Source organism: Nocardia neocaledoniensis (assembly GCF_029868625.1).
GTDB lineage: Bacteria > Actinomycetota > Actinomycetes > Mycobacteriales > Mycobacteriaceae > Nocardia > Nocardia neocaledoniensis_A.
The window spans coordinates 1-44479 of record NZ_JARWOJ010000381.1 but is presented as its reverse complement, the minus strand read 5'-3'; the positions used below and the strand labels follow the sequence as shown (position 1 = coordinate 44479).

The following is a 44479-nucleotide window of genomic DNA, read 5'->3' as shown; positions in this document are numbered from 1 at the left end:
CGCCTGTTCGAAGTCACCACTTCCGCGGTCGAAACCTTCCTCACCGACGTCGGAAAAGCCAGGGGGCCTTCGAACATGCGCACCGGGCGCATCGTGCTCTCGGGCATGTTCCGCTACGCAGTCCGCACCAGCCCCCTCGAGATCAACCCCGTCCGCGAAGTCCAGATGCCGAAAAACATCGAAGCCAAGGGCCGCACCGGCGGCGCCGGCGACCTCACCACCGACGAACTGCGCTACATCCTCTCCGCCGTCCGGACCTCCCAGATCCTGTGCCCGCGACAACTCGCCAAAGCCGAACGAGAACGCGGCACACCCGTCAAGGCATACACCCCACCCACCGTCGCCGCCTACTGCGAAAGCGCCGACCTCGCCGACATAATCACCCTCTACGCCGCCACCGGCCTGCGCCGCTCCCAGATGCTCGCACTGTTGTGGACCGACATCGACCTCGACGCAGCGACCCTGCGTCCCACCGGAAAACTCGTCCGCGTCGCGGGCAAAGGACTGGTCCGTGTGACCAGGAAAGATGACCCGAAGAACCGGACCGGCACCATCGCACTGCCCGAGTTCGCGGTGGAAATGCTCAAACGCCGCAAAGCCGCGGTGGCGAACCGGCGACCGGCTTCTCCTCCGGACCCCGGAATCGAGGTCCTGGATCTGGTGTTCCCCTCGGCCGTGGGGACATTGCGTGACCCGCAAAACGTCGGACACGGCTGGCAGCGTGTCCGTGAAGCCCTGGGGTTCGCCGAGGACATCACCCCACACAGTTTCCGCCACGCCGTGGCCACCATCCTCGACGACGCCGGCCTGTCGGCCCGTGTCACTGCCGATGTCCTCGGCCACGTCGACCCCGCGATGACCCAACGCCACTACATGGCACGCGGACGCCCACACAAGGCCGCCGCCGATGTACTCAACCACGCGATCACCGGACAACTACCGAACGACACTGCCCGATAGTTGCCAGTACATCAGCAGCAGGAACCCGAGAAGATCGCCCGAACTCGAACCCATGGAAGCCCGCCAACAGAATTAGTGGGGAGTTAATGGTGACAAAAACAAACGCAGGTCAGCCTAAAAACATAGGCTGACCTGCGCATACGTGGAGCTAAGGGAATCGAACCCCTGACCTTCTCCGAGCGCGCAGCACAGGCAACTATGGCCAACGCTGGATAACTGTCGACTACCAGAACAGCACCCCCACCTGGGCAAACACGCTTCGCCACGACAACGATCGGAAACGCTGGACAACTCTCCACAACGGCGTCTCCAGCCGAATTAGGTCATGTCTCCCAATCGTGTTCCCCGGTTTTCGCCTGGTAGGTGATCGGGTCGGGCATCATGTTCGATGTGGCGGCGGCTGTCGGTGATCGGCATCAGGTTCTGACGGATAACCAGTGGGAACTGCTCGAGCTGCTGCTACCGAAGTCGGATGGTCGGGTTGGTCGCAACTTCTCCAACTATCGCCTGGTCGTGGAGGGGATGCTGTACCGGTTGCGGACCGGGTTGCCGTGGCGAGACCTGCCCGAGGTGTTCGGTCCGTGGCAGACGGTATGGAAGCGTCACCGCCGTTATGCCGAGGACGGGACCTGGGATCGGGTGCTGGTCGCGTTGACCGCGTTGGCAGATGCGACCGGGAATCTCGACTGGGTGGTCTCGGTCGACTCGACGATCGTGCGGGTGCATCAGCACGGTGCCAATACCCGCCGAGGTGTCGGCGCGGTGCCCGGCCCGGACGGTGAGTTATGAGCCGGCTGATCACGGGATAGGCCGGTCTCGCGGTGGGTTGACTACCAAAGCCCATCTGGCCACCGACGGCAAGGGTCGTGGTCTGGCGGTGTTGATCACCGCAGGCCAAGCCGGAGATTCGCCGATGATGCCAGCAGTTCTCGATGCGATCGGGGTACCGCGGCTGGCCGGTGGCTCGCCGCGCCGCAACCCCGATCGGGTGCTCGCTGACAAGGCGTATTCCTCGGCGGCGAATCGAGAGCTGTTGCGAGGCAGGCGGATCACTGCGGTTATCCCGCAACGGTCTGATCAGGTCGCCAACCGGAAACGCCGCGGACGCGCAGGCGGACGCCCGCCCCAGTTCGATTTCGATGCCTACAAGGGCCGCAACGTGGTCGAGCGGGCGTTCAACAAGGCCAAACACTGGCGTGGGGTCGCGACCCGCTACGACAAGCTGGCCTGCACCTACCGGGCCGGGATCGTCATGGCCTTGACAGTCGAATGGCTCAAGCTACTGGGAGACATGACCTAGTGGTGAGATAGTGGGATCACCATCCCCCCAGCCGGTCCCGCAGACGACCCAGTAGCGTGAGGTGATGCTGCGTGGAACCCACGTCGGCGAATGGATCGCCTACCGCCAGCAACACTGAGGTCGCGTGGGACCTGGCAACGCTCACCGAGGACGAACGGAACGCTCGTTTCCTGATGGCCACCGTCGGCAGCGCTGGGCGTATGGTCCAGCGACCAGGTGTGCAAGGGGCCAGATGCGCTAAAGTCCTCGTCACATGTCGGGGTTCTCGGCGAATATTCTCGGCATGACATCGGCAACGACCGCCGTCTCGGGTGGTGAGGACTTCGACTACGCAGGCGAGCGCAATCCTGCCAAACTTCCCACAGCAGTGACCCGAGCGGGCCTTGCCTGCGGTGCCGACGGTTAGCAACTTCATTGTGGGGGAGTCGATTCGGATATCCACGGTGTCCTCGGTCTTCGCGGGCCAAGCCAGATCGACCGCGCCTATCGAGGTCGTACCGTCAGAGGACTCGCGGGCTGTGTTCGACGAACTGGTCTCGCAGGGCGCTATCCACAACAATCTGTCCATTGGCGGCGACCCCGAAGGCAGCTTCGACTTCTACCTGCCAACCGAAGGACGCGTCCAGGCTCGCATCGCCCGTGATACGTACCGCCACGAGCTCGCGCTGCGCCGCGTTCTCGAACGGCTTGCGAACCCTGGTTCAGATGTTGCCGACGACTTCAGCGGGCCGTTGTCTGCCGGCGAGATCCGCGAAGCAACACACTATCTGGTTGAGATTGGTCTTTGTAAGGGCTCCGAACGAGCAGACGGAGAGTTCTACCACGTGGAAATCACTCCCAACGGTCGGGCCGCCGCGCGCCATCCGTACCTGATCGATGGGGGTTCTGCACCCATCGCGCCGGTCACCAACATCTCGGCCGACAACTACGGGGCGATGACCGTCGGCAACCAGGCTGTCGGCGGGCAGGGGCACACCATGAACGCCACCATTACACAGGGGGCGTCTCTCGACGACGTCCTGACGGCGATCAGCCAGCTGCGCAATGACATCGAATACGCCCCCGGCATCGATGACGTCGACCGCGCGGAACTTCTCGAAGATGTCGACACGTTGACCGAGAAGGGGATCAAGCGCGGGCTCAACTGGTTGAAGGCAGCACTGGTCCCGTTCGGTGTGCAGGTTGCCGACGTGGCAGGCCAGGAACTTGCGGACAGGGTGCTGGCCATCGGGTCCCAGATCATCTAGCGAGCTCAGTGCTCTTCCCGAGCCTGTCAAGGACAGTCCTGAATACGCCGAAGGCTCCCTTGGAGGGCGCCTTCGGTTGCTCTTCGCGAGCGAAGCATCAGTCCCTACGCGGGACATCGTGCCCGGTACGGTCCGATCCGTCGCGTTCTTGCGACGACGACACCCAGGGCGCGGCGTACAACCAGTCAGGCGTAGACGTTCTTCCCGCAGGGGTCGGGGCCCACGCGATTTGACGCTCTCGCCCGGGCCTGCCCCGTGGGACTACTGCTGGCTAACGGCCGCAGCCGCTTTCTTGGCGCGACTGGCGAGGGCGCGGCGCTCGGTGGCAATCGCGTCGAGCTCAGCGGAATCGACCCCTCCCTCAGCCCACCGAGTAGCGAATTGTTCGAGCCGGTCAGCCGAGTTACGCAAAGCGGTGCGCGCTTGCTCAAGCGGCACGTTGTCGACGTGATTCAAAGTCGCTTCGAGTACGTAGCGGGAGGCGAGCAGCTTATGCTCGTTGCCTGCGGTCGGCCCGAACTCCACGGCGTCGAGCCAGGCGGGCTTCTGCTGCCACGGAGCGAGATCCAGCATGGAGAGGCAGGTGCCATACTGGAAGGCAACGAGCTGGCTCGTGCCTTGGTTCGGAGAGTTGGGGTTGATCCTTGCCGCTTCGCTCTCGTAGTTGTCGAGCATGTCGCGAAGTGCAGAGAAGTTGTTGGCCCAGGTATTCAGGTCGGCAGAAGTCACGTTGTACCTCCTAGTCGGTGAGCTTGCACAACGATAGCCATGGCCACCGACAGATCAGCGCCAGCTGAAGGCTCGACGAGGACGGCGCTGGCCAGACTCGGCGCGCCGACGTCGAGAACCGGAGCGACAGCCATGTCTCGCACGATTGGTTCACCCGTTCCACTTCGACTGCTTCTGTACGCCGCCGCTGTGGGCGCGTGCGCACGCTGACACCCAGGATCGAGACCGTGCGCACGCCCCGTTCAGCCGCGCACACAGTGCAGCTGGCCGTGCGCATCTACACCCGCCCCGTGCGCACGCCGAGAAATCGGAGAGATTCCGCTGTGCGCACGGCCCTCAGCACGAAGGTTCTCACGGTGTACCCAGCAGATACGTAATCTCGCACGACAGTGAGGCGCGGGCGAGGCGATCCATCCGCGACCGTCCGCGACCCGTTTCCCTCGTGCTGGGTCATCGTCAGTCCGAACAGGTACTCGGTCACCCCTTGGGGAGTGAGACCGAACTCCTTGGCAATGTCGCGCACCGTCATCCCTTGCCCACGCAGCCCGGCGAGCACTCTATCCAGCACCTGTGACGATTCATGTACAAGCGCCGAGCCTGGCTCCGCGGAGCGGAATCCACGCTTGCTCAACTCCACCAACGCTGCGCGATATGTCCAGTCAGTCATCAAACCCAGCGCATGCAGCCGGTTCGCCAGCGCTGTCGCGGAGACGTTCCATCGAGCCTTCGCACGGATGATCTGCGCCACGCTCGGGTTTCGCAGACCCACCGCCAGAACATCATTGCGAGGCATGAGCAGCGCGCTGGCGAACTGATTCGCCGCAGCTTCCGCCTCGCGCCCGTGCGCACAGCATGAGTGCAGTGAATACATAGGTGCCCGAGCTCGTGAGGTGCATCGAACCGTAGCCGCTCGGCGGTGGTGTCGAGAAAACGAACGGAGCATTGCGACGGTAGAAGCTGAAGGCATCGACGTCTCAGCGCCGCAGTCGGCCTCGCGGTGATCATGACGCTGGCAATGGTGGCCCACGCGCGCTGGAAGGAGCCCGCCGCGATCGTGTTCAACCTGGCCCTGCTGGCAGCCGCGGTGTTCGTCACTTGGGGACGTTTCGGCCCCTACGCCTCCTGACCACCCCGATTCCCGAAGGAGGACTCGTATGAATGTCACCGTTTTCGGGCCACCGGTTCGCTGATGGTGGACCGGCTGCTCGCGGCCGGGCACACCGTGACCGCTTACGCCCACAACCCGCCAAGATCCCCTCTCGCTGGGGTGAGCAAGTGAAAGTCGTGGTCGGCGAGGTTTCCAATGCGGCGCGATCGAGGACGCAGTATGTTGTGCCGATGCAGTGATCAGCGCGTTGGGCCCGAGCATGGACCGCAAAGCCAACCGGGACCCCGCTGATCGAGGGCACCAGCCACATCCTGGCGGCGATGAAGCGTCACGGTGTGGGCCGCTTCGTCGGCCACGCCACTCCTGCGGTACTGGACCCGCAGGGGTCCCCGACCTTGATCACCCGGTTGATCGAGTTCATGCCGCGCACGTTCATGCCCCGCGCCTACGAGGAGATCACCGGCATGTCGAACCAGATCATGTCCTCGGGGCTGGATTGGACGATCGTGCGGTTCATCGCCCCCAAGGACTGTGCACCGAAGGGCCATATCCGGTCAGGTTCTTCGGCACCGACAAGCTCGGCTTCGCGATCACCCGCGCCGGCATCGCCGCCTTCACCGCCGATCAGATCGGCGAGAGCCGCTACCTGCATCGCGCAGGCGCCATCAGCAACTGACCACCGTCGAAACCTGAACGGAGACCTGTGTCCATCGTCATCACCGTTACCTCCGGTCACCTCGGCCGAGCAGCCGTCGAAGCCGTCCTCGACCGCAGCACCGACCCCGCCGAGGTGATCGCCGGTGCCCGCGACTGGCCAAGATCATTGACCACGCCGCCCGAGGGGTGCACACCGCGGTCATCGACTACGATGACCCCACCACCATTACGCCGGTGAATATGTTCGTGCTGGTCTCGGGCACCGACCTGGCCAACCGCGACCGCCAGCACACCGAGGAGATCGCTGCCGTCGCGAAAGCCGGTGCCGCGCGGATCATCTACACCAGCGGCCTCAACGCCGACGACACCGCGCTGTCGACCGCGGCCATGCACCTGCCCACCGAAGACGCGTGCGTGCCAGCGGGGTGTCGTACACGATCCTGCGCAACGGCCGGTACAGCGAGAACTACGGCCGCGACATCCCCACCGTTCGCGAGACCGGTGTGCCGCTGTCGAGCACCGGCGACGGTGTGGTCGCCTCGGCGTCGCGCCGGGATCTGACCGAAGCCATCGCCGTTGTGGTCACCACCGAGGGGCATGAGGACAAGACCTAAGAGCTGTCCGGCGACACCGCCTGGGCCTACGACGAACTCGAGCCTCCGATGCCGCTATGCAACGTCGCTGTCCGAGTACGCCATTGGCATTGTCAATCCCAGTAGGTGGGCCGCAATCTCACCGCGGCGTTCATAGGGTAGAAAGTGCCCGGAGTTCGGGAAGATGACCAGGCCGCTCTTTGGTACGCGACGGTGTATCGCACGAGCGTGATAAACGGGAGTCAACAGATCGCGCGAACCTGCGAATACGACGACACGACAGTCGAATCGATCCAGTGCCGAGTACCGATCATGGGACAGGATCGAACGAGCCAGCTGTGCGACGCTGCGAGGATTGCTGCTCGCCAGCTGCCCTACCGCTCGGTTCAGGTCGTGGCGGAATGGGCGGTACCCGAACAAGACGGCACGTGTCAGCTGTCGCACGATGAGCAGCGGCCGGGAAGGGATCACGAGAAGCGGTGCCACAGTCAACGCCAGCGATACCAACCATGACCAGAACCCGCGGCGCATCAGTCGTCCGAGGATATCTCCGGCTCCAGTCGCCACGAACGCGACACCGACGACTCGCGCTTCGAGCACCATGCTGTCGCGTTCGGCCAGCGCCATCAATGTCATTCCGCCCATGGAATGACCGCCGAGCACGATCGGGCCGACGGGTGCATATGCGGAGATGACTGCAGCGAGATCGTCGGCGAGAAGCTCCAGGCTCGCTGGAGCAGATTGCGACTGCCCGTGTCCTCGATGGTCATAGGCGAGTACACGCACGGTGGGATCCGCCGTGACGACGAGTTGTGCGACGTCTTCCCAACTCCCATGAGAAAGCGCCAGCCCGTGTGCCAGGATGATTGTCACTCTCGGGCTCGTCGATCCCCACTCGGCGATATGCAAAGCAGGCCCAGAGTCCCGCTCAAGCATGTATTTTCGGGGAGCCACAAAGATCGTAGATCTCGAGGTCATAATTTCAGTTCCCTACTACTGACAGTGTCGCTGGCTACTTGACCGGAAGGGCCATGTCAACACCGCCGACATCCGTGATCTTCCAATCCGTGTTCTTGTCTAGCGTCACCGTGTAGGTGACAGTTGTTTGCGCGCCCTCCGGGGTCTGCGCACTGGTCGATGTCACACTCAAGAAGACGTTCACAACATAAACACCAGCGTCTTCTGATTTCACTCTCGCGGCGATTGGGGTCGCGTTCGAAGTCCACTTAAGTGGAAGTACAATGTCTTTGAGCTGCGGAGCAGTGAGGTCGAACTTGTTCGCTAGGGCGGGGGAAGTATTCGATTTCAGATTACGTACCCATCCATCGAAGTTCTGATAATCAATATTGGACGCGCCAACAGCGTACTCGGAGGCTACTTCTTCAGCCCTCTTTTCCGCGGACGCAATGGAGTCAGCTTCTCGCAGCTCATTCCTCGTAGAGAGCCACAACAGAAAGCTAACAGACATCCCAACGACAAGTGTTACCACTATCGCTCCGACAATGATCGAGCGCAAGTCCACCGACAGCGTTCTTCCCGGACCAAACCGGTTCCTGTTCGCTACGACCGACTCTGCCGGCGTACCCAACTTACTAGATACGGTCTCCGCTCTGCCGTCGATGTTGTCAGCGGTTTCTACGGGCATGAATATCTCCTCGGGTAGCGTGTTTCGGTCCTATTTGATGCCGATACGCACATTCAATGCACTGTCTCCAGTCGCGCTGAGAGCACGTGCTATCAAATCGCTTATGTCTATCTGTGGCATGGACATCGCCGCGCTGTCCGCCAGCGGTTGCACGGCTGGTGCCAATTCTTGCAAGTCGGGTCCAATGCGGCTGAGATATTCCGTGACCTCGCCGAGGAAAGGCACGACGCCGTTGCCTTGCAAGTAGTCGTCCGGCATGGTGCCGATACGGGCCAGCCGGGCGATGGAATCGGCGATGAGAGCACCCCACATTCCTGCCTCGTCCCACAAGGGACCAGCGGCTGCCATCCCGGGCCCGGCCCAAGCCATGTCCGCGCCCATCGTCTGTAGATCGACGAGGATGCTGCGGATGGCGGGCGACCTACTCAGAATCGTCTCCGATAACAGTGTCGTCGAGGCTGCCAGCCTCGGCATAACGGTGTCTGTTCCCGTCAGCGCTTGATCCAACGTCTTGACGATGTTGCTGATCGCCTGCGGATTCAGTTGTTCAAGCAGACCCGTAACAGTCTGCGCCACGTCTGGAATCGAACGGGGCAGTATTACTTGCACCGCGTCGAGGCGCTGGCCATCGGTTAGGTAGGGACCGGCGCCGTTCTTCGGCACGAACTCGATATAAGGCTCACCGAGACCTGATAGGTCTTCGACTGTCGCGGTCCCTGTTGCCGGAATTCGGTATCTCGACTCGAGGGCTAGTTGCATTTCGACACCGCGTTCAGCTTTCTCTATCGACGCGATCTCTCCCACCTTCACACCACGTAGGAGTATCGGTGAACCCACTAGCAGACTTCCCGCCTGGGGAACACGCAACGTCACGTTGATCGAGTCACTGAAGACATCTATTCGCAATACACCGAATGTGAGATAACCGACGCCCAGAATCAAAACCGACATGATAGCAACGAGGGATAGTGCCGAACTCAGTTTCATCGCACTGCTCCGATCATCCGCAATGCCGATAGAATTCCAGCGATCCGGTCGGCTTCGGATCCGGGAGAGCCTTCGGCAGTCTCAAGGCCGGTAACATTAACCTTCGGTCCGTGCTCCACGAATGGAATGACCTTTTCGCGCAACAGCGCAATGATCTTGTTCAAGTTCGACGGGGCTGAGAGGTCCAACGGACGGGACGTGAAAAGGAGTGGTATAAAAGCACGGGCAGCCGCGTCGCCTGACTGCGCCAGCGGACCGATCCATCGGAGGGAATCTGTCAGTAGCGTGAATCCATCGTACAGTGTGATCAAACCGATCATGGACGTCATCGACGCAGCCGCCTGATCCACTCCAGAATCTGTCAGCAGATACTCCAATTCGGGTGTTCGGCTCAGGACAGCATCGGTACTGGCCCGCAGTCCACCCAGTAAGCCGTCGATAGCATCCAGGTGCTGTGCCAAGTCTTCGATATCGGCACCCAGCACTTCCGAGATCGAGGCAGTCTCCCGTGTATCCGCCGGAAGCACCGAGTTCACGCGGTTGATGATCTCCTGAGCCTGCTGTATTCCACCCCCTTGGACAAAGGTCGCCAAGACGTTCATGGTGTCCTCAACCTGAAGCAACGGCTTAGTTTGTCCTCGATCGATTGTGGAGCCCGGCGCGATGAGGCCACCTCCGCCGGCCTCCGGGGTGATCAACGCTATGGAGACGTCACCCAGAATGGTCGGCTGGCGGAGCTCAGCCGTAGTTCCAACAGGCAACCGCACCGATTCGATGATTTCCACGTCGACCACGACATATCCGTCGTTATCTTTCCCGGCATCGATCACCGCAACATCGCGGACAATTCCGGCACGCAGACCGTCGACCGTCACTCGTGCTTGTGACGGCAGGTTTAGCGTATTGGCGAACTCGATTCGGATACTATAGCGGTCCCCCGATATCCCAGTCCCAGGGACAGGAATCGCAGCTGGATCGAATCCGCAGCCGGGGACAAGGCATACAAGTGCCACAGCGGCCGCGGTCACGAATTGCGTCCGGCGGGTCCGGGAAGAAATGGCCACCGCGTCTACTCGCAGTTTCATCATCGCGCACCCGCCATTCCGAGCACCAAGGGAATCAGAGACACATTCGTCAAACCATCCTCAGCAGTATCGCAACGGCCCTGTGCGACCAGGCCGATCGCGGCACATATTCGGTCAGCATCAGCTTGGGGCATGGCCACCCTAGGGGTTGCATACGTCAGAACGGGTCGACCGCTGTGCGCGTCGGTTACGTTCCCGAAGGCTTGCAGCAGCGGGGGCGCCATGTCGACAATGTCCCTCATTGTACCGATATTCGCGCTGGCGAGGCGCGCGAGGGGAACTGTCGCATCGAGACCTTGGAGGATTTGGTCACCAAACATAGTGGTGATTTCGTTCAGCCATGGCACGATAATTCGCAATGAATCGATGATCGAGACTGTTCGCGCGAAGATTCCGTGGTCGATCACCGCCAGCCCCGGCGCCAGACGGGTGATCATGGATTCGATATCTCCCCATCCACGCGCGACACTATTCATCAAGCTGTGCAGCGAATCTATGAGGGCTCCGAGGTGTCCGGCGGCAGCGTTGGACGAGCCGAGCGCCCGGTCGAGTGTACGGATTATTTCATTCATTTTCGGACCTGTGCCGGACAACGAGCTGTCGAGTGCGGCGATTTCCTCGGATAGCTGCCCGCGCTGTTCCGGATCACTCCCATTGTCGATTTCTGCTGCGAGGGCACCCAACGCATCGAGTGTCTGTGTCATGCTTTTCGGAGTCAAAGTACGGGAAATGCACTTTCGGGGATCCCATTCAGCATCGGATTCGCTGTTGTCGAGAATAGCCAGGGAGCGATCAGCAACGATGGTGTCTGAAAGGGTAGTGGCCGATACCTCACCACGCGGCGAATGGTTGGCGTCCACCTCGAAATCAACCTGCACCGCTTCGCCACGAGGTTCGATGTGCGTCACCGTGCCAACTCTGACGCCACGAATGGTGACGTGGTTTCCGGTGTACAGTCCAATTGCGTCCGGCATGGTTGCGCAGTAGTGCCGCATCGCCTTCGGAGGGTTGAGTACCGCGAAATACCCAGCAACCAATATCGTGCACATAGCCCCGACGCCGAGGAGGGATATGAGGCCGCGGGAGGCCAGAATCCTATTCATCCTTAGCAATCCTTTCCAGGGACGGGAATACAAACCGACTGCGCAACGACAACCGATGCAGACTGGTCAATAACGATGCCATCTTCTGAGGAAGCGATCGGCTGCAGTCTCGACATCAAGTCCCGAGTGCTTGTGATGATCTGCCCCATACCTTCGCCTAGACGGTTCAGTTCGGGTATGACCTCGGCCAGACTTCGGGCGATGGAATCCAGCCTTGACCGGTACACCGGCTCGAGTGCTGCGATCCGAGACAGAAGCTGTTCCATCAACCGAACTGCCTCGAAAATCTCAGCCCTTTTGCCGAGCCCCACCGTCTCCATAAGGTTGACACTTGCGATCAGTTCCCCGAGGATCGCCTTCGAGTTATTGATCGCACTGATGTACTCGTCGGCCATCGCAAGCGTTTCCGACACGTCCCGACTCTGACGGTCGAGAATTTCGACGAGCGATGTGAACGCATCGACTGCTCGCTGGATCCCTGCCGGCCCGGAAACGATCGCGCGGTTCATGTTAGTCAAGTTCTGCCGTAAGGTATCGCCCTCAATATCCGCGATCGGCTGTGCTGCGTCCTGAAAGGTCCGACCGAGGCTGTACGGGAGATGCACTCTATCAGAAGGTATCGGGGCGCGAAGCGATGAAGTCCCTGCTGATGTCACGGCGAGATAGTGCCCACCGATCAGAGTCAACATTCGGACGTCGAGACTTGTCTGATCGCCTATGAAAATATCATCGTCAATCGTAAAGCTCACGCGGACGTCCTTTCGACGCAGCTCAATCGATTTCACAGCACCGACCGGAACACCGGCGATACGGACGTCATCGCCGACCTTAATGGACCCGAGTTCCGACATCTCGGCCCAGTACGTCGACTTGCCGAATGGCACCACGTACACCAAAACGCTCGCTAGCAACGCGACACCCATAAGGAACGCTCCGAGGACGCCCCATCGCAATTCCCGCAAATCACGTGATGAGGCAGCCGTTGGCGCCCAGCCAGCGAATCTCCCGACAATGCTGACTAGTTTGGCTATCATCCTTTGCATATCGATATCCTTTGTCCCGTGATCATCACCTGGAAAGGATCCGGGCTGTCGACGTTCCCGTTCGAACAGTTTCGGTTCACGACAGGACTATCGGACGGAATCCAACTATTCAGGGTCTGGAGCATCGCTGGCAGTTTTCGGAGTACTTCGACTGCCTGTTGAGGATCTGGAAATATTGTCCGCAGCAGTGTATCGGCGTCCGGATTGCTACCAGGAGTCAACCCAATCGCGTCGAGAAGGCTGTTCAGCGGCGCGATCACGTCTGGAGCCATAAGAGCGAATTCGACGATTCCATCCACCTTGCTACGTAGCGTTGAGACAACCACCGACAGCTCCGAAACAAGCTGCACCAGATGTGAGGATCGACCGCCGAGATGGTCAGATATCTTTTTCAGATTAGCCACCAACGCGGTAATCACTGCCTGTCGGTCCATCGTATAGCTGGACAACGTCTGGATAGAGTCGAGAACCGAACCGATACCCGAGCCGTCTCCTTCTATAGCGGCGATCATATTAGTAGCGAACTTATTTACTGCTGCTGGCGACAACTCGCTCAGAACCGGTTCCAGCCCGTTGAATAGAGCTGTGATGTCGAATGACGGGATAGTTCTGGAAGCCCCGATCCTACTGCCTGCCGCCAACTCCGCAGTGACTGGCGATGATTGTTGAACATCGACGTAACGCTGGCCCACCAGACTCTGATATCGTATAGCTAGGACGGTGTTCTCGTATAAATGCCGATCGCGTTCGACCATGAACGTAACGATTGCGCGACCATCCTCAAGTGAGATCGAAAGCACTTTACCTATGCGGACACCGTTCATCCGAACATCGTCTCCGGACTTGAGACCGTTCGCATCGACGAATTCCGATGAGAACTGCTTAGTCCCTCCTGAGACCGGGCGTTGCACAGTCTGCGCGATTGCTGCGAGCAGCACTGCGATCACGACTACAGAAACCGCGAGCTTCGCGACTACCACCAATAGGCTGCCATGCCTGTTCATCGACCACCCCCGAAATACGGTGTCGGAACCAACGTTTCCGGCGATGACGCCGCAATCGCGGGAACTAGATCGAGAATCAGTTTGATACTCAGTACCGGGCCACTAGGCGTCGACGTGAACGACCGATCCAGCCGCGACAGTATCTCGGAGAGCTGCATGCTCGAAACACCAGGCGTCGAAACCATTCGACTGCCACTTGCAAGAATCGGCGTGAGCATTGCCGCGTATTCTGACAGATGCGCCTGCGCCGTGAATAGCGTTCCCGCGAGGGCGGGGAAGAAGCGTTGGCCTACAACACTGACTGTGGCGTCGAATAGTTCGCGTTGGTTATTCAGAATCTCGATGGTGGTGAGTCGATATATCAGGCCTACCGTGCCGTCGATCATCGATGCGCTGCCGACAAGCATCGAGCCGTACTGTTCCAGCAATGCCGAGACCGGCACAGAGCGTGTCTCAGCGACGTTCCGACCGGATACCACAATCGCCTCCATCAGTGGCGTGAATTGGCGGGCCGCTGTAGCAACCCGCACCAGCACGTCGGTGAGTTCCGGGGTAAGGAGGCTTCCCGTGGTCTCCGCGACTGTCCGAATCAGTACACCCATGGTCGCATCTCGCTGCCTGTCAGATCGAGGACCCGTCAGGTCGATAACAACGCCGTCTCGCAGGGGTGTGCCCCCAACGCCCGGTTTCAGCGCAACCTCGCTGATACCGAAGAGATTAGACGGCGAGTAGTCTACGAGAAGGCTGTCGGTGAGCCCGCTCGAGTTTGTTCGATCAAGCATCAAAGTCACCTGTTTCGCCCCATCACCTGAGCCGATGGCAGTGACGGCACCGATGCCGACACCGTCGAACTGCACCGGCGTTCCCACGCCGACGCCGTCTCCGATTTTCTCGGTGCGCAACACCACGAGCATTCGGTTGTCGCCGCGGGCCGCATTGCCAACTGTCCAAGCGGCCGCTACTGACAGTGCCGTCAGCACGGCGACCATACCGACAATAATCGACGATCGCTTTGTTGCCGATACTCCCGGCATTTCATATCGAGACATCGGCGCTCACCCTGTGAATTCGATCGCGGAGTTGACACCCCACAGGAGGATGGTCAATACCATGTCTAGACCGATGATCGCCACAAAACTTGCCCGGACGGCACGGCCGGACGCAATTCCGACGCCTTCCGGCCCGCCTGTCGCGAAGAACCCTTGATAACTGTGAATCAAGATGACAGCCGTCCCGAATACCAGAACTTTGATCACAGCAGCAGTGATATCCCACCCGCTGATGAATTGATAGAAGTAGTGATCGTAGACACCTGCGGCCTGGCCGTGCAGCTGGACGATCACAGTCCGGCACGCCGCGTAGCTGAGGATTAGCGCGATAAGAAAAGTCGGAACGATCGCCACCGCGCCGGCAATAATCCTGGTCGTTACAACGAAAGGAATCGATCGCAATCCAAGCGATTCGATGGCGTCGATCTCTTCTGAGATCCGCATCGATCCGATTTGGGCGGTTATACGACACCCAGCTTGTGCGGCGAATCCGACTCCTGCCGCGATCGGCGCTAGCTCTCGGGTGTTGGCGAAGGCTGAGACAATGCCTGACACCGGCCCCATACTGATGAGGTCTAGAGTCGCGAATGACTCGACGCCGACCGAGCCGCCGATGACCAGTCCCAGCACCACCAGCATCGGGACCGTTCCACCGCCCACGATGATCGAGCCTTGCCCCCACGTCATATCCGTGATCGCGCGCATTGTCTCCGCTCGATATCGTTTGAGCGTGAACGGTATCGCCGACAATGCCTGCCAGATGAAATTGAGGACGAAACCTAGAGGCTCCACCGGAACGACACGGTGCCCGAGTGACGTCGCTGTTCGCCGGGCCTTCACTAGCCGCGGGGGGGTGTACTTCATCTCCGACATCTATGCCAGCCTTGTTGGAAGGAACATTGAGACCAACTGAGTGACCAATAGATTCACGACAGCGACAGAGACGACGGAGAGAACAACCGCCGCGTTCACGCCATCCGCTACTCCACGTGGACCACCTTTGGCCTCAAGACCCCGCTGGCACGCGATCATCACGACGATGAAGCCGAACAGCACAGACTTGACAATCGACACGCCGATATCCGCCATTACGGTGAAGGATCCGAAGGTTCCCCAATAGCTGCCGGGCGTCACCCCCTGAGGACCGACCGCGACTGCATATCCCGCCACGACCCCTACGAAGATGATCAAGACATTGAGCATCGGTGCAACGAGAATCATCGCCACCATCCGGGGAATCACGAGGCGATGCATAGGACTTATGCCCATCGTTCGCATGGCGTCGATCTCTTCACGGATGTTGCGGGCGCCCAAGTCGGCCGCGATCGCGGCCGCGCCAGCCGCGCCCAGCAACAATCCTGTCGCCATGGGGGCGCCCTGTTTTATTACCCCCAAACCGCCGGCTGCACCGAGCAGCGAATCTGCGCCGATCTGATGGATCAGATTCCCGACCTGAACCGAGACGATAACCCCGAATGGCACGGCCATTAGAATTGCCGGAATTGCGGTAACCGTAATCAAGTACCAGGATTGATACAGCGCCTCACGCCATTGAAACTTCAATCCGGCAATGTCACTCGCGGCACCCATCGCGGCTGAATACGCCATCCGCGTAGTCCGACCAAACGTTCGGAGGCCAGAGACCACTGTTCCGGATAAATTCTCGCGAATTACTCGGGCCGACGCCGACAACTCGCTACGCGCAGGCACCACGGCAGATTCCCATCTCGTCTCTCGCATCGTTGTCCGACATCGCGGCGGGCGCAAAGAACGCATCGGTTCGGCCGATCTTGCACCCGACGCACTCGGCTGGTGTTGGCCGGAAAGCTGTGCCTTGCTGAGTTGCGGCCAAGTGCGCCATCACGACCACGCCACCTCCATGTGTGCTACGGCAAGTACTAGATACTCGAGGTACGAGTATGCGTCCTGGGTCACACCCTGTCAATAGACCATCAGACTCCAACGGATGCGTGACAGCAATCGGTCCGCAAACTTGCGATCCGATCCGACGATCGCCGCTTGGCGATGGATTTCGAGTCGCTCGCGACCTCCACCGGATGCAAGCTCGCCGACACGCCAGACCCATCAGCGCGGTCTCGCCGACCGCGATATGCCCCTTCATCGCCGCACGACCGCCTCGAAGCCTTCCCGTAACTCCATTTTCGGGCCGTCTCCATGCATACACAGCAGAATCTGCCGGGAGAACGGTCCGGGGAAGACCTGGCCCATCATCACTCGCGCAAGGTGACCGAGATGGCGTAAGCAAAACTGCAGTTAACTTCATGCGGGCGCGAGTGCTTCCGCCAGCCATGATGGAATCCGTCTCGGCCGGTCTTCTAGGTCTGGTCTTACCCTGGTTTCACGGAGCCGTGGACCTCACGCCACGATGGTTGCGTTCTCGTACTCCATCGAGGTCAGCATTCCGATGCCGCTATGACGCCGCTGCCGGTTGCGGAAGAGCTCGAGGTATCGAACATCGCGTCTTGCTCCGCATATACACCCGTGGCGTCGGACGCGGCGTCGAGCCTCCAGCCCGATGAACCCACCGATAGCCGACGTCAGGCGAAACTCCCGCGGCAGCGGCCCGGTTCCTGGCTCCTCGATCCAGAAACTCTGAAGCGCTATCTCGTCCTCGGACACCCCGGTGCCGAACGGACCGCCGAAGTCGTCCGCGACAGCCTCATCGCCGCCGTCACCGAACTACCCGCGACCCCCACCGCACCGCGACTTGGGACCAGGATGCCGAGACAGCCGAGCACCGATCCCTTTCCCATGGCCACCGACATTCGCGTCTTCTTCGCCGATCCCGGCGCACTGCGGCAGCGCGGCAGCAACGAAAGACACCAATGGTACTCTGCGGCAGAACCGAGGTCGCCGAGGAACTCACCGGCCGTCCACAGAAAAATTCTCGACTGCGACACACCAGCCCAACGTTTGGCTGCTTTGATGGACGCTTCATAGTCCGGCCGTTGCGACGACTCCTGGATCCAAGATGTTTCATGATCGAGCGCACCTGTCCAGAGCCAACCTCGATACCCATGCCGATAGTGAGCTCGGCGTGCATGCGGTGCACGCCGTAGCGGCCACGGGAGGCCAGATGGATAGCCCGGATCGTTTCGGCGAGCATCTCGTGGCGCAGTCGGCGTTGGCTGGGTGATCGGTTGCGGTGATGACGGTAGCCGCGCTCGGACACGCCGAGCACACGGCTGGTGGTGCGGATGCTGATTCCTTGCCCGGTCAAGGTCGAGACACCCGGGGACCGCCTTTTGAGCCGAGCGTGGTGTCGTCGAAAACCTTCGCGGCCAACCCCGAGTCGCTCGCAGCTCCTCCTCGAGTTGCTTGATCCTGTTCAGCGCAGCCCTCAGTTGCGCCGATTCGTCCATGGATGTCCCGGGGGCCTCACCGCGGGCCTGGTGTTCCACCGCTACAGCGTGGCCTCGGTGACTCCAGATCACGGGCGACATCGGCGACCCTGCGTCCTTTATCGACGACCAGAGCGACAGCGCTTTCACGGAATTGTGGGGAGTACATCATCGGCACGAGCGGAGATCCGTCCATCGAACGGTTGGAAACTCACAACTCAGCGGACAGAATTCCGAGACAGCCCAAGGCGGTCCTCAACCCGTGACGGCTCGCCGACGGCCCGGCGTCATTCTGTGACACGGTTGAGATTGGTCTCCAAACTGCCCGAACTGGCTCAAAGGGGCAAGGCTGGTGCCAGCACAAGTAGGACGAACGGAGAGCACATGCAATGCTGCCCAGGCCGCGCACTATCGCCAGTTGGCCATCGCTAGCGACCTGGAGTCCGCGCCTCTCCCGTTATCTCTGGCCAGCGTCATATGCGGCTGATGGGCCTCTCACCCTTCAGCCGCCTGGCCTTGCAAGTCGCGATGTGCCTTCTTGCAATCAGAGAACAGCCCGTCAGCAGTCGTTCCCTTGGCAATGGTTTCGCGCAAAGACGCCATGACCAGCATCCAACCGCCGGAAGCGATCGGGCCTATAGGGTGCGTCCGAGGAAGTCGGTGACAACCTGCGTGAATGCGTCATTGTCATCTCCTGCCACCATATGGCCAGTTCCGGAGACATCGGTCGTCTCCGCGTGCGGCACAATTTCCAGGAATTCTGCAACGGTCTCCTGCGATACCAGATCGGACAGGGCACCGCGCACGAGCAGGGTCGGCGCGACGACTCTACCCGCACCCGCGACGAGCAATTCTACAAGTGTGTCGAATTGCTCGGCACCGGCAGACGCGTCCTGTTGCAACGCCTGAAAACGACTCGTGATGAAGGCGGGATCCCATCGCCACACCCATCGACCGTCGGCTCGTTGCCGCAGTACCTTGTAAAGGCCCTCAAGCCGCACCGGTCGTTCGCGGTGCGGGTTGTATGCCGCGATGACGTCGGCAGCGTTTTCGAGGTTCGCGAATCCGTCAGGATGCGCGGACATAAACGAGACGATGCGTCGAGCGCCATCGAACTCCATCCGTGGGGTCACGTCGACCAGCACCACCGCTCCCCACAGCTCGGGGGGCGCAAGCAGGTGCGCGGCAAGAACGGTCATCCCGCCCAATGATGCTCCGACGACCGCGGGCGCGTCCTCGGTGCAGAATCGTTCTCGCATTATGAGCAGGTCATCGACAAGGTGCTCGACGTCGTATCGTCCGTCGGGGGCCCAGTCACTGTCGCCGTGCCCACGTGCATCGTATGCAACTACTGTGTAGCCGCGATCGCGCAGGCGGAGCGCTGAGGTGGTCCAGGCGTGACGACTCTGCCCACCTCCATGCAGCAGGATCACAACCTGCTGGTTGGAACCATGGGGATAGTAGTCGGCCGCCAGCGTGATTCCGTCACGAGCCAGTACCTGCATCTCGATCATGCCATCCGTCACGAGCTGCCGCCCCCGTCGCTGACGATCGTAACCGTTCCCTGAGCGGCGCACACTGGCCTGCCGTCGTTGGTGATGTCGATGCGTGCGACGCCCGATCGCCTGGTCAGGGCAATGACATCTGCCGTGGCGATGCATACGCCAGCCGTGACCGGCCGCAGAAGATTGATCTTGAACTCGGTTGTCGCGACCCAGCAGCCGGTCGGGATCACCGGATAAAAGACAACACCCAGGCAATGGTCGACCATGGCTGACAGGCAGCCACCGTGCAATGTACGGAAGGGGGTAAGGAGCTCGTCTCGCACCTCCATCTCGGCGATCAACCGACCGGCGCTCAGTTCGGCATGACGAAATCCGAGATAAGCCGAGATGCCGCCCACATCCGTTGCTGCGCCGAGCACCTGCCCAGCAACTCGGGGGTCGAACTGCGGGAATTCCATCGGAGCCTCCTCCGTCTCTGCGTTGACCTGCCCCAAGGTGACACTACTGCAGATTTGTGTCACCTGCATTGCCGATCTGCACGTCGTCGTGACCGCGGTGCCCATCCAATTCGGTAGACGCTGGTACGACGATGGCAGGCAGGAGGCAGCGGCAAAGGTACGCGCGGAGGCCAGCAGGGCTGCGTCGTCTCGGACCGCGCACGGTGAGCAGGCTGAGGATCGTCCGCAGGATCCACTCCGCGGCGTCGTCCACTGAGATCCCCGGCTGCAGGTCATCGCGGTGACGGGTGAATACCGGTCGCAGGAACTCGGTGACGAGTTCGAAGAGGGCGACCGATGTGGACTCTGTCAGACCGATTCCAGCGAGGCGATCATCGCTGACGAACAGAGCGGAAATCGACTTCTCTCGGCTGGCGGCGTGAACAGTGGTCTCTACGAAGACCAGCACGGCAGATGCGAGATCAGGCTGTCCGGCGAGTGGCCCGCCAATCCCGTCGAGGTAGCGGCCAGCCGTCCGCAGGACGACGCCCGAGACCACCGATTCACGGTTCGCGAAGTGCCGGTACACGGTGGCCCGAGAGACGCCGGCCTGCCGAGCGATGTCCTCCATCGTCGTCGCCGAGAATCCGACCTCTTCGAAGCAGAACTCTGCGGCATCAAGTAGGGCATCCCGGGTGCTACCCCGGGCCGAGAATCGCGCGCCGCGACGTGCAGATTTCGTCGTCACCACAACGAGTATGCCGCTACTTCGTCGAGGAGCGCATCCCCCTCTGTCCTCTACCGGTGCGGCATCTCTGCGGCCGGGCAGCGATACAGATCTGACATTATGTCGCGCTACCGCCGACTGAGTCGTCACGCAGCTGAGGCAGGAGGTGGCGGCGCGCGAATCGGCGCGCACCCTCAGGGGTATCGAGGGATATGCGGGTCGATGGGGTCAGCACGAACGACAGGATCACGCGGACAGTCAGCTCGGAAACCACGTGAAGTTCGACATCCGTGCGGGCAGCATCAACTTCTTGCGCGAGTTGGTCGGCCAGAAAGTTCGACGCGGTCGCGACAAGACCCCCTGCCTCAATCGTGAGAAACGGCAGTAGGGACTCCGGCTCGGTCTCCAACAGCCTGTTGAGCAGGGCGTGCCCCCGTACTGCCTTCAGCGTGAAAACGAATCCTTCGACGATCTTCTCCTCGAGATCCTGATGATTTGACACCTCTGCTTCCAACTCAACGAGGAACCTGGCGAGTTCTCGCAGAATCACCGCCTCGACAATGCGCCCCTTGCTCGGGAAGTGTCGGTACAGCGTCACACGTGCCAGCCGTGCGCGACGAGCGATGTCTTCGATCCGTGTGCGGCTGATCCCGACAACCTCGAATTGCCTTAGCCCGGCGTCGAGGATACGTTCCGAGGTCCCAGACGGCGACGGTGTCCGGATCACCGCGATGGCCTTCAGAAGCAACCTGGTGTAGTTCATCGTCGTGATCGGATCCTTCGAGCCGGGCAACGTCGCCGGGTGTCATGTGGGCAGGGATCGTTGGTCGCCCGTTGAGTATGCACCCAATGAACCTCCGTACGCCATACTTTCAAACCCCTGACGTGGGCATTGAAACGATCATACTAGGTGAGTACCATCGTTCCTGTGGTTCGCAACGGGGCGCCCCGGTGCAAGTCCGGGCTGACGACGAACGAATGGATGAGGACCAACACGCGCGGGTCCTCATCGTCGGATGTCGTCGCCTCGAGACTGGCGCTATCGGAGAGGGAGTGCTCTGGCCTTGCAGCAGTGATCATTGGAAGCGGTGTCCGAAGTGCGGTGTGGGCGGCGGCGGTCTCGCTTGTGCGCACGTGTTTCGGGGCTGCTTCCTCACTTGGTGGCGCAGTTCACGCTCCCGGTGTCAAGCATTGCGGACCTACACTCCCCTGCGTTCACGCCGCTACGCTCGCGGCTTGTTCACTGCCCGCCCACAGCAGACTGACGTCTGAGCTCTCCGCACGATCTGCGTTTCCCGGTGCCCTCGGTCGTGCGCCGAACGCCCCGGCGGTGTCGCTCTCCTGGTGCGCACGACCATGGATGGCGTGCCTGTCGGTGGTCGGCCACGCGATTAGACGGCTTTCCAATCGCCATCGCGGAGTACCCGAGGCGGGGCCTCTGCCCGTCGATTCATGGCCAGGACGTACGCCTAATCACAGGTGCGATCGCCTGACACCTTCCCGCCTCGCCGGCCTCGACCTCGCTAACGGACGAAAATGGCGCGCACGGGCCCGCGATTCCAGGAGACTCCGCTGCGCCGCGGCCTTCGCCCGGCGCCGGATCACTCACAGCCACCATGCGCCAGCGACGAGCGTTTTCGTTTACTGGAACGAGTTCCAAGAGTTTTGTCCGACCATGCCACACGTGAGCGGCTACCGCTGCGAAATACCCGGCCTCCGGACACCAGGCCAAGATTTTGTGTCCATATTCGCGAAGGAGTAGAGCGATGTCAATCGATTTGCCGCACACCTTAGAAATCATAAAACAACGCCAATGGGCACTCGGCGACTTCGACTGGGCGGAGCCCGGCGCGGACACGATAACGGCCGAGCAGCTCCCGCAGGTCAAGCAATTCATGTCCGATCTGGTCTGGATCGAGCAGGTCGGCTCGCGTGCCTTCGTCGCGCTCGGCCGTCAAACCAAGGACAATACGCTAGCTGAGATCTACCGCTACTTCCAGGCCGAGGAACAAAAGCACGCAAACGCCGAGCTGGCCCTCATGCGCCGTTGGGGAATGCTCGATGACGACGAGATCCCAGAACCGAATATCAACATCCGACTAGCCATCGCATGGCTGGACAGCTACGCAGACGATCTGCCGCTGTCCGTACTAGGCTCAGCGATTCCGATGCTCGAGGTGGCACTCGACGGAGCACTGTTGAAGTTCCTACTTGAGGAGATCCAGGATCCCCTGTGCCACAAGGTCTTTCAGCGGATCAATGCCGATGAGTCCCGTCACCTAGCTGTGGATTTCCATGTGCTGGACATGATTGGAGCGGGGCCGATACACCGACTGCTGATCGAAGCCGCCGGCGCCGCGCTGCGCCCATCCCTACTCATCGGCATCCTCACCGGGTTGCCCCTGCTGACCCGTATGCACGACAGCATCATCGCGATGGGACTCGACGAACAGAAGCTCTTCGACGCGATTCGGAAGTTCGGCATTATCGGAGACCGGAGCGTCGCCACCCGCCGCAATCCGATCTACCAACTCGTCAAGTACTACGGTGAAATGGTCATGGACCAGTCACACCCTTATCATCGACTACTCGGCAATGCCCTGTTGACGATCACTGAGCACTACCCTAAACAATGGCTCGGTTCGACTCCTTCCTGGATCAACGAGCTCACTTACCAACCGGTGGCCGCAGCATGATCGACGAGGGGCGGCCGACAGACGATGACCCCGGGCAAACAATTCCCGGTCCCACACGAGTCGTGATCATAGGTGCCGGGTTCTCGGGAATCGGCACCGCGATCCGATTACGGTGCGCGGGGATCGAGGACGTCGTGGTTCTCGAGCGCGCACCTGAGCCCGGCGGTGAGTGGCGCGAGAGCGTTCATCCGGACGCATCCTGCGGTCGTCCGTCAGCACTGCGGTCGTTCTGGTTCACGCGGGATCCCGCCTGGTGCCATAGGTATACGCCGGGCGTAGACGTCCGCGCCTACATGCGCGACGTGATCACCCGGCATGGTCTCGATGGACGGATTCGCTACGGGTACAACGTAAACGGACTCGACTTCGACGAGGCCCGAGGGACCTGGCATGTGCGTGTCTCGACCAGCAGTGGCGAGGAGGAGAGCATCACTGCCCGCTCGGTCGTGGTGGCGACTGTGCCGTTCTCGAACGCAAGCAGGCGCGAGATCGTGGGCGCCGACGACTTTCGTGGCCACAAGATAGACGGTACCCGATGGGACGCCGGTATCGATGTCACCGGACTGACGGTGGCAGTCGTCGGTACCGGCACCAATGCAGTCCAGATGATCCCGGAGTTGGTGGACCGAGCCCGCCACGTCACCGTATTTCAGAGTGCACCGCGATGGGTTCTTCCCCACCCGCAGTACGGGACGGCAGGGTGGAGACGTTCGCTATTCGAGAAACTACCGCTGGCCGAGGATCTAGCCTGGAGTGCCCACTTCTGGGCGTACGAGTCTATCGGATACGGTTTGGTTCGAACAACAGGTCTCACCACCGCGCTGGAACAGGTATCTAAAATCCAGTTGAGGCTTCAGGTCAAAGATAGATGGGCGCGACGGCAGCTCGCACCGGACAACCGGGCGTGCCGTCCGCGATTGCTCATCTCAAATGATTTCTTACCGGCTCTAGATCGGGACAACTGCAGACTCCTCACCTTCCCGATCATTCGGCTTACGGAGCACGGAATCCTCACGGTTGATGGCGTCGAGCGCCGCTTCGATACGATCGTTTTCGATGCACCCGGCGAGGCTGGAGTACCATTCCCGGTTCGTGGTTGTGGCGCACGTCTCCTCCAGGAAGAATGGGTCGAAGGAGTTTACGCGTACAAGAGCATACATGTTTCTGGGTATCCCAACCTACATTTCACTTTCGGACCGAACTCCGGTCCGTCTTTCTACACAGCCCTAGCCTATCTGGAGGCGCAGATAGATTACATCGTAGAGTCGGTGCGGACGCTGGAGCGATGGGGGCTCCGATATATTGATGTACGAAAGTCAGCGCAGGACCGATTCAACGCGGTTGTTCAACGGCACTTGGCTCGCACGACTTGGAACTCCGGATGCGTTACTTGGCCTGTCGGGGAAGATGGTTTTAATCCCGCGGCTTTCCCGGGCTTGGCTCGACAATTCCGTAGCCAAATGACTCAGTTCGCCCTATCCGACTACCACGCTGTGCCCTAGGAGCTCCTGTCAGGTTCAGTTGCTGAGTCGTCGCGGTCTGATACTGCGGCACCGACATTCAGGAATCGATAGTGGATGTCGATGCGGCGTTCCATCGATCACCGTTCGCCGATATTGGTGGGGTCGGCCATGGTTTGTTCCACGACTAGCCGACTGGCGGTGACCTTTGTCTCGGGTTCCGCGATGGGAATGGGCCGTCGATCCCGGCGCTGTCGCAGGTCGGCGTACAGACTACATGCTCGCAACCCGTGTCGGTGATAGTTTTATCGATCCGCCGTCCCAGTGGCCTCGGCCGTCCAGGCAAGGGGATTTACTGCGTCGAATTACATCCCGCCGCGGAACCCGGGACAAAGTCACTGCGGCCGGTGGATCGTGGAGCAGACTTGCGCCCGCTCCCCCGGTACCGGCGCCTGGCCATCCGGTGGGCGCGCCGCATCGACATCCATTACGGATTCCTGAATCTCGATGCCGCACTGATCTGATGGCGACGGCACAGCAACCGCACCGACAGAAGCTATTAGCCTGCGCCAGAAGGTCATCCGGACACGAACCCGAGAATGAGCGGCCCCCGACAGCACGTACAGCCCTCCCCCACTCCCCCTTGAACACCAACCTCGGGCTGTGTGGTGAGGGCTGGCTATTCCCGGCGGCTTCACTGGGAGTTGCGGTTCGCTAACCACCACAATCATCCGTCACATAGGTCCGCTGCGAAACTTCCTGCATCGCAACGTGTCTCGGTGACACATGCAGATTCACGCTAGGAGCTATGAGGACCGGTACCCGAACTCGAATGCCGCCGAAGCTCCGTACGATACCAGCGGTGGCCCACCGCAGATACTGCGCGCGGCATGTTTGGCGGTGCGCGCGAACGTTGCTGTTGAGCATCTTCACCGACGGCGGACTTACTTCGCAATCAGCACCGCGTCGGCACGTACACAGGCTGGTGAGCCGGATCGCCCACCGCAGCCGGGACTGCGCAACTGGCCAAGCACTTCGCCAAATCAGGTATTGCGTAATGGCCACGTCATCACCATCTCGTACCCAAGTGTCTGTGTGGCATGCTCGACCCCACTCTGCAAGTCGACAAATGTAATGAGCGTAGTTTTCTGTGGACTGATGTCGACAAGCGTCCGGGCGACTTCGGCGGAAAGCCCAGTGAAAATAACCTCCGCACCCAAAAGCGCACATGCTTTTACTGCTGTGATCAGATGGGCAGCAACGTCGAGATCGATCGACGGCAGTCCGGTGATATCGACGACGGCGGCCTGCGCCCTCGAATTGCGGATATGCGCCATCAGCTGATTGGTCAAATTAAGAGCCCGGCGATCGTCCAATTCTCCTACGATCGGGACCACCAGAAGCCCTGGGATCAACTGCAGTACCGGAGTCGGGAGTTCGCTCACCGCCCTCTGCTGCTCGCGATTCGAGTGCTCGCGTTTGGCGAGGTAGATGTCGGCGGCGAGGCAGATATCGAGGAACACCAGCCTTTGTAGCGCCAGCAGCGTCGCCAACGCACGCTCGGGATCGGAAGATGAGCTGGATTCACAGATCCGGCTCGCAGCAGAGCAAAGAAACCGATTGTACGCGCCGAGAAGCCATGTCGGCTTCACGCCGAGTCGCTCGTGACGCGCGGCCATACGCATACGCTCGATGAGATAGTCAGCATCGACGGTTCCCGCCGTCAAACCGGAAAGGTGATCGCTTCGAAGATGTTCGACCTGTTCCTCAGTGTCGCGCCCAGAAAGAAGTGCGGCAGTGTCCCGGTGTTCGTTTAGGTAGGCGCGGAGTTCGTCGACGATCTCAGCCATACCGGCTGTCGCGACTCCGCTAAACTGCCGCAGCAATGCCTCGTCTTCATCGGTGAATTCCATTAATCGTTTCCGAGCAGCGACCATGTCATCGGTGGTCACGAGGCCACCGAAGCTTGGCGTTTCCGGGATTTCCGGACCGTGCGTGCCCATTAGAGTCATAACAGCCGCATCCTGTGCGTAGTGTTTTGGCGGATCGTGTCAGACAGCGCATACTCGTGAGCGAAGCCCGTAGGTCACCGTCCCACAGCAGCCTGCACCCCAGAGTGCGCTGGCGGCATAGCGGTCCCGACCCAAGTCGTCCTCATCGCCTGATCGCGCCGGCCACAGTACGTGATCGCCGCTTAGGCCGTTGGTGGCACGTCTGAAGAGGTGGCACGCTGTGAGGCCAGGAAGAAGTGGTCGATGTTGACGACGAGAAAGAGCGCAGTAGCGGTTGTAACCATGTGGCCATGGTCGTCTTCGATGGTGGCCCGAAGGTTCAGTTTGCGACCCTGGCGGGAATGAAGATGGGCGCGGGCGATATACGGGGTGTCGAGTAGAACCGGGGAGAGGTAGTCGATGGAGAGGTGGCGGGTGACGGCGGGTTCTCCCACGGTGTAGAGGAGGAACCCGAACAGGTCGTCGAGGACGGTGGCGACTGCGCCGCCATGGGCGATCGCTGGGGCGCCAACGTGGCGGGAGTCAAACGTGTGACGGGCGTAGACACCTTCCGCGTCACGTCGGACGCTCAACTGGTGGCCGTGCGGATTGGCTGGCCCACAACCGAGGCAATGATCATGATGGGGCGGCAAGTCTTGGCATTCCGGCGGAACCACAGGGAAGAGGGGCGTACTCTCCTCGGCCTCGGACGATACGGATCTTGTGGTATCGGATGTGCGGCTCATGGGTGCTTTCTGCATATGTGTGTCACTGGGTGGTGGCGATAAGGATGTCGCAGTGGGCTCTGCGTGCGAGCTCGGTCGGTGTATCGGACAGCAGCCGGGCCAGCGGAGTCGACCGGCACAAGTCGGCGGTGATGATGAGGTCCGGCGCCGCAGTGGCGGCAAGGCGCAATAGGGCACGCAAAGTGGGTTCGGACAAGATGCGGGTGTCGATGTCGATGGCGCCGTGCGCTAGGGCGTGCTGGCAGGCCGTGCGCAATATCGCTTCGACCGGGTTGGTGCCGCGCAGCCGGTAGGCCTCGGGTCCCAGCCGGTCGAGGTCAACTCCGAGTGTGCGTTCGTCGATGTGGTGGCGGACGCCGACGATAACCAGTCGGGCGTGGGTGGCGTGGGCCAATTCGGCGGCGCGGTCGACCACGCGGTAGGAGCGATCGGATCCATCGGTATCCACAAGGATCGTGCGATAGGCCGTCATGCCGGGCGTCCTTCGCGGGTAGGGGACGTGCGAGAGGCAGGAGCCATCGTGCACGAGGGTTGTGCGCGGCATCGGCGAGTGGTGGGCCCGGGTGCAAGCACAGCCAGCACGATCGCGCCTGCGGCGGTAATAGCAGCCAACACCAGCGCGGCCTCGCCGCTGCCGTGCACGAACGCTGCCTTGGCGTACTCGGCTAGCGGCTGGGCCGCTGGTCCGCCCTTTTCGGCGACCTGCAGGGCGGCGGCCAGGGAATCGGCAACTGGTTCGCGAGCGGACTCGGGCAGGCGGGGTAGGGCGGGCTGGATACGCTGAGTATAGCCAGCGGCCAGCACGCTGCCGGCCACGGCGATCCCGATCGCGGCGCCGATCTCGCGGGCGGCATCATTCACCGCCGCGGCGACTCCGTGTTTGGCCTCGGGGGTGTCGGCGACGATGGCGTAAGTCGCCGGGGCGGTACACAATCCCAGGCCCGCGCTCATGATCAGCAGCGGCCACAGTAGGTCGAGGTAGTTCGCGGCGAGGTCCAACCGGCTCACCAGCACCAGCCCGGCAGCGATGGTGAGGAGGCCAGTCACGGTCATCACCCGCAATCCCACCATGCTCGAGAGCCAAGGCGCGATTACGGAAATCATGGCCAGCGGCGCCACCATCGGCGCCAGCGCCAGGGCCGACGCCAGCGGACCGTATCCGAGAATCAGCTGTAAGTACTGGACCAACAGTAGAAACACCCCAAAGGTGACCAGGAACTGAATGGTCACGGACAGGGAGCCAGCACCGAAGCCTCGGCGTCCGAACAACCGCACGTCTAACAGTGGTGCCGAGATCCGTAGCTCCACGGCCACGAACGCCACCGCCGCCACGACTCCGACACCGGCGGTGACAGCGACGAGCGGGTCGGCCCAGCCGCGTGCGGGAACCTCGACCGCGGCGAACACGATCGCCGCGATCGCGACAGCCACCGTCGCCGCGCCAATTCCGTCCACCGGCGGATGCTCGGGTTGGCGAGACTCCGCGATCGTGCAAGCCAACCCGGCCAGCACAATCCCCGCCACGGTCAGCCCGACAAATACCGATTGCCACGACCACCGCTCAAGCAACATCCCGGCACCGAGAATCCCCAGAACAGCTCCGGATCCGGCGACGCCCGCCCATACCCCCACCGCTCGGCCGCGATGAGCTAGGGCGAAGCCTGCGGTCAGAATCGACAGGGTCGATGGCATCACTAACGCTGCGCCAGCACCGGCGAGTGCGCGTGCCGCGATGAGCCACACCGGGTCGGTCAGCACCAGCGGCAACGCCGAGGCGGCCGCGAACACCGCCAGTCCCGCCACCAGCACCGCGCGGCGCCCATAGCGGTCACCGATGGCTCCGGCGGGCAACACCAGACACGCCAGCACCAGTGTGTAGCCGTCAACGATCCAGGTGAGCTGGGCTTGGGTCGCCCGGGTCGCGACTGCAATCTGAGGCAACGCCGAGTACAACGCCGCCATGGCCGCGACGACCAGCGCCACCCCCAGGCACGATACTGCCAGCACCCAGTATTGGGCCCTGGTCCACCGGGCGATCTCGACAGCGCCCGTCCGGGAAGTGTTCACCGCTGCACCTCCCGCCGTTGTAGATCGATAGTCTCCGTGTGAGACTATTAGTATCATAGTGGGTCGGCGAGCGAGATGACGTCCACGCACGATCAAATTGAGCGATACGAATCGAGGAAAGGGCGGCCATGACAGAGCCGGACTCTGCCGCGGCCGATCCGCGCACCGTAGCCGACGAGCAGGCCGATCCTCGGCTGGCGCGGTCCCGCAACCGGTTGCTCGACGCGGCCAGTCATCTGCTGTCCACCGGCGGGGTCGAAGCGGTCACAGTCGATGCCGTCACCCGCGTGTCGAAGGTCGCGCGCGCCACTCTCTATCGACACTTCGGCAGCACCACCCAACTGCTCGCGGCAACTTTCGAACGGTTGCTTCCCCATGTCGACACACCGACCGGCGACGGGCCCGTGCGCGATCAACTCATCGCGCTACTCACTACTCAGGCGGACCTCGTAGAACAAGCCCCAGTGCAGATGACCACGCTGGCCTGGCTGGCTATGGGAACGATCGGTGACGACCACACCGACCCGGCAGCGGTCACCTCGCTGCGTGCCCGCGTCATCGAGCAATATCGCCAACCGTTCGACCGGATCCTCACCGGCCCCGACGCGCGGGCGATGCTCGGCGAGTTCGACACCACCTTCGCCATCATCGAACTCCTCGGCCCGATCGTGTTCGCGCGCCTCACCGGACTACGCACCATCGATCATGACGACTGCGCCCAACTGGTCGACAACTTTCTCGCTACCCGCCCAAGGGTCGCGGTCGGAAACGGGACCGACCGTCGATCAGTGCCAGTGACCGAATACCCGCCCGTGGATAACGGGTGAGCCGCTTCGAAGCAGGCCGACAAGATCAAGTACCCAGCTCACCGGCGATCCCCTCCACCTAGCGGGTAAGACTGTCGGTTCGGCACCGATCGTCGCCTTCTCGTCAACTCCGGCCCTGGATGCGGGGCACGATCGATTCGTGCTGCAGTCCTGCATCGCAATGTAACTGGCTCAGTTAGGGCTGGCTAACCGAGTCGATGCGCTTCACGATTGAGAGACTCGACTCCGTCCATCTCATGCCCGGCCGTCACCGGCAGGATCCTGGTGGCAACGCGCTGAGATCATTCAGACCGGTGCCGACTCACTACTCGCCGTGTTAGGTGTTGGCTACGCCGCTGATAGCCGTTGGCTGCAGCAACGAGTTCGGCAAAGTTCTGCACGGTTTCGGCAAAGTCGCGAGTTTTTTTTGTCATATGCCGCAGCGGGTTCCTGCCTGGGGCCAGCCCCAACCGATCTGCACCAGATCGCGCAGACTCCATCCACCAGCGACGGGACGGGTGGTGCTATTCGTGTCGAAATTCGCTGGGAGAGCGACCGGTCCATCGCTTGAAGGCGTGCGAGAAGTTCGCGAGGTCGCTATATCCGAGATCGGCAGCTATCTCACTCACCGACATCGATCGGTCGAGTAGCCGCAGCATCGCACGGTCACGCAGAAATGATTCGCGCAACTCGCGAAAGGTGGTCCCCTCCTCGGATAGGCGCCGCTTGAGTGTGCTAGTCGATATCGACAGCTCGTGTGCGACCCAGTCTTTACTCCGCTTTCCAGGATCTTCCTCCAGCAGCCGTCGTACCTTCTCCGAGAAAGACATGGTTTTACTTCGCTGGTCGAGGGTTCGTTGCAGATCCACGATGGCAAGTCGATAGGCGACCGGATCGGAGAACCTGCATACCTCGTTGAGAGTGTCCGCCGGGACACTAAGGAATGACGTCGGAGCGTCGAAGAACAACCGCCCAGCTAGGGCATCCTCATTATCGGCTAGAAAGTTCGGCGCTGACCAGCTCAGATGGAGTGTCACGGTCGGCATATCGCCGGCCAGCATGTCGAGCAGGCGCAGGAGTGCCGACCCGCTATACGCGACGACCAGGCAGTTCAGCGCCGAATCGCCTGTGTGCGCGGCGAGCCCGACGGTGAGTCCCTCGTCACTTGGGTGGAACTGCGGACTGAGAGCCGTCGAGATCAAAGGCAGATAGGTGAGCAGCTCCACGATCTCAGCTACCGAGCCTGCGCTGACCAGCGGAAAACTCAATGGGCCGAAGGACGTCAACTGAGCTTGTTCGGCGAACGCGAAGCCGAGCGAAGTTGCCTGGTCGACATCGAGTGCAGGGTAGACCTCGCGAAACCACCGTATCGGGGCCTGGATATTGCGTTGGATCAACGTCGTCTCGTCAATTCCTTCGCGAGCCATGATGTCGCGAAGCCGAGCGGCGGCGTCCGGGTCGAGCGCTTGGCTCTCGAGCAGTTGCACGAACATGAGCGGAGGCACGCCCTCGTCGTTGAGGTTCACCATGGTCTCTCTGAGCCGAATTCACAAACTTCTGACTCTGCCGAACATAGCCTCCGAACCCGTGTTCGACAACACTTGGACCAAGTCACATTGAGGACAACGCATCGAGGAGTTGGCTATGGCAGTTGTCACCTTTGTCTCCCACGACGGCGAGAAGCACGAGGCGCCGATCGAGGAAGACCAGTCGCTGATGCAGGTCGCGACCAACAACGCTGTGCCCGGCGTCGACGGGGACTGCGGAGGCGAAGCTGCCTGCGGCACCTGCCATGTGGTTGTCGATCCGCAGTGGATCGAGCAGGTCGGGCGTTCCGGCGCCGATGAGGAGGAGATGCTCGCGATGAACCCCGAGCGCCAGCCGACCTCCCGGCTGTCGTGCCAGATGATGGCATCGACGGCCTGGGACGGCTTGATCGTCCACCTACCCGAGTTCCAGATGTAACGGCGAGAAACGGATACGACGCGATGAAGATTCCCGGAGCAATCACCGCCAAGGTTCAGTCGACCATCCCGATGGATCTACAGATCCAGGGTGCACACCTATATGACAAGACTCGCCGATGGATGACCGGAACGAACGGGGAGAAGCTCTTCGTCGAGAGGCCCATCCCGCCAGTCGAAGAAGTCGCGCTCGCCGACATCGACCTCAGCAACCCTTTCCTGTACCGCCAGGGACGCTGGCAGTCCTACTTCGCGCGCCTGCGAAACGAGGCCCCGGTCCACTATCAGCCAGACAGTCCGTTCGGTCCGTTCTGGTCCGTCACGCGGCATGCTGACATCGTGGCCGTCGACAAGAACCACGAACTCTTCTCCGCTGAGCCGTTCATCGTTATCGGGGCTCCGCCCCGTTTCCTCGATATCGAGATGTTCATCGCGATGGACCCGCCACGACACGACGCACAGCGGGCCGCTGTTCAAGGCGTGGTCGCGCCGAAGAACCTGCGCGAGATGGAGGGCCTGATTCGATCGCGCGTCCAAGAGGTGCTCGACGATCTACCCGTAGATAAGCCGTTCGACTGGGTGCAGAACGTCTCGATCGAACTGACCGCGCGGATGCTTGCGACCCTGCTGGATTTCCCGTACGAGCAACGTCACAAGCTCGTCTACTGGTCGGACCTCGCAACCTCGCTGGAGCAGGCCAACGGTGGGCCATCGGACAACGATGAGGTGTTCCCCGGCATGCGCGACATGGCGAGAGGTCTCAGCGCTCTCTGGCACGACAAAGCGGCCCGGACAGCCGCTGGGGAGCAGCCCGGATTCGATCTGATCACGATGTTGCAAAGCAATGAAAATACCAAGGACCTGATCGACCGCCCGATGGAGTTCTTGGGCAACCTCGTATTGCTGATCGTCGGAGGGAACGACACGACCCGGAACTCGATGAGCGGCGGCGTTCTTGCGCTCAACCGCTTCCCTGAACAGTTCGCGAAGCTGAAAGCGAACCCCGACCTGATCCCCAACATGTGCTCGGAGATCATCCGATGGCAAACTCCGCTTGCCTACATGCGCCGTGTCGCCAGAGCTGACACCGTTCTTAACGGGCAGTTCATCCGCAAGGGCGACAAGGTAGTGATGTGGTACGCCTCGGGAAACCGCGACGAGCGAGTATTCGAACGCCCCGACGATTTCATCATCGACCGGTCAAACGCCCGCAACCACATAGCCTTCGGCTTCGGTGTTCACCGCTGTATGGGCAACCGGCTCGCCGAGCTGCAGCTGCGGATCCTCTGGGAGGAGCTACTTCCTCGCTTCGAAAATATCGAGGTTGTCGAGGAGCCCGAGTACGTGCAGTCCAACTTTGTGCGGGGCATCAGCAAGATGATGGTCCGTCTCACCCCGAAAACTAGCATATGACCACGCGGCGGGCCGTCATCGTCGGGGGCAGCCACGCCGGGGTCCAACTCGCCGGCAGTCTGCGCCAAGAAGGATGGACCGACGAGATCACCATCATTGGAGAAGAGGCGGTATTACCATACCACCGCCCTCCGCTGTCGAAGGCATACCTGGCAGGGAAGCAAACCCTCGACGAGCTCGCGATTCGCAGCGCCGAGTTCTATAACAAGCAGGAAATCCAACTCGTGGATGCAACGGTGGAGGCGATCGACCGTTCGGCTGGCCTGCTCTCACTGAGCACCGGCGACGAAGTGCCCTACGACAAGCTCGCACTGTGCACGGGCGCTCGCCCCCGTCGACTCCCCGTGCCCGGTGTCGACCTGGCCGGGGTCTATTACCTACGCTCCGCGGCGGACGTCGAGATGATCCGAGAGGAAAGCAGCCCGGGGCGCCGGGTCGTGATCATCGGCGGCGGATATATCGGACTGGAGACGGCCGCCTCGTTGCGTGCGCTGGGTCTGCAGGTCACTGTGCTCGAGGCTACCGAACGCGTCCTCGAACGGGTCACCGCCCCCGAGGTATCCGCGTTCTTCGACCGAATTCACCGACAGGAGGGCGTGAACATCCGAACAGGCGCGCTAGTCGAGGCCCTATCCGGAGACGTCAGGATCCGAGAGGTATTCCTGTCCAGCGGCGAATCAATTCCTGCCGACCTCGTCATTGTCGGCATCGGCGTGGAGCCGAATACCGAACTCGCCGCCGGCGCGGGTCTGCTGGTCGACAACGGGATCGTGATCGACGGCCAGAGTCGGACCAGCGACCACAACATCATGGCCGCTGGGGACTGCGCCAGTCACGACATGGCCCGTTACGGCCGTCGCATACGCCTGGAATCTGTACCCAGCGCGGGCGAGCAGGCCAAGGTCGCTGCCGCGACCATCTGCGGGAAGTCAAAGAACATAGCTGCGCTTCCATGGTTCTGGTCGGATCAATACGATCTCAAGCTCCAGATCGCCGGTCTGAACACCGGCTACGACGAAGTCGTACTCAGCGGAGATCCTACCCGGGGCCGCGAATTCACATGCTTCTACCTCCGTGCTGGCGAGCTGATTGCCGCCGACTGCATCAATCGCCCCCGTGACTTCATCTTCAGCAAGCGGGCCATCACCCAGCAGCTTCGCATAAGCCGGGCAGAACTGGTGCTCGCTGGCTCGCCCTGAGTGACCGACTCTCGGGCGACTCGCACGACGACTGCGTGCGAACAGCATTCAGAAAGGAATGTCAGTGACGTACGCCATCCATCTGCCGCTGGCGAAGAGTCGGGAGCGACTCTCGTCAGTCCTCCTGGCGCCACTGCCGAGCCGGGTCGATGCGGCCCTCCTGCGGGCCAGTGATCAGTGGCCTGTCCGTGAGCTGGCAATGCCCCCCGCAGGGTCGGGCCTCAAGCCGATCCGAGGGACCGCTGGTCTGCCTGTGCTCGGTCACACCCTGGACTACATCCGTTTCGGATCCAGCTTCACCCGGGCCAGGTACCAGCGATTCGGGCCCGTCTCATGGATGGGCGCCTTCGGCACGAAGATTGTGATGGTGGCCGGTCCAGATGCCATGCAGGAGGCGCTGACCGTCAAGGCGAAATCGTTCTCACAGGACGGGTGGGCGTATCTCATCGACGCCTTTTTTCACCGGGGTCTGATGCTGATGAGCTTCGACGAGCACAGGATGCATCGACGAATCATGCAGGAGGCGTTCACCCGCGACCGCCTGACCGCCTATGTGGACCAGCTCGGGCCGCCGCTCGAGACCGGTATTCCCGCGTGGCCAGCGGGCCAGTCCACACGCATCTATCCACTGCTGAAGGGCCTGACCCTTGACGTAGCGACGAAAGTCTTCATGGCGGATCGGGGTGGCAGTGAGGACACTGACGCCATCAACGACGCCTTCGTGGCGGCCGTGCGTGCGGCCAGCTCGATCATCCGTTTCCCGCTGCCGGGGACTCGGTGGCGGGCCGGAGTCCGTGGGCGTGCGCTCCTGGAGGACTACTTCACCTTCCACCTGCCGGCGGCGCGGAGCGCCCAGGGAGAGGACCTTTTTGCGGCGCTGTGCCATGCCCGCACGGCCGACGGTCAAGCTTTCACCGATGAGGACGTCGTCAACCACATGATCTTCTTGATGATGGCGGCACACGACACCTCGACCATCACCAGCACCGCTGCCGTCTACTTCCTCGCCAAGCATCCAGCTTGGCAGGAACGGGCTCGGGCCGAGTCCGACCAACTGGGCGGACGTCGCCCAACTATCGACGACCTGGACGCGCTGAAGACTCTCGACCTGGTGATCAAGGAGACGCTACGGCTGGTGGCGCCCGTGCCGATCATGATGCGTAAGACCATCGAGGATGTCGAAATCGCCGGACACCAAATCCCCGCAAACACACTGGTAGCCGTGGCTCCGGCGGTGAACCACTTCGACGAATCGTACTGGACCGATCCAGACACTTTTGACCCTGACCGCTTCACCGAGCCGCGGCATGAGGACCGGAATCATCGCCTCGGGTGGATCCCCTTCGGAGGAGGCGTGCACAAGTGCATCGGCCTGCATTTCGGCACTCTCGAGGTGAAGGCGATCCTGCATCACATGCTGCGAACCTACACCTGGACGGTCCCTGACCAGTATGAAGCCAGGTGGGACAACACCTCGCTCCCAATTCCCGTCGACGGATTGCCGATAGACCTGGAGCACAGATGAAAACGGACCGGATGACATTCTTGGGAGCGACCGACTTCCTCGACATCGAGCACGAGTTAGTCCGGGAGTTCACCGCCACTGTGATCGGCGACGCGAGCACCGGCCGAGAGAAGGCGAAGCGTCTCTTCGCCGCCGTTCGCGACCGGGTCTGGTATGACCCCTACACGGTGTCTGACGACCCTGCCCACTATCGCGCGAGCTTCGTCCTCGAGTCCGGGCGCGCCTATTGCGTCCCGAAGGCGGTGCTCTTGACCGCGGTGTGCCGTGCGGCGGGGATCCCTGCGGTGCTTGGCTTCGCTGACGTCCGCAATCACTTGCAGACAGACGCGTTGCGAGCGCTCATGGGTGGCACAGACCTGTTCGTCTATCACGGTTACAGCCTCCTCAATATCGACGGCCGGTGGTTGAAGGCGACGCCCGCGTTCAACACCGAGTTGTGTGCGCGTTTCGGTGTGCCGCCGGTGGATTTCGACGGCGATCGCGATGCACTACTGCACGCCTTTTCTGCCGACGGAGCCGAGCATATGGAGTACGTCCGCGAGCGGGGCGTCTACGACGACTTGCCGTTGAACGCGATCCTGGCCGAACTTCGCCGCACCTATGGGCCTCTTATCTTCAAGCGGCCCCAGGTGATCGCTGACGCTTTCACCGATACACGCGCCCACCGCACCCATCCCGACGGGATCGCCCGCGATCCCCATTCACCTACGGAGGTCCGATGAGCGCGACGATCCCAGCGGGCGTCTTGGACGTGCGCAACCCCGCCGACGGTCGGCTCATCGCAACCGTCGCTGTCGACGACCGCGAGACAGTAAGTCTCGTCGCTGCTGATCTTCGAGACGCTCAGGTCGGGTGGGGCGAAGCCGGCCCACGCCAACGCGCCAAATGGCTGCATCGCTGGCGGGACTGGATCCTTGATCACACCGACGAGCTCACCAACTTGTTGCAAGCCGAGACAGGCAAGGTGCGTCCCGACGCCCTGGTGGAGACGACAGCATCGTGCGAGTTCATCAGCTACTACGCCGACCATGCCGCGCAGTTTCTCGCCGGCGAGCAGGTCAGGTCCTCGAGCCTGCTGACCTTGTCGAAACGACTCACTACGACCTATCACCCCTTCCCGGTCGTCGGCATGATCATGCCGTGGAACTTCCCGATCACCCTCTTCCTCATGGACGCAGCGCCCGCGCTGGCAGCCGGCTGCGCGGTCCTGGCGAAGTCCTCGGAGGAGACGCCGCTGACGTGCGCGCGGATCATCGAGGGCTGGCACGAGATCGGCGCCCCCGCGGTTCTGGCGCACGTTGTAGGTGATGGCGATTCGGGCGCAGCCGTGGTCGATGCCGCTGACTTTGTACAGTTCACCGGCTCGACCGCCACCGGGCGTGCGGTCGCGATCCGCTGTGCCGAGCATTTGAAGCCGATGAGTCTGGAGCTTGGCGGCAAAGATCCGGCGATCGTGCTGGAGGACGCCGACCTTGCTCGTGCGGTGGAGGGAATCGCGTGGGGCGCTCTGTTCAACGCGGGACAGGTATGCATCTCTGTCGAGCGGGTGTATGTGGTATCTGAGGTTTACGACGAGTTCGTGGCGCGGCTGACCCAACGTGTGCGGTCCCTCGCCCATGGTGCGGCCGGTCGCGACGTGGGCGCAATGGTCACCGCGAGGCAGGTCGACATTGCCGATCGCCACGTCAGCGAGGCAGTGGTGGCAGGTGCGCGGGTTCTGGCTGGCGGAACTCGGAGTGCGGTCGGAAACTACTACGCTCCGACGGTCCTGGTCGGTGTCGACCACACGATGGCCTGCATGACCGAGGAGACCTTCGGTCCCACGATTCCGGTGATGCAGGTCGCGGATGAGAACGAGGCCATCCGCCTGGCCAACGACTCGGCGTACGGCTTGTCTGCGACGGTGTGGACCCGAGACCATGCTCGTGCTCAGCGCATCGCATTACAGCTAAACGCGGGAGCTGTCAACATAAATGATGTCTTCAGCAACCTGTTCGCCACCACACTGCCGCACAGTGGATGGAAGGCCTCGGGCATCGGTGCTCGGCTCGGCGGAGCTCACGGGCTACGCAAGTACTGCCGGGTACAGGCAGTGACAGAGCCACGGATCCCTGTCCTGTCGCGAGAACTCACCTGGTACCCGTACACCCCGCGGCGCGCGGCCATGGCCGGAAGAGTGTTGCGCGCGGCGGCCGGTCGCGGCCTATGGCAGCGCCTCGGCCTCAACAAGGAGAACAGCAAGTGACGACACACCGTGCCCGCACCGCCGCAAAGACCGTAGCTATCACCGGCGGGGCCCGCGGCATCGGCTACCAGACCGCGAAGGAGCTGATTCGACGAGGCCACCGCGTCGCCATCGGCGATGTCGATGAGAAGCGCGCTCAGGAGGCCGCCACCGAACTCGGCGTGAAGATCGTTACCCACCTCGACGTAACCGACCCCACTTCGTTTCGGCAATTTCTCGAGCTGGTCGAGGAAGAGCTCGGCCCCCTCGACGTGCTGATCAACAATGCGGGCATCATGCCCACTGGTCACGTACACGAGGAAGACGACACGGTGACCCGGAGGCAGGTCGAGATCAACGTCCTGGGAGTCGTCTTTGGGACCAAACTAGCCCTTCAGCGAATGCTGCCGCGGCGCGCTGGGCACATCATCAACACCGCGTCGCTGGCCGGCGAGCTCGCTGTGCCTGGACTGGCGACGTATTGCGGTACCAAATTCGCGGTCATCGGATTCACCGAGGCGGCACGGCACGAGTACCGCACGTCAGGCGTCGAGCTGTCCACCGTTAGGCCCACATTCACCAACACCGAGCTCGTCGCGGGAACCGCTGGTGCCAAGGGACTGCGCAATGCCGAGCCCGAGGAGATCGCGCGTGCGACAGCCGATCTTATCGAGCGCCCGCGTCCATTCGTACGCGTCACTCGCCTGGCCGGCGTATTGGTCGCGGCGATGAAGTTCGTCCCTGGCTGGCTGACCGCCAGGCTCGGATCCGCGCTGGGCACGGACTCGGTATTTCTCGACGGCGTCGACACAGCGGCCCGCCAGGCCTACCTGGACAGAATCCGGACCCACTGACCCGGTCTTCGATCCCCGTTGGCCCCCTCATTCACCCGAAAGGATTCACATGCCCCGCAGGACCCTGGTCGATGACTACCCGCACAAGATGGGGGGACACTGCGGTTCTGGCGCTATGCGGGATCTTCTGCATTGGCATGGACTGGGGTGGGATGGGCCGCCCGACGAAGGTCTGGTGTTCGCTCTCGGCGGCGCACTGGGGTTATCATACCTCCGGTCAAGCGACCTCGTTCCACCGCTGTACCTGGTAGGACGAGGCGCCGACTTCGAAATTGATCTGCCCCGCCGACTCGGCGCGCAAGTCCAGGTTCTCACGACCGATGATCCCCGAGAGGGGTGGTCATGGGTTCTCGACGAGCTCGAAGCAGGCAGACCCAGCCTGGTATGGGGAGATATCGGTGAGTTGCCGTACCTCCGCGTCCAATTCCAGATGAGTCGCCACGACATCGTCGTGATCGGTCACGACGAGGCCGAGGGGATCGCCTTTGTCGTAGACAATGACCGCGCCGAGGTGCAGAAAGTCCCGCTCGATGCACTGGCTCGGGCGCGGTCCTCGAAGTCTTTCCCGCAACCGACGCGCCACTGTACATACCGCATCAGCTGGCCGAGTGCGCTGCCGGACGTGGCGGAAGTAGCGGCGGAGGCATTTCGACAGTCCGCAGCCGGAATGCGCCGCCCATCGCAACCCGGGATCGTCGATCTCAGGACAGCGGCATCCGGTGCGGAGGGCTTGGCCGCGGCGGTGCAGCTGGCGGCCGACATTCAGACCTGGGCCGATCTTCCGGTGGACGACCTCGAGACTCTCCTGTTCAGCCTGAGCGCTTTCATTGAGAAGGCAGGTACTGGCGGCGGGCTGTTCCGCCGATTGCTAGCCGATGGCTGCGCAGATGTCGCTCGTCTGACCGGGGACTCCGCCACCGCTCAACTCGCCGTAGCGGCCAGCCGTTGTGCGCAGGCGTGGACCGCCACTGCGCGTGCCGGTATCCGCCGCGACGTTGATATACGAGTTCGCCTGGCCGGGGTGGCCTCGGCCGCTAGCCAACTACCAGAGCTGGAGTTGGACCTGGTCGCGTCCCTGGAGGCTGCTTCCAGTTCGCTGACGGCTGCGGATCGCTGACAGCAGCCCCATGTCGCCGGCCAGCGGCGAATCAACCCCCAGATCGCCTACGTTCGAAGACACTCTTGAATGAGGAAATGCTATGCAGAGCACGATGATGAACGTCCCGTTGACGACCGCGGCGATTCTGCGCCACGGCTCGAGTGTGCACGGCTCGGCGACCGTGCGGACTTTGCAACTTGACGGAAGCGTGAAGGTTGCTACGTTCTCCGAAATCGGACGGAGGTCCGCTCAGTTGGCCAACGCATTGCGGGCTTGCGGGATCACAGGCGATGAGCGCGTCGCGACCCTCATGTGGAACAACCAGGAGCACGTGGAGGCCTACTGCGCAGTGCCCTCGATGGGAGCGGTGCTGCATACCCTGAATCTACGGCTCGCCTCCGATCAGCTTGTTTACATCGGTAACCACGCTCAGGACCAAGTCGTGATTGTCGATGGAAGCCTAGTACCCATGATGGCCTCAGTGTTGCTGCAGCTCACTAGCGTGCATACCATCGTTGTCACCGGAGATGTGGACCTTACCCCGCTGCACCGTGAGGGACTGACAGTCGTTGATTACGAGGAGTTCATCTCCGCCCAGCCCGAGACGTTCGACTGGCCAGACCTCGACGAGCAGTCTGCGGCCGCGGCCTGTTACACCTCTGGCACCACCGGCGACCCCAAAGGTGTCGCCTATAGCCACCGGTCGACTTACCTCCACTCGATGGCGGCCTGCGCCGCCGACGGACTGAGCGTGAGCAGCGATGACCGAATCCTCCCCATCGTCCCGATGTTCCACGCGAACGCCTGGGGGCTGGTCTACGCCGCACTCATGGCGGGTGCCGACTTGCTCATGCCTGACCGGTTCCTACAGGCCGAGCCGCTCGTGCGGCTGATCGACGTCCACAAGGCAACCATCGCCGGGGCAGTCCCGACCATCTGGAACGACGTCTTGGACTTCCTGGATTCCAACCCCAGCTACGACATCTCGTCTCTAGGCCTGGTCGCTTGCGGTGGCTCAGCTGTACCCGTTCATCTGATGAAGGCCTTCGAAGAGAGGTACAACGTACAGGTTGTACAGGCGTGGGGAATGACCGAGACCTCGCCACTAGCGGCTGTCGCGCGGCCGCCGGCGTCGCTCGACGCCCAGGAGCGGTGGCGTCTGCGAGCGACCCAAGGTCGTCCGGTTGCAGGAGTCGAGCTGAGGATCGTCGACGACGGAGGCAATGAGCTCCCGCACGACGGCGAAGCCGTCGGTGAGTTGCAAGTGCGCGGACCTTGGATTACCGGCTCGTACATCGGCGAAGAGGATGGCGGGGATAAGTTCCAGGACGGCTGGTTGCGCACCGGCGATGTCGGCCGGATCGACGAACGCAGCTTTGTCACGCTGACCGACCGCACCAAGGACGTGATCAAGTCCGGCGGGGAGTGGATCTCCTCGGTCGAGCTCGAACTTCTGCTCGCCGGTCACCCCGACGTGCTCGAGGCATCAGTAATCGGGGTCCCGGATGAGAAGTGGCAGGAACGCCCCCTCGCTGTGATCGTCGTACGCGACGGGCGGCAAGTAACACCTGCCCAACTGCGTGACTTCCTCGACGGCAAGGTCGCCACGTGGTGGCTGCCTGAGCGCTGGAGCTTCACCGCAGAGGTGCCCAAGACCTCGGTCGGCAAGTTCGATAAGAAGCGGTTGCGCACCCTGCATGCGAACGGCGAGCTGACCGTCGTCGAGATTTAGGAATTATCTCCATGCCTGGTCCTGAGTAGGACGGAACAGGACATTGATACCCATAGTGCGAAGCTTTCGCGACACCGGCGACATTACCGTGCACGTCGACATCGGCGAAAGGCTGCAAATGAAGATGGGAGTCACCTCCCAGTGCACGGCACGTTTCGCGCCGGTGGTGGTGGAATGGGGCCACCGGCTGCGCACCCCCTCTGGCGTGCGCGATATGTATTTGCATAGTGGTCACGCTCGAGATCGGTGTTGGGTGCGGCTTCATCGACAGGAAGGCTGACCATGAGCAATCTATCGGACACGGGCGGCAGGTCGTCCGATCCTGACTTGGAGGAATGGGTGCGTTCGTTCCGACTTTTGGAACCTCGATCGACTGAGTTGCCTCCCCACCATCCCAACTGTCTCGGTTGTGGACCGGCCAACCCGCATGGGCATTTTCTGACGGCCCAGCGCTGCGCAGGCGGCGTGGTCGCTCACCACCGATTCGATCGACGTCATGTAGGAGCGCCCGGAATAGTGCACGGGGGCGCTGTGGCGACAGTAGTCGACGACCTATTCGGTTTCCTGCTATACACCGTCGGCGAACTCGCCGTGACGCGCCATCTCGACCTCGACTATCTTGCTCCGGTCCAGCTCGACACTCCCTACGCCCTGCACGCCGAACTACGGTCTCGAGATGGCCGGAAATTACATCTCGGGGCCAGAATCGAGGATGCAGGGGGACATTTGGTTGTCACGGCCACAGCACTGTTCATTGTGGTCGATGTCAAACATTTCTTGCAGTCGCCGGTGAGTGCAAGGAGACAGGCATGACTGTACCGAGCGAGCGAGCACTGCTCCTGGACGCCTTGCTAACCGATCACGGCTCGGCCGGACCTTACGAGGCGTTCCGGCGGCTGCGCCAGACGCAACCAGTGTTGGTTACACGATCGGGCGTGCTGGTATTGAGCCGCTACGACGATTGCGCGGCGGCGCTCCGCGACCGCAGCCTCGGCAAGGCCGACGAGTCGCTGGGCTTCGGCTTGTCCGACATTCCTGAAGAGCTGCAACATCAGGCCATGCACCGGTTCCGACGCACCATGCTGTTCCGCAACCCTCCTGACCACCACCGGCTGCGTCGGTTGGTCGCCGACGTGTTCACCCCGAGGCACATCGACGAGTTGCGCGGCCGCATCGTCACACAGGTCAATCACTTGCTCAATGTCATGGAAGCACGGGTCTCCGTCGACATCATCAACGATCTGGCGCTCCCGCTGCCCGTGAATGTGATTGGAGATCTACTCGGGGTGCCCTTTACTGATAGAGCGGTAGCAGCCCCACTGGTGCGGGCCCTGCTGGCCTCGCTCGAACCCGGTGCCGATATCGCAGCCTTGACAGCAGCCTGCGACGCCGAAGACCAACTTGCCGCATATTTCGCTGACCTGTTGGCGGTCAAACGCGCCCGCCCTACCGATGACCTACTGAGCCGGCTCGCCGTCGCGAATGGCGACGACATCCTAGACGACGACGAATGCGTCGGCACCGCGATTCTTTTGTTTGCGGCAGGGTTCGAGACCACCACGAACCTGATCGGCAACGGCGTCGCCGCGCTGCTCGCCCACCCTGACCAAATGCGCGAACTTCGTGCCAGGCCAGAGTTGGCGAGCAACGCAGTCGAAGAACTATTGCGCTATGAGTCCCCCGTCCAGACCAATGGGCGTACGGTGCTCCAGCCGACGCGACTGGCGGGAGTTGATTTACATCCCGGTCAGGTCGTACTGATCCTGCTTGGGGCAGCCAACAGAGACCCGGATCGGTTCGACGACCCCGACAGTCTCGACATCACCCGAACCGGGGTCCCGCCATTGTCGTTCGGGGCCGGCATCCATTTCTGCCTCGGCGCACCGCTTGCACGGCTCGAAGGGGCAATATTGTTCCCGCTCCTGGCGTCCCGATTTCCCGATCTTCGGCTGGTCGAGCAGCCCCGCTGGCGCACCGGGCTGTCTTTTCGCGGACTTTCGACCTTGAAGGTGGTCACCGCATAAGAGCTCCTATCAGGTTTGATTGCTGAGGCGTCGCCAACAGATCAGCGCGGCACCGAGGTTCAAGAATCCGTAATGGATGTCGGTGCGGCGTTCCCATCGGACGGCCAGGCGTCGGTACTGGTGGAGCAGGGCGATGGT

Annotated in this window: 41 protein-coding genes and 4 pseudogenes; 21 read left to right on the top strand and 24 right to left on the bottom strand. The window is 61.7% G+C overall.

What is annotated here, in order from left to right; all coding sequences use genetic code 11:
• The 3 genes and pseudogenes from QH270_RS30295 to QH270_RS30285 all read left to right on the top strand — a co-directional run.
• Positions 1-960: tyrosine-type recombinase/integrase (locus QH270_RS30295; protein ID WP_280347686.1), on the top strand; the 960-nt coding region annotated here is incomplete at its 5' end.
• Between the two features lie 381 nt (positions 961-1341).
• Positions 1342-2260 (top strand): annotated as a pseudogene (locus QH270_RS30290) (IS5 family transposase).
• Between the two features lie 518 nt (positions 2261-2778).
• Positions 2779-3507 carry a hypothetical protein gene (locus QH270_RS30285; RefSeq protein ID WP_126405856.1) on the top strand — a complete coding sequence of 243 codons (729 nt, stop codon included), beginning with the start codon at positions 2779-2781 and terminating at the stop codon, positions 3505-3507.
• A gap of 261 nt (positions 3508-3768) precedes the next feature.
• Here QH270_RS30285 and QH270_RS30280 read toward each other — a convergent pair whose 3' ends face one another.
• Both QH270_RS30280 and QH270_RS30275 read right to left on the bottom strand, forming a co-directional pair.
• Positions 3769-4236, bottom strand: a complete 468-nt coding sequence (locus QH270_RS30280) for a hypothetical protein (RefSeq protein ID WP_019050185.1) — start codon at positions 4234-4236, stop codon at positions 3769-3771.
• A gap of 277 nt (positions 4237-4513) precedes the next feature.
• Positions 4514-5107 carry an ImmA/IrrE family metallo-endopeptidase gene (locus tag QH270_RS30275; RefSeq protein WP_022565892.1) on the bottom strand — a complete coding sequence of 198 codons (594 nt, stop codon included), beginning with the start codon at positions 5105-5107 and terminating at the stop codon, positions 4514-4516.
• Positions 5108-5224: 117 nt separating this feature from the next.
• On the opposite strand from QH270_RS30275, the pseudogene QH270_RS30270 reads away from it, so the two are divergent.
• The 3 genes and pseudogenes from QH270_RS30270 to QH270_RS30260 form a co-directional block, all read left to right on the top strand.
• Positions 5225-5362: pseudogene (locus QH270_RS30270) on the top strand (DoxX family protein); the annotation flags it as partial.
• Between the two features lie 302 nt (positions 5363-5664).
• Complete coding sequence (locus QH270_RS34765; RefSeq protein ID WP_022565893.1) at positions 5665-6138, top strand: hypothetical protein; 474 nt, start codon at positions 5665-5667, stop codon at positions 6136-6138.
• A gap of 273 nt (positions 6139-6411) precedes the next feature.
• A complete protein-coding gene (locus QH270_RS30260) occupies positions 6412-6615 on the top strand; it encodes a putative NAD(P)H--quinone oxidoreductase (RefSeq protein WP_022565894.1) in 204 nt (67 codons plus the stop codon).
• A gap of 54 nt (positions 6616-6669) precedes the next feature.
• Here the strand turns inward: QH270_RS30260 and QH270_RS30255 are convergent, their stop codons facing one another.
• The 10 genes from QH270_RS30255 to QH270_RS30210 all read right to left on the bottom strand — a co-directional run bounded on the left by QH270_RS30255 (position 6670) and on the right by QH270_RS30210 (position 16118).
• Positions 6670-7467: an alpha/beta fold hydrolase gene (locus QH270_RS30255; RefSeq protein WP_067488063.1), complete on the bottom strand. Its 798-nt coding sequence runs from the start codon at positions 7465-7467 to the stop codon at positions 6670-6672.
• Between the two features lie 139 nt (positions 7468-7606).
• Positions 7607-8239, bottom strand: coding sequence for a hypothetical protein (locus tag QH270_RS30250; RefSeq protein ID WP_022565896.1), 633 nt, complete (start codon positions 8237-8239; stop codon positions 7607-7609).
• A 30-nt stretch (positions 8240-8269) separates the two neighbouring features.
• Positions 8270-9226: an MlaD family protein gene (locus QH270_RS30245; RefSeq protein ID WP_280347682.1), complete on the bottom strand. Its 957-nt coding sequence runs from the start codon at positions 9224-9226 to the stop codon at positions 8270-8272.
• Entirely contained in the window at positions 9223-10311 is a 1089-nt protein-coding gene (locus QH270_RS30240; RefSeq protein WP_247607242.1) for an MlaD family protein, read from the bottom strand. The genes QH270_RS30245 and QH270_RS30240 overlap by 4 nt, the downstream gene beginning before the upstream one ends.
• A complete protein-coding gene (locus tag QH270_RS30235) occupies positions 10311-11414 on the bottom strand; it encodes an MlaD family protein (protein WP_067645227.1) in 1104 nt (367 codons plus the stop codon). Before QH270_RS30235 ends, QH270_RS30240 begins: the two co-directional genes overlap by 1 nt.
• A gap of 2 nt (positions 11415-11416) precedes the next feature.
• On the bottom strand, positions 11417-12337 hold the full coding sequence (locus QH270_RS30230; protein WP_167353357.1) for an MlaD family protein: 921 nt from the start codon (positions 12335-12337) through the stop codon (positions 11417-11419).
• A gap of 107 nt (positions 12338-12444) precedes the next feature.
• The gene (locus QH270_RS30225; protein WP_022565901.1) at positions 12445-13461 is read right to left on the bottom strand and encodes an MCE family protein; all 1017 of its coding nucleotides are present in this window, start codon (positions 13459-13461) and stop codon (positions 12445-12447) included.
• Positions 13458-14450, bottom strand: a complete 993-nt coding sequence (locus QH270_RS30220) for an MlaD family protein (RefSeq protein ID WP_022565902.1) — start codon at positions 14448-14450, stop codon at positions 13458-13460. Before QH270_RS30220 ends, QH270_RS30225 begins: the two co-directional genes overlap by 4 nt.
• A gap of 66 nt (positions 14451-14516) precedes the next feature.
• Complete coding sequence (locus tag QH270_RS30215; RefSeq protein WP_067488053.1) at positions 14517-15383, bottom strand: ABC transporter permease; 867 nt, start codon at positions 15381-15383, stop codon at positions 14517-14519.
• Entirely contained in the window at positions 15384-16118 is a 735-nt protein-coding gene (locus QH270_RS30210) for an ABC transporter permease (RefSeq protein ID WP_019050175.1), read from the bottom strand.
• Between the two features lie 825 nt (positions 16119-16943).
• Between QH270_RS30210 and QH270_RS30205 the strand changes: the two genes are divergently transcribed.
• The gene (locus QH270_RS30205) at positions 16944-17471 is read left to right on the top strand and encodes a hypothetical protein (RefSeq protein ID WP_245655558.1); all 528 of its coding nucleotides are present in this window, start codon (positions 16944-16946) and stop codon (positions 17469-17471) included.
• 13 nt (positions 17472-17484) lie between these two features.
• On the opposite strand, the pseudogene QH270_RS34760 reads toward QH270_RS30205, so the two are convergent.
• From QH270_RS34760 to QH270_RS30185, 6 genes and pseudogenes are all read right to left on the bottom strand, one after another.
• Positions 17485-17637: pseudogene (locus QH270_RS34760) on the bottom strand (IS3 family transposase); the annotation flags it as partial.
• Positions 17638-17909: 272 nt separating this feature from the next.
• Positions 17910-18041: a transposase gene (locus tag QH270_RS34755; RefSeq protein ID WP_369689850.1), complete on the bottom strand. Its 132-nt coding sequence runs from the start codon at positions 18039-18041 to the stop codon at positions 17910-17912.
• 466 nt (positions 18042-18507) lie between these two features.
• Positions 18508-19386 carry an alpha/beta fold hydrolase gene (locus QH270_RS30200; protein ID WP_067488051.1) on the bottom strand — a complete coding sequence of 293 codons (879 nt, stop codon included), beginning with the start codon at positions 19384-19386 and terminating at the stop codon, positions 18508-18510.
• Between the two features lie 8 nt (positions 19387-19394).
• On the bottom strand, positions 19395-19835 hold the full coding sequence (locus QH270_RS30195; protein ID WP_030204326.1) for a PaaI family thioesterase: 441 nt from the start codon (positions 19833-19835) through the stop codon (positions 19395-19397).
• 43 nt (positions 19836-19878) lie between these two features.
• On the bottom strand, positions 19879-20562 hold the full coding sequence (locus QH270_RS30190) for a TetR/AcrR family transcriptional regulator (RefSeq protein ID WP_432420453.1): 684 nt from the start codon (positions 20560-20562) through the stop codon (positions 19879-19881).
• A gap of 97 nt (positions 20563-20659) precedes the next feature.
• Positions 20660-21304, bottom strand: a complete 645-nt coding sequence (locus QH270_RS30185) for a TetR/AcrR family transcriptional regulator (protein ID WP_022565909.1) — start codon at positions 21302-21304, stop codon at positions 20660-20662.
• Between the two features lie 1003 nt (positions 21305-22307).
• Between QH270_RS30185 and QH270_RS30180 the strand changes: the two genes are divergently transcribed.
• On the top strand, positions 22308-23237 hold the full coding sequence (locus tag QH270_RS30180) for a reductase (protein WP_067645167.1): 930 nt from the start codon (positions 22308-22310) through the stop codon (positions 23235-23237).
• 62 nt (positions 23238-23299) lie between these two features.
• A complete protein-coding gene (locus tag QH270_RS30175) occupies positions 23300-24739 on the top strand; it encodes a flavin-containing monooxygenase (RefSeq protein ID WP_376739967.1) in 1440 nt (479 codons plus the stop codon).
• A gap of 1001 nt (positions 24740-25740) precedes the next feature.
• Here the strand turns inward: QH270_RS30175 and QH270_RS30170 are convergent.
• The 4 genes from QH270_RS30170 to QH270_RS30155 form a co-directional block, all read right to left on the bottom strand.
• Positions 25741-26700: a protoglobin domain-containing protein gene (locus QH270_RS30170; RefSeq protein WP_280347674.1), complete on the bottom strand. Its 960-nt coding sequence runs from the start codon at positions 26698-26700 to the stop codon at positions 25741-25743.
• A gap of 191 nt (positions 26701-26891) precedes the next feature.
• Positions 26892-27434, bottom strand: coding sequence for a PaaI family thioesterase (locus QH270_RS30165; protein ID WP_051719635.1), 543 nt, complete (start codon positions 27432-27434; stop codon positions 26892-26894).
• 22 nt (positions 27435-27456) lie between these two features.
• On the bottom strand, positions 27457-27906 hold the full coding sequence (locus QH270_RS30160) for a universal stress protein (RefSeq protein ID WP_022565929.1): 450 nt from the start codon (positions 27904-27906) through the stop codon (positions 27457-27459).
• Positions 27903-29501 carry an MFS transporter gene (locus QH270_RS30155; RefSeq protein WP_067645161.1) on the bottom strand — a complete coding sequence of 533 codons (1599 nt, stop codon included), beginning with the start codon at positions 29499-29501 and terminating at the stop codon, positions 27903-27905. The genes QH270_RS30160 and QH270_RS30155 overlap by 4 nt, the downstream gene beginning before the upstream one ends.
• 128 nt (positions 29502-29629) lie before the next feature.
• On the opposite strand from QH270_RS30155, the gene QH270_RS30150 reads away from it, so the two are divergent.
• Positions 29630-30328, top strand: a complete 699-nt coding sequence (locus QH270_RS30150) for a TetR/AcrR family transcriptional regulator (protein WP_067645158.1) — start codon at positions 29630-29632, stop codon at positions 30326-30328.
• Positions 30329-30831: 503 nt separating this feature from the next.
• Here the strand turns inward: QH270_RS30150 and QH270_RS30145 are convergent.
• The gene (locus tag QH270_RS30145; RefSeq protein WP_030204276.1) at positions 30832-31833 is read right to left on the bottom strand and encodes a helix-turn-helix domain-containing protein; all 1002 of its coding nucleotides are present in this window, start codon (positions 31831-31833) and stop codon (positions 30832-30834) included.
• Between the two features lie 118 nt (positions 31834-31951).
• Here QH270_RS30145 and QH270_RS30140 point away from each other — a divergent pair, with 118 nt between their 5' ends.
• The 11 genes from QH270_RS30140 (at position 31952) to QH270_RS30090 (ending at position 44341) form a co-directional block, all read left to right on the top strand.
• Positions 31952-32272, top strand: a complete 321-nt coding sequence (locus QH270_RS30140) for a 2Fe-2S iron-sulfur cluster-binding protein (protein ID WP_019050196.1) — start codon at positions 31952-31954, stop codon at positions 32270-32272.
• 23 nt (positions 32273-32295) lie between these two features.
• Entirely contained in the window at positions 32296-33684 is a 1389-nt protein-coding gene (locus tag QH270_RS30135) for a cytochrome P450 (protein WP_067645155.1), read from the top strand.
• Positions 33681-34883 (top strand): NAD(P)/FAD-dependent oxidoreductase, encoded by a 1203-nt coding sequence (locus QH270_RS30130; RefSeq protein WP_067645152.1) that lies wholly within the window; start codon positions 33681-33683, stop codon positions 34881-34883. The genes QH270_RS30135 and QH270_RS30130 overlap by 4 nt, the downstream gene beginning before the upstream one ends.
• 64 nt (positions 34884-34947) lie before the next feature.
• Entirely contained in the window at positions 34948-36408 is a 1461-nt protein-coding gene (locus QH270_RS30125; RefSeq protein WP_084457605.1) for a cytochrome P450, read from the top strand.
• Entirely contained in the window at positions 36405-37130 is a 726-nt protein-coding gene (locus QH270_RS30120) for a transglutaminase domain-containing protein (RefSeq protein ID WP_019050200.1), read from the top strand. The genes QH270_RS30125 and QH270_RS30120 overlap by 4 nt, the downstream gene beginning before the upstream one ends.
• The gene (locus tag QH270_RS30115) at positions 37127-38653 is read left to right on the top strand and encodes an aldehyde dehydrogenase family protein (protein WP_280347667.1); all 1527 of its coding nucleotides are present in this window, start codon (positions 37127-37129) and stop codon (positions 38651-38653) included. Before QH270_RS30120 ends, QH270_RS30115 begins: the two co-directional genes overlap by 4 nt.
• Positions 38650-39486, top strand: a complete 837-nt coding sequence (locus tag QH270_RS30110) for an SDR family oxidoreductase (protein WP_062984877.1) — start codon at positions 38650-38652, stop codon at positions 39484-39486. Before QH270_RS30115 ends, QH270_RS30110 begins: the two co-directional genes overlap by 4 nt.
• A gap of 49 nt (positions 39487-39535) precedes the next feature.
• Positions 39536-40603 carry a BtrH N-terminal domain-containing protein gene (locus tag QH270_RS30105; RefSeq protein WP_067645144.1) on the top strand — a complete coding sequence of 356 codons (1068 nt, stop codon included), beginning with the start codon at positions 39536-39538 and terminating at the stop codon, positions 40601-40603.
• An 82-nt stretch (positions 40604-40685) separates the two neighbouring features.
• Entirely contained in the window at positions 40686-42317 is a 1632-nt protein-coding gene (locus QH270_RS30100; protein WP_280347664.1) for a long-chain fatty acid--CoA ligase, read from the top strand.
• A gap of 282 nt (positions 42318-42599) precedes the next feature.
• Entirely contained in the window at positions 42600-43130 is a 531-nt protein-coding gene (locus QH270_RS30095) for a PaaI family thioesterase (protein WP_022565926.1), read from the top strand.
• Positions 43127-44341 carry a cytochrome P450 gene (locus QH270_RS30090; RefSeq protein ID WP_067645137.1) on the top strand — a complete coding sequence of 405 codons (1215 nt, stop codon included), beginning with the start codon at positions 43127-43129 and terminating at the stop codon, positions 44339-44341. The genes QH270_RS30095 and QH270_RS30090 overlap by 4 nt, the downstream gene beginning before the upstream one ends.
• A gap of 9 nt (positions 44342-44350) precedes the next feature.
• Here QH270_RS30090 and QH270_RS30085 read toward each other — a convergent pair.
• Positions 44351-44479: pseudogene (locus QH270_RS30085) on the bottom strand (IS5/IS1182 family transposase); the annotation flags it as partial.

What these genes read in the sequence shown, in the direction of transcription:
- QH270_RS30095 (WP_022565926.1), top strand. Translation starts at nt 42,600, where the DNA reads ATGAGCAATCTATCGGACACGGGCGGCAGGTCGTCCGATCCTGACTTG.
- QH270_RS34755 (WP_369689850.1), bottom strand. Translation starts at nt 18,041, where the DNA reads ATGTACTCCCCACAATTCCGTGAAAGCGCTGTCGCTCTGGTCGTCGAT.
- QH270_RS30195 (WP_030204326.1), bottom strand. Translation starts at nt 19,835, where the DNA reads ATGGAATTCCCGCAGTTCGACCCCCGAGTTGCTGGGCAGGTGCTCGGC.
- QH270_RS30115 (WP_280347667.1), top strand. Translation starts at nt 37,127, where the DNA reads ATGAGCGCGACGATCCCAGCGGGCGTCTTGGACGTGCGCAACCCCGCC.
- QH270_RS30230 (WP_167353357.1), bottom strand. Translation starts at nt 12,337, where the DNA reads ATGGGTGTCGCGTTGCTAGCGAGCGTTTTGGTGTACGTGGTGCCATTC.
- QH270_RS30200 (WP_067488051.1), bottom strand. Translation starts at nt 19,386, where the DNA reads ATGATCGAGATGCAGGTACTGGCTCGTGACGGAATCACGCTGGCGGCC.
- QH270_RS30215 (WP_067488053.1), bottom strand. Translation starts at nt 15,383, where the DNA reads ATGTCGGAGATGAAGTACACCCCCCCGCGGCTAGTGAAGGCCCGGCGA.
- QH270_RS30120 (WP_019050200.1), top strand. Translation starts at nt 36,405, where the DNA reads ATGAAAACGGACCGGATGACATTCTTGGGAGCGACCGACTTCCTCGAC.
- QH270_RS30105 (WP_067645144.1), top strand. Translation starts at nt 39,536, where the DNA reads ATGCCCCGCAGGACCCTGGTCGATGACTACCCGCACAAGATGGGGGGA.
- QH270_RS30140 (WP_019050196.1), top strand. Translation starts at nt 31,952, where the DNA reads ATGGCAGTTGTCACCTTTGTCTCCCACGACGGCGAGAAGCACGAGGCG.
- QH270_RS30225 (WP_022565901.1), bottom strand. Translation starts at nt 13,461, where the DNA reads ATGAACAGGCATGGCAGCCTATTGGTGGTAGTCGCGAAGCTCGCGGTT.
- QH270_RS30150 (WP_067645158.1), top strand. Translation starts at nt 29,630, where the DNA reads ATGACAGAGCCGGACTCTGCCGCGGCCGATCCGCGCACCGTAGCCGAC.
- QH270_RS30220 (WP_022565902.1), bottom strand. Translation starts at nt 14,450, where the DNA reads ATGGTCGCCGTGCTGACGGCACTGTCAGTAGCGGCCGCTTGGACAGTT.
- QH270_RS30090 (WP_067645137.1), top strand. Translation starts at nt 43,127, where the DNA reads ATGACTGTACCGAGCGAGCGAGCACTGCTCCTGGACGCCTTGCTAACC.
- QH270_RS30210 (WP_019050175.1), bottom strand. Translation starts at nt 16,118, where the DNA reads ATGGCGTATTCAGCCGCGATGGGTGCCGCGAGTGACATTGCCGGATTG.
- QH270_RS30275 (WP_022565892.1), bottom strand. Translation starts at nt 5,107, where the DNA reads ATGTATTCACTGCACTCATGCTGTGCGCACGGGCGCGAGGCGGAAGCT.
- QH270_RS30130 (WP_067645152.1), top strand. Translation starts at nt 33,681, where the DNA reads ATGACCACGCGGCGGGCCGTCATCGTCGGGGGCAGCCACGCCGGGGTC.
- QH270_RS30240 (WP_247607242.1), bottom strand. Translation starts at nt 10,311, where the DNA reads ATGAAACTGCGAGTAGACGCGGTGGCCATTTCTTCCCGGACCCGCCGG.
- QH270_RS30245 (WP_280347682.1), bottom strand. Translation starts at nt 9,226, where the DNA reads ATGAAACTGAGTTCGGCACTATCCCTCGTTGCTATCATGTCGGTTTTG.
- QH270_RS30165 (WP_051719635.1), bottom strand. Translation starts at nt 27,434, where the DNA reads ATGAGCCGCACATCCGATACCACAAGATCCGTATCGTCCGAGGCCGAG.
- QH270_RS34765 (WP_022565893.1), top strand. Translation starts at nt 5,665, where the DNA reads ATGAAGCGTCACGGTGTGGGCCGCTTCGTCGGCCACGCCACTCCTGCG.
- QH270_RS30235 (WP_067645227.1), bottom strand. Translation starts at nt 11,414, where the DNA reads ATGAATAGGATTCTGGCCTCCCGCGGCCTCATATCCCTCCTCGGCGTC.
- QH270_RS30100 (WP_280347664.1), top strand. Translation starts at nt 40,686, where the DNA reads ATGCAGAGCACGATGATGAACGTCCCGTTGACGACCGCGGCGATTCTG.
- QH270_RS30205 (WP_245655558.1), top strand. Translation starts at nt 16,944, where the DNA reads ATGACGCCGCTGCCGGTTGCGGAAGAGCTCGAGGTATCGAACATCGCG.
- QH270_RS30250 (WP_022565896.1), bottom strand. Translation starts at nt 8,239, where the DNA reads ATGCCCGTAGAAACCGCTGACAACATCGACGGCAGAGCGGAGACCGTA.
- QH270_RS30135 (WP_067645155.1), top strand. Translation starts at nt 32,296, where the DNA reads ATGAAGATTCCCGGAGCAATCACCGCCAAGGTTCAGTCGACCATCCCG.
- QH270_RS30170 (WP_280347674.1), bottom strand. Translation starts at nt 26,700, where the DNA reads ATGGGCACGCACGGTCCGGAAATCCCGGAAACGCCAAGCTTCGGTGGC.
- QH270_RS30185 (WP_022565909.1), bottom strand. Translation starts at nt 21,304, where the DNA reads ATGAACTACACCAGGTTGCTTCTGAAGGCCATCGCGGTGATCCGGACA.
- QH270_RS30160 (WP_022565929.1), bottom strand. Translation starts at nt 27,906, where the DNA reads ATGACGGCCTATCGCACGATCCTTGTGGATACCGATGGATCCGATCGC.
- QH270_RS30180 (WP_067645167.1), top strand. Translation starts at nt 22,308, where the DNA reads ATGTCAATCGATTTGCCGCACACCTTAGAAATCATAAAACAACGCCAA.